The following is a 55,448-nucleotide window of genomic DNA, read 5'->3' as shown; positions in this document are numbered from 1 at the left end:
GGGGCGGTGCGGGTGAACACGAACAGGCCCTCGCTGGTCGCCGGGTCGTCGTCGGGGGTGGTCGACTGGATCCAGAAACCGGTGCTCTTGGTGGCGGTGACGATGCCCTCGACGTCCTTGACGTCCTTGCCGACCAGCGGCGAGGTGTGCGATGCACCCTGGATCTGAGCGACGGTGGCCGACTGGCCGCCGGGCTCGCCCGGGTCACCCGGGTCGGTCGGCGTGCAGTCCTGCGGACCGGCGGCGGAGTTGCGCGGCGTCGGAGCGCCGACCGTGAAGTCCTTGGCGTTGTTGTCGGTGTCGGTGCACGGCGAGATGCGCGCGACGCTGGTCGCGTTCGTGGTGCCCGCGGCCGGCCCGCCCTCGAAGGTCGCGACGCCGCTGCCCCAACCGACGAGGTCGACGACCTCACCCGCGGGGTTGACGATGGCGACCCGGGCCGCGGTGCCGCTCATCGCGATGGTGCCGATGACGTCGGGGGTCGGCAGCGGGGTGGCGGTGGTGCTGGCACCGTCGGCCTCCTTGACCAGGAAGCTGGTGCCCGGGGCAACCGACCCGGTCAGCGGGGTGCTCTGCGGGGTCGCGCCCGCGGCCGACCAGTACTGCACCTTCCAACCGGTGAGGTCGACGGTGGTGTTGCTGAGGTTGTAGAGCTCGACGAAGTCGCTCTTGTAGGTGGCACCGGAGTTGCCGCCGCCACCGTAGGCCTCGGAGATGACGACCGAGGTCGAGGCGGCCTGGGCGGACGGGGCCATGGCGAGGGCGACGCTGAACGCGATGCTCGCGCCGCTTGCCGCGGCGGCAATGCGGAACAAGGGGGAGGAGGGCATGGGGGCTCCGGGATGCGAGTTGGTGCGAGGTGTTGCGGGGACGTTCGCGAGGTTAGGACCGCCCTGCGACAACGACCGTGCGAATCACGCCGCGCTCGGGTGAACATCCGGCCAAGGTTCGGCAATGAATCAGTCAGGAGTTGGTAAAGCCGCCGCCCACCCGCCGTACACCTCGCCCAGCGGGCCGACCAGGTGCGCGTGCACCCGCGGCGCGCACCTGATCGGCGCTTTGGCGGACCTCTAGGGTGAACTCATGGCAGCAGCGAAGCCGGTGATGCTCACGACCGAGGGCCCGGGCGGGCAGGAACGCGTCGTCAAGGTGTCGAGCCCCGACCGCGTGATCTACCCCGCCGACGGGATCACGAAGGAGGATCTCGCACGCTACCTGATCGCGGTCGGCGAGCCGTTTGTTCGCGCCAACGGCAACAGACCCGTTGCGCTGCAACGCTTTCCGGAAGGCATCGAGGGGGAGCAGTTCTTCTCCAAGAACCCGCCCCGCGGCGTTCCCGACTACGTCCGCACCGTCATGTGCACCTACCCCTCCGGGCGGCGGCACCCACAGTTGGTGCTCGACGAGCCCGCCGCCGCGGTGTGGTGTGCCCAGATGAACACCGTGACCTTCCACCCGTGGCCGGTCACCGCCGACGACAACGACAACCCCGACGAGTTCCGCATCGACCTCGACCCCCAACCCGGGCGTGGGTTCGCCGACGCGGTCGAGGCGGCGCTCGCACTGAAGGAACTGCTCGAGGAGTTGGAGTTCACGCCCCGGGTGAAGACCTCCGGCAACCGGGGCGTGCACGTCTACGCCACGATCGCGCCGACCCACGAGTTCCTCGACGTGCGCCACGGCGTCATCGGGGTCGCGCGCGAACTCGAACGACGCCTGCCCGACCTGGTGACCACCGCGTGGTGGAAGGAAGAGCGCGGCGAGCGGATCTTCGTCGACTTCAACCAGGCCTGCCGCGACCGCACGATCGCCGGCGCCTACTCGCCGCGTCCGTTGCCCGGAGCGCCGGTCTCGATGCCGTTGCGCTGGGCCGACCTGCGCCCTGCCGAACCGGCACAGTTCACCGTGCGCACCGTGCCCGAGCTGGTGGCCGAAGACGGGGACGCCTGGGCCGACCGGGGTGCCCCGGGTGACATCACCCGTGCAATCGCCTTGTGGGACAAGGACGTCCAGCAGCGCGGGCTCGGCGAACTGAACTTCCCGCCCGACTACCCGAAGATGCCCGGCGAGCCGCCGCGGGTGCAGCCGTCCAAGAAGGTGGCCGACCACTGGGACGCGGAAGGCAACCGCGTCGAGAAGTGATGGGTAACGGATGGGTACATGTACCCATTGGCTTGATGCGGCGACCTCGCCATCATCGTCAGGGGGCGATGAGGGGCGCCGGATCCTGTGGGGGAGATGCGGCGCCCTTCATCGTCTGCGGGTCAGCGGGTGAGCACCTCGCCGAGGTCGTACTCGGCGGCCCGGTCGACCTGGTCGAGCAGACATGACTCGGGCTCGCGATCGGGGCGCCAGCGCAGGAAAGTCACACCGTGTCGGAAACGTGACCCCTCGAGCTGGTCGAACTTCACCTCGACGACGCGTTCGGGACGCAGTCGCACGAACGACACGTCCTTGTTGGAGCTGAACCGGGACCGGTCGGTGGCGCCACGCACGGCCTCACCGGAGTCGTCGGTGACCACCAGATCGGCCAGCTCGTCGATGAGTTCGATGCGCCGCTTCGCGGTGAAGGCGAGAATGCCGCCGACATTGCGCAGGTTGCCTTCGTCGTCGTAGAGGCCCAGCAGCAACGACCCGACCCCGTTGCCGCTCTTGTGAATTCGGTAACCCACGAGCACCGCGTCACAGGTGCGGCTGTGTTTGATCTTGAGCATTGCCCGCTTGCCCGGCTGGTAGGTGCCGGCGAGATCCTTGGCGATCACACCGTCGAGGCCGGCGCCCTCGAACTGCTCGAACCAGCGGGCCGCCACCGCGGCGTCGTCGGTGACCCGCGTGACGTGGAACGGGGAACCGGCCGGCAGGTCGGCGAGCGCGTCGACCAGCACCGAGCGACGTTGCTCGAACGGCTGCTCCATCAGCGAGTCGCCGCCAATCCAGAGACAGTCGAAGAACACGATCTCGGCGGGGGTCTCTACCGACAACTTGGTCACGCGCGACTCGGCGGGATGGATGCGTTGGCCGAGGGCCTCGAACGACAGCCGCTCGGCGCCAGGGGTGCCCGACCGCACGATGATCTCGCCGTCGAGCACGCACCGATCCGGCAGGTCGCGCCGGGCGGCCTCGACCAACTCCGGGAAGTAGCGGGTCAGCGGCTTCGACCCGCGCGACTCGAGTTCGACCTCGTCACCGTCCTTGACCAGCACGCACCGGAAGCCGTCCCATTTCGGTTCGTACGACCACGTGCTCTTGTCGTCGGACGTGGGGACCTTCGCGCTCGCCTTGGCGAGCATCGGCGTGATCGGAGTTTCGAAAGGCACCGGCATGACCGCCATTGTTCACCGATCGGGTCGCGGAATCGCCCGGGTGCGACCGGTGGCCTGCCCGAAATGACACGATGGACGGGTGCAACCACGTCAGTTCGTCCGAGCAGCCTCCGTCGTCGGTTCCGTGATCGGCGCCGGTGCGCTGGTAGGCGCCGCCGGCGTGACCGGGGTGGCCGCCTACTTCGCCCGCAAGGTGCTGACCCCGGAGCCGCCGTCCGACGACAGCGTGGTGCGTGCCTACAACGACCTCACGATCACCCTCGATGCGAACGACGAGACGACCTCGCCCGGGCGCTACGGACTGTGGGTCGGTGGCTACGAGACCCACGCCCGCATCGGAGACGTGTTGTCGATCGAGGGGGAGGGCTCGCGCGCCGAGGTCACCCGTGAACTGCTCGGCGTCGACTACGGCGAACTCGCGGTCGGGCCGTGTCGGATCAACGGCAGCTACTTCGTCGGCCCGCCGGCCCACTCGCTCGACGTCGACCTCACCGAGGTCACCTACCGCGGTCCGCTCGGTCACATGCCGGCCTGGCGGGTCGACGTGCCCGACTCCACCCGCTGGGCGGTGCTCGTGCACGGACGCGGCGCGCTGCGTTCGGAGTGTCTGCGCGCGCTGGCGACCCTGCAGGGCTGCGGCATCAACGCGCTGATCATCAACTACCGCAACGATGTCGGCGCACCCGCGGGGTCCGACGGGCTCTACAACCTCGGGCTGACCGAGTGGCAGGACGTCGAGGCCGCGATGCAGTACGTGCTCGACGAGGGAGCCACCGACATTCAGTTGTTCGGTTGGTCGATGGGCGGTGCCACCGTGCTGCAGGCCGTCGATCGTTCGCCGCTGGCGGCGCACGTCAGCCGACTGGTGCTCGACGCGCCGGTGGTGAACTGGCGGCATGTGCTGGCGTTCCAGGCGGGGCTCAACAAGCTGCCACCGGTGGTCAGCCGCATCGGGCAGGACATGATGCGGGGGCCGTTGCACCGCAACGTGATCGGTCTGGCCGAGCCACTGGACATCGCTCGCGCCGACTGGGTGACCCGGGCCGACGAACTCACCAAGCCGATTCTGCTCATCCACTCACTCGACGACGATTTCGTGCCGTTCGCGCCGTCCGCCGATCTGGCTGCGGCTCGCCCCGACCTGGTGCGGTTGGAGCAGTTCGAGGTGGCCCGGCACTGCCGGGAGTGGAACGTCGACAGCGAGCGCTGGGAGAAGGTCGTGCGGGCGTTCTGTGCGCCGGCCGGTGTGCAGCAAGGCGCCGCGCACTAGCAGTACCCGACCCGGGTCGATCAGCGCAGCGACCAGCGAGCCAACAAGGTCGAGTCGTCTTCGACAAGGCCGAGAAGCCGCGCCGGCCGGTCGAATGTCGGCCCGTCGACCATGCGCTGCGCCGAACCGCCGACCAAGCGGGGCGAGGTGGTGTGGCACAACTCGTCGACCAGCTCTGCGTCGAGCGCGAGGCCGGCGACCGTCGGGCCACCCTCGAGCAGCACCCGGCGATAACCCCGCTCACGCAACTGGGCGAAGCAACGTGACACGCCGTCATCGCCGCTGCTGTCGAGGGCGAACACGTCGTCGCGCCCCATCGTGTCCATCCCGTCGGGCAGCTGTGCCTTTCGGCTGAGCACCGCCATCGCCGGGTGCGCCGCGCGGCCCTCACGAAGGTGGACCCACCGCGGGTCGACCACCGGCGCGTCGTAGCCCTCGGCCCTCGCCGTGCCCGACCCGACGACGATGACGTCGGCCCAGGCACGCAGCATCTGGAACACCAGACCGTCGACCTCGTTGTTGATCGACCCCGACCGTTGATCCGACCCCACGACCGAGCCGTCCACTGTCGCAACGAAGTTCACGCGCACGTACCAGTCGTGATCGACGCTCACTCCGTACGCGTCCGGCAGTTGCGAAGGGGTGATCTCGGCCGCGTCGGGCAGCAGCATCCTCATGCGGCCCATTGAATCGTGAGAGCATGCCGCATGGCCAAGAAGAAGTCGAAGAAGTCCGAAAAGGGCCCCGAGAAGTCCGTCGACCTCGCCGCCAAGATCACCGAGAAGCTCCGTGTCACACCGGGATTCGGGCTCGCCTCGTTCGACGCCTCGTCGACCCCGGGGTTCAAGGGTGACAAGGCGGAGGCTGCCGAGGTGCTCGCCGACAGCGACGCCGAGATCGACGACCTGCAGGAGCGCCTCTACGCCAACGGCAAGGACGGCGATGGCCCCTCGGTGCTGCTCGTCGTGCAGGGCATGGACACCTCAGGCAAGGGCGGAATCATGCGCCATGTCGTGGGAAGTGTTGACCCACAAGGCGTTTCGTTGACGTCCTTCAAGTCGCCGACCGCCGAGGAGAAGAAGCATCCGTTCCTGTGGCGCATCCGCAAGGGGCTGCCCGAGCCGGGCATGATCGCGGTCTTCGACCGCTCCCACTACGAGGACGTGCTCATCGTGCGCGTGCACAACCTCGTGCCGGCGAGCACCTGGCAGCGCCGCTACGGACAGATCAACACCTTCGAGCAGTCCGTCACCGACAGCGGCACGAAGATCATCAAGATCATGTTGCACATCGACGCCGACGAGCAGAAGGCGCGACTCAGCGAGCGTCTCGACCGGCCGGACAAGTGGTGGAAGTTCAACCCCGGTGACCTCGACGAGCGCGCCTACTGGGACCACTACCAGGAGGCCTACCAGGTGCTGCTCGACAAGACGTCCACCGACACCGCGCCGTGGTACGTCGTGCCGGCCAACCGCAAATGGTACGCCCGGCTCGCCGTGCAGCAGATCCTGCTGCACCACCTGCGCGGCCTCGACCAGCCCTGGCCTGAGGCGGAGTTCGACGTGGAGGAGCAGAAGGCTCGTCTCGCCGAACTCTGACCTGAGCCCGCCGGTGCCGACTCAGCCGGCGTCGGCGGGTGCCGCGCGCAGCACCGCGATGGAGCGGGCCGGCATCGCCAGTTCATAGCCCCCCGACACCTCGCGGTGCTGTTCGTCGACCTTCGCGTCGGTCTGCGCGGCGGTGTCGAGCACCACCGTCCACTCCGCCTCGGCCACCACGGTCGGCACCGTGAAGACCTTGTCCTCAGGTGCGCCGTTGAACACCAGGAGGAAGTGGTCGTCGACGACGCGTCGACCCTGCGGGTCGGGCGCCTGGATCGCCTCGCCGTTGAAGAACACCGTGACCTCGCGGGCGAGACCGTTGCGCCAGTCGATCTCGGTCATCGCGTTGCCGTCGGGGGTGAACCAACCGATGTCGCCCAGGGTGCTCTCGCCGCCGTGGGCGGCCTCGCCGGAGAAGAAGCGCCGGCGTCGGAACGTCGGGTGCTCCCGACGCAGCGTGATCACCTTCGTCGCGAACTCCACCAACGCCTGCTGTTCGTCGTCGAGTTCCCAATCGATCCAGGACAATTCGTTGTCCTGGCAGTAGACGTTGTTGTTGCCGTGCTGCGTGCGGCCGAGTTCGTCGCCGTGCGCGAGCATCGGCACCCCCTGGCTGAGCAGCAAGGTGGTGAGGAAGTTGCGTTGCTGGCGCGCGCGCAGCGAGCGCACCGCAGGGTCGTCGGTCTCACCCTCGACACCGCAGTTCCACGACCGGTTGTGCGTCTCTCCGTCGTTGCCGCCCTCGCCGTTGGCCTCGTTGTGCTTCTCGTTGTAGCTGACGAGGTCGCGCAGCGTGAAGCCGTCGTGCGCGGTGATGAAGTTGATCGACGCGATCGGACGGCGTCCGGAATGTGCGTAGAGGTCGCTCGACCCGGTGAGCCGGGAGGCGAACTCGGCCAGGGTCGACGGCTCGCCGCGCCAGAAGTCGCGCACCGTGTCGCGGTACTTGCCGTTCCACTCCGTCCACAGCGGCGGGAAGTTGCCGACCTGGTAGCCACCGTCGCCGAGGTCCCACGGCTCGGCGATGAGTTTCACCTGGCTGATGATCGGGTCCTGCTGGATGATGTCGAAGAACGCCGAGAGGCGGTCGACCTCGTGGAATTGGCGCGCGAGGGTCGCGGCCAGGTCGAACCGGAAGCCGTCGACGTGCATCTCGGTCACCCAGTAGCGCAGCGAGTCCATGATCAGCTGCAGCACGTGCGGGCTGCGCATCAGCAAGCTGTTGCCGGTGCCGGTCGTGTCGTAGTAGTGCTCCTCGTCGCCGTCGACCAGCCGGTAGTAGTGCGCGTTGTCGAGTCCACGCAGCGCCAGTGTCGGGCCGAGTTGGTTGCCCTCGGCGGTGTGGTTGTAGACGACATCCAGGATCACCTCGATGTCGGCGGCGTGCAGCGCCTTCACCATGGCCTTGAACTCGGTGACCTGCTGGCCGTCGGAGCCGCTGCTGGCGTAGCCGTTGTGCGGCGCGAGGAAACCGATCGTGTTGTAGCCCCAGTAGTTCGACAGGCCCTTGTCGACGAGGGTGGAGTCCTGCACGAACTGGTGCACCGGTAGCAGTTCGACGGCGGTCACGCCGAGGTTCTTCAGGTGCTCGATGATCGCCGGGTGCGCCACCGCGGCGTACGTGCCGCGGATCTCCTCCGGCACGTCCGGGTGCGTCATCGTGAGGCCCTTGACGTGCATCTCGTAGATGACGCTGTCGTGGTACTCGTGCCGCGGCGGGCGGTCGTGGCCCCAGTCGAAGAACGGGTTGACGACCACCGACACCATCGTGTGCCCGAGCGAGTCGTCGTCGTTGAACGCGGTGGGGTCGTCGAACCGGTAGGAGAACAGCGACTCGTCGCCGTCGATCTGTCCGTCGATCGCCTTGGCGTACGGGTCGAGCAGCAGCTTGGCCGGGTTGCAGCGGTGGCCCTCCTGCGGCTCGTAGGGTCCGTGCACCCGGAAGCCGTACCGCTGACCGGGCTGCACGCCCGGCAGGTACGCGTGCCAGACGTGACCGTCGACCTCGGTGAGTTCGACACGCTCCTCGGTCCACTCACCGTCCTCGGTGGGTGGCTCGAGCAGGCACAGCTCGACCCGCTCTGCGATGGCGGAGAAGACCGCGAAATTGACGCCGGCACCGTCGAAGGTGGCGCCGAGGGGGTAGGGCTGACCCGGCCAGATGTCCATGGCACGCCATTGTGGTGCATGCCGGCGAGTGCTTCGACCACTACCGTGGGGCCATGTTCGTCGCCAGGCCCCGATCGCAGGAGTGCGCTTGAGTCTGCGCAACACGGTTGTCGCGACACTCCGGCAGGTGCCGGGCGGGGTCGCGTTGGCCCGCCTCATCCGCGAAACGGTGCGGTTGTGCATGCAGTACCGGGTCACCGGACTGGCTGCGGAGGCCGGCTTCTTCGCCCTCCTGTCGTTCCCGCCCCTGGTGTTCGGACTGCTCGGTGGTGTCGGTTACCTGGGCCCCTGGCTCGGCGACAACGCTGTGACAAGAGTCACCGAGGCGATCGAGGCCTACGCGTCGCGGTTCCTCACCGAGGAGTCGCTGCGGCAGGTGTTGATGCCGACGATCTCCGATGCGCTGCGCGGTGGACGACCCGATGTCATCTCGGCCGGCTTCGTGCTGTCGCTGTGGTCGGGGTCGCGCGCGCTGAACGTGCTCATCGACACCGTCTCGATCATGTACGGGCAGGGCGGCAAGCGGGGGATCGTGCGCACCAGGCTGATGAGCCTGTCGCTGTACTTCGTGACCTTGCTGTTCGGCGCGATCGTCGTGCCGCTCATCGTCATCGGACCCCAACTGCTCAGCGAATGGCTGCCGGGCCAGTTGCAGGTGTTGATGATCTTCTACTGGCCGCTGGTCGGGGGCCTGACGATCCTCGGTTTCGCGACCCTGTTCTATCTCGCGACGCCGATCAAGACGCCGTGGGTGCGCGACCTGCCGGGCGCGATCCTCACCCTCGCGATCTGGGTGCTGTCGGCGATGGTGTTGCGGTTGATGCTCGGTGCGTCGGTGGGCGGCACGAGCATCTACGGTCCGCTGGCTGCTGCCATCGTGGTGCTCATCTGGTTGTACTTCCTCGGCATCGCGGTGCTGATCGGGGCCGCGCTCAATGCCGCGACGATGAAGCTGTGGCCGGTGCAGGAGTACTCCCCGGCGCACGAGCGCGCCAAGGCCGTCCTCACCGACGGCGTGATCCGCACGAAGGCGATTCTCAACGAGCGCAGCGGGCCGATCCCGATTCGCCGTCCCATCCCGGGGCCCGACGAGGTCGAACAGATCGCTGAGGACGACGGACCAAACGAGGCGTCCGGTGCCCGAGTCTCCGGCGCAGTCGGCGACGGGCCGGACGGTGCGAACGACCGCGCGCCGTCCGAAGATCGGGTCGAGGAACCTGTCGACGAGCGGGCGCGGCGCGCGGACGGGCCTGACACGCCGGGACCCCGGTTGGATTCCGCGGCGTCGATCGGTTAGCCTCGGTCACCGCACCGATCGGCGTCAGCCGAGTGGTTGCAGGCGGACATAGCTCAGTTGGTAGAGCGCAACCTTGCCAAGGTTGAGGTCGCCGGTTCGAGCCCGGTTGTCCGCTCTGGTCGCCCTTCGCGGGGAGATCTCCGGTGGCGTGGCCGAGAGGCGAGGCAACGGCCTGCAAAGCCGTCTACACGGGTTCAAATCCCGTCGCCACCTCGGGCGATTGGCGCAGCGGTAGCGCGCTTCCTTGACACGGAAGAGGTCACTGGTTCAAACCCAGTATCGCCCACCATCTTCGAACCGCCCCTGTCCTGCGTCGCCGCATGGTCGGGTGCGGTTTCGCATGGGTCGCGTCGTACTCCGGGCGTCTCGACCGAGCCGGCGTGAGGAAATTGGATGAGCGCCCCCGAGGTGGCGTCCGGCTCGGCCACCTGAGCGGTCTCCGGTCACCCGTCGGGAATCACCCCGGGGGACGTTGAATGTGTCGGCGTGGGGGACAAGACTTGCGGATGCAGTGGTCGGCACACGGCGCGACCCTCGCCCTTGGAGGTTCATCAGCATGAGCACACCGCAGCGCATCGTCGTCGTCGGCGGAGGTCTGGCGGGAGCCAAGACCGTCGAGGAACTTCGGACGCAGGGTTACGCGGGCGAGCTCACCCTGGTGCATCGGGAGGCGCATCTTCCCTACGAGCGGCCGCCGCTGTCGAAGGACTACCTGCAGGGCAAGGCGCAGTTCGACGACGCACTCGTGCACCCGCAGTCCTGGTACGACGAGCACGACGTGCACCTCGTCGAAGGCGTCGCCACCGCGATCGACCTCGACGCACACGAGGTGCAGGTGGAGGGCGGGGCGACGCTGGGCTACGACCGGCTCGTGCTGGCAACCGGCTCCACGCCGCGTCGACTCCCGATCGACGGTGCCGACGCCGAGGGTGTGCTGACGCTGCGCACCAAGGAGGACTCCGACGCGATCCGCGCGACCTTCGGCTCGGACAAGCGGTTGGTGATCGTCGGCGGCGGCTGGATCGGCCTCGAGGTCGCTGCCGCGGCCCGCGCGAAGGGCACCGCCGTGACCGTGCTCGAAGCGGGGGAGCTGCCCCTGCTCGCGGTGCTCGGACCGGAGATCGCGCAGGTGTTCGCCGACCTGCACACCGAGCAGGGTGTCGACCTGCGCACCGGCGCCCAGGTCGCCGCGATCGAGGTGGAGGACGGCCGGGCGACCGGGGTGCGGATGGGCGACGGTTCGGTGATTGCGGCCGACGCCGTGTTGCTCGGCGTGGGTGCGGCACCCAATGTCGACCTGGCGCAGAGTGCCGGGCTCGACGTCGACAACGGGGTGCTCGTCGACGCGTCCCTGCGCAGTTCCAACCCCGACGTCTACGTGGTCGGCGACATCGCCAACCACGACCACCCGGTGCTCGGTCGACGGCTGCGGGTGGAGCACTGGGCCACGGCTCTGAACCAGCCGAGCGCGGTGGCGGCGTCGCTGGTCGGTGGCGACAAGCCCTACACCGAACTGCCGTACTTCTACACCGATCAGTACGACCTCGGCATGGAGTACATCGGCAACGCCGGCAAGGACGCCTACGACCGGGTGGTGGTGCGCGGCGATCTCGACAGCCGCGAATTCGTGTCGTTCTGGCTCGATGACCAGTCGCGCATCCTGGCTGCGATGAACGTCAATGTCTGGGACGTCGTCGACCAGATCAAGCCGCTCATCGCCGACAGCACCGTCGTCGATGCCGACAAGCTGGCCGACCCGTCCGTCGACTACCCGCAGGTCGCCCGCACGGACGACTGATTGCGCCGTCGCCCCCGGGCGGTGAGCCGTTTTGGAGCAGAGGCGAACTGTCGGGTATTGTCTTCTCGTTGCCCGCGAGGGCGGCAGGCGGACATAGCTCAGTTGGTAGAGCGCAACCTTGCCAAGGTTGAGGTCGCCGGTTCGAGCCCGGTTGTCCGCTCTCGTCATTTCCAAGGGCGATTGGCGCAGCGGTAGCGCGCTTCCTTGACACGGAAGAGGTCACTGGTTCAAACCCAGTATCGCCCACCAGAGCGGGAGGCCCCGGCAGATCTGCCGGGGCCTCTTCGCATCGGTGCCGGCAGGCGTGCCGGACGCAGCAGCGCGCGACGAGGAGGACGCCGTGAGCGACCACGTGACTGGGCCCAGCGCGGGTGAGGTCCGTTTCCGCGACGTGCGTGCCAGCGGCATCGAGCAGGTCCGCCATGACGTCGCCGCCCTCGACGAACCGGGGTTCTGGGTCGTGGTCATCACCTTCGAAGGTCACCTGACCGCCGTACGGATGTCACACGTCGAGCACGAACCCCTCACTGCCGCAGCCGAACCGGACTACGGAGCGGGTGCGCGCAGGTCGATCGACGGCGCCGAGGACGAGTGGGTGAGCTCACTCGGCTACGACCGGTACGAGGCGGCTGTCGAAGAGGTGCGCCGTCGGGTCGCCCGCGGTGAGGTCTACCAGGCGAACATCTGCCGCGTGCTGCGGCGTGAGATCCCGGACGGGTTCGAGCTCGCGCGGCTGTTCGAGGTGGTGCGGGCGGGAAATCCCGCTCCTTACAGCGCGCTCATCGACCTGCCGGCGGCGGGGTTGGAGATCGTCTGCGCCAGCCCGGAGCTGTACCTCGAGCGGTCGGGGGAGCGCATCGCGTCGGCACCGATCAAGGGCACCGCGACCACCGCGGCGGAACTGCTCCCGAAGGACTACACCGAGAACGTCATGATCACCGACCTGGTGCGCAACGACCTCGCTCCGGTCAGCGTGCCCGGCACGGTCGAGGTCGACGGGTTGTGTGCGATCGAGCAGCACCCCGGACTGGTGCATCTGGTGTCGACAGTGCGCAGCACCCTTCGCGCCGGGGTGCGGTGGAGTGACGTCCTGGCCGCCAGCTTCCCTGCGGGGTCGGTGTCGGGCGCGCCGAAAGTGACTGCGTTGCAGGCGATCTGCGACCTCGAGCGGGTGCCTCGCGGCCCGTACTGTGGCGCCATCGGGTTCGTCGACAACGACCGCGGCACGGCCCGGCTCGCCGTCGGCATCCGCACCTTCTGGGCGACCCGCGAGGACGACGCCCGCTGGCTACGGTTCGGCACCGGGGCGGGCATCACCTGGGGCTCGGATCCCGAAGCCGAGTGGTGTGAAACGCTGCTCAAAGCGCAGCGGCTGATCGCACTCGCCGAGACCGCGCTGCAGACAACAGACACGAACTGAGGAGACGACGTCATGACGATTCGGGTGTGGGTCAACGGTCGGCTGGTCGGCACTGAGCCGTCCATCGGGGCGCTGGACCATGCGGTGACCGTCGGCGACGCCGTCTTCGAAACCTGCAAGGTGGAGAACAACGAGGTGTTCGCGCTGCAGCGACACCACGACCGGCTCGACCGGTCGCTCACCGGTCTCGGCCTGCCCGTCGCCGATCGCGACCGCCTGGCGGAGGGCATCGCCGCGGTGCTCGAGGAACCGTTGGAGTTCGGCCGGATTCGCTACAGCGTGACCGCCGGTCCCGGGCCGCTCGGGTCGGATCGCGGCGATGCCGAGCCGACCTACATCGTGCTCGCCGGACCGGTGCCGCGCCCGGCAGGGACGACCGCGATCGCGACCGTGCCGTGGACCCGCAACGAGCACAGCGCCGTCGTCGGTCTCAAGACAACCTCGTACGCCGAGAACGTGGTGGCGCTCGCCCACGCCAAGGAGCACGGCGGCAGCGAGGCGATCTTCGCCAACACCCGCGGTGAGCTGTGTGAAGGCACCGGAAGCAACATCTTCGTGGTGGTGGACGGCGAGGTGCTCACGCCGCCCGTCGAGTCGGGGCTGCTGCCGGGTATCACCCGCGAACTGGCGATCCTGTGCGCCCGCGCCGAGCAGGTGCCGGTGCGGGAGGTGACGCTGCCGCTGTCGGTGCTCGAGACCGCCGACGAGGTCTTCATCACGTCCTCCACGCGGGACATTCAGGCGGTTTCACGCGTTGACCAACGGGTGATCGCCGCACCCGGACCCGTCACACGCCGGGTGGCGCAGGCGTTCGCGACCCACGCCGCAGCATTGGCTTGAGGAGGCCGTAATGGGGGACCAGGGACCACAGACGACGACGTCCGCGCACGAGCCCGAACTGCGCGAACCGTTCAACCCGAACTCGTACAAGTGGGGCTGGCGCCGACGCATCGGTGCGAACCCGGTCACGAACCACACCTACCGGATCACCATCGGTGTCATCGGGTTCATCGTCGTCGCCGTCGGACTCGCCGCCGTGCCGTTGCCCGGACCCGGTTGGTTGATCGTCTTCGTCGGCCTCGGCATCTGGGCGACCGAGTTTCTGTGGGCGGCGAAACTGCTCGCGTTCGCTCGCGCCAAGGTTGCGGCGTGGAACGACTGGTTGCGGCCGAAGCCGTTGTGGGTCAAGGCGATCATCGGCCTGCTGACCTGTGCGTTCGTGATCTTCGTGGTCTGGGCGACGCTCAAGATCGGGGGCATCCCGGGCTTCCTGCCTGCCGGTGCCAAGGACTTCCTGCACCAGATGCCGGGGCTCGGCTGACGCCGCTGCCCCGATTAGGTCGGCGCGCAGCGGGCAGGTAAAGTACTTCCTCGCAGCCCCGCGCGGGCGCGACCTTCCGGATGTATAGCTCAGTTGGTTAGAGCGTTCGCTTCACACGCGAGAGGTCAGGGGTTCGAGTCCCTTTACATCCACCATGACTGTCTTACTCGAACCTTCGCCATGGCGAGGATCGTCGTCCATAGCAGTCAGGCTTGCTTGCAGCGCTTCGCCGATGGCGGAGCGCTGTTTACGTGTGGCCGAGGGGATGGCCAGCCAGACACGGTGCGCGGCGAAGATGGCAATGAAGGGCTCTGTCAGGCGGGCTTCGGCTACTGAGCCGTGCTCAGTGATGTAGAGGGCGTGGAAGAACGCGCGGTTGATCTGCGACCGCCCGTCGTCAGTGGCCCGAGCGTAGAGCTCATACGGGCGGCGCGAGAGATCCAGCGATGCAGTGAGGACTCGGGCGCCGGCCAGGAGGTCGCTCTGGACAGCGTCCATGCGCTCGGCGATGCGGACGCGCTTCATAGCGATGTCGTTGATTCGTGCCCGGATCTTGGCGTGCGGCATGAGTGGGTCGGCGAGCGCGTCGAGAAGCGCGTTCTCCTGTTCGGCGAGTTTCGCCAACTCCGCCCGTAAATGCGACTGCAGCTCCTTCGTCGACCGTGTGTGATCCTCAAGAGACTCTTCCAACGCCGCGGAGAACTCGTTGGCGAAATCGTCAGTCAGCTCGATGGACCGGTAGTACTCCTGTACCTGGAACTCGACCTGGTCGACCGGTAGGTGCGGTAGGTCGCAGACGCCCTCCTGACGGCCACGACAGAGGTAGTAGCGGTAGGTGCCGCCCCTACCCTTTGCCTCGGTGTAGATCAGTCGACTCGTTCGACCAGCGACTCGACAACGGTCGCAGCGCAGCACGCCCTTGAGGTAGTGATGCAGCACCCGGTCACGATTGTCTGCCCCGGAGCGGTCGTCGAGGACCTGCTGCACCCGATCGAAGACCTCCTGAGTGACCAGTGCCTCGTGACGTCCGTCGTAGAGTTCTCCGTCGTACACCGTGTAGCCGGCGTAGTACGGATCACCGAGGATTCGATGCAGGGTGTTCGCGGAGAGTGGCCGTTCGCTCCGCCAGCGGCCGACCGGACGGGCACGGAGGCCATGGTCTTCCATAGCAAGCTGCAGTGCGTCGATTGAGTAGTCGCCCGTGGCATACAGCTCGAAGGCGAGCCGGACGAGCGGCGCACGATCCTGATCGACGATGACGGAGTTCACTTGACGTCCTTCGATGTCGATGCGTGCGTTGAGGTAGCCGATTGGCGCGCGTCCGATCGTGCCGCCGTTCTTGGCCTTGTGGGCCATCTTCATCTTGATGTCTTCGCCAGAGCGCTTCGCCGCCACCAGGCCTGCGCAAGGGTCGGTCAACTCCGCCCGCGGGCATGGACCAGCAGGTCCATGGCCTGGCTGCTCGTGCGCCGGGTCAAACGACTGAATCCGGCCACCGTCCCGGCCGGGCAAGGCGAGCTGTTCACTACCTGGCGGCATCACGCGATGTTCACCGACACAACCCTGGGCAATGCTGCAAGCAGAGCCCCTGGACCGCCAGCACGCGATCATCGAGCAAGTCCACGCCCGACCTCAAGAACGGACCCCTGGCGCACCTGCCTGCGGTCTCGTTCGTCGCGAACAGTGCCTAGTTCGCCCCGGCCGCGATCGCGTTCAACCTCACCCGCGCCGGACCCGAGCACGCCCGCGCAACCACCGCAACGGTCCGCCCCACGGACCACCACGAACTGCGACCGCCTGACCACCCAGCCCAACAGTGCGCAACCCCAGGACACCCGTGGAAGAGCCGGACGGACCGGCCGATACCCCACACCCGGAAATCGGGGCGGACAGAACGCCGATCAACGCCCCGCACTCACGCCCACAGAATGCTCACTCGTGGATCCGGGCTGAGCCGAGACGAGTTGCCAGAGGCCGAGGCTAGGTCATCGGCCGCCAGCGCTGGGAAAGTGTTCAGGGTTGCCGAACGACGTTCGACGTGCTTGAATGGCGTTCATGATCCCGTGGGGATCGACAGAGCGAGGGAGACGGTGATGGTAGACGAGGCTCGGATTGAGGCGCTCAGTGAGACTGCAGCACATTTCGTTCAGTTCCTAGACTGGGCTGAAGCGGCGGGCGAACTGCCCAGCTCGACGATCCAGAACTGGCGTAACGCGTCAGTGAAGGTGTTGCAGATCGAAGACGACTGGCCGCACATCAACGTCGTGAAATTTGATCTGGACGGCCATCTTAGCCGTTTTGACGTTCTCAAACGTGGTAATTATACGTCGGGCTCAATGGCTGCGTACAAGGCGCGGACAAGGAACGCGATTGAGACCTACCGTAAGTGGCTCGCGGACCCCAACTCGGCCGATTGGAAGAAGAGGTCGGGGGCGGGGCGTTCGTCCCAGTCTGACGAAGTAGGCCTGTCGGACACAACAGAGGGAAATGCTCCAGGCGTTGGATCATCAATCTCCGACGTGGATCGCGGCTTCGTTCCGGACCGCATCACCATGATCGAGTACCCGTTACCACTGCGTGCGGGGGTTCAGGCACGGCTTTGGCTGCCAGAAGATCTCGATGAGGTGGAAGCGAAGCGCATAGGTCGTTTCGTGGACAGCTTAGTGTTCAACAACTAGGCATCGTTGAATGGTGACTGTAAAGAGTTGTAATAAATCTCGCTGCTGAGCGGGTGAATCGAGGATTGGCACACCTACGTCGCGCTGCAGGCGACGCTGCTGGGGCTGCCCGAAGAACTGGCGCTACAGGAGCCTTGGCTGCCGGGCTGCGGAAGTCGGAAGAAGGCTTCGTCAGGCGCATGGCCGACTTCTACGCCAGCATGGTGGGCGTCGTGGGTCATCATGTGCGGGACATCCGACGGTCGGCTACGACGCGATCGCGACTCTCGGTGCCGCTGTCGTGGAAGGGCTCGCGATCAACACGATCACGGTGCCGGAGGTGGGGCAGCACCGATTCGAGGCGGATCCCTTCAACACGGGTCTGGTCGGCGAGTGGTCCCTTCCCGCTCTGGGTTTCACAAGCATTCTGACTTCGCTCGTCGAACCTGAGCAGCCGGAAGTTGACTGGGACGACGTCCGTATTGAGCAGTGCCGAGTCCGGCTGCACGAGATCCGGGCGTCTGTCGTCGACGCTTGAACCGCCTGGGAAGCACGCACTCGGGGCGAGTGCCAGAGTCGGCGCCCACCCCGAGCGGTGATTCTGGCTAGCCCTTGTGCTTGGTCTTGTCGACCATCTGCCAGGACTGGCCGGGCTTGCCCGTGGGCGGAAGCGGGCGACCCTGAACTGCGGTGATCTCGGTGTTGCTCACGCGGCCACCGCGTGGGCCGACTGCCTGGTACTGGCCAGACTCGGGTGCCGGGGTGCCCGGCTTGCTGTTCGAAGCCATGACGGCTCCTCCAATCTGGGCTCGCTCCTCGCGCGAGCACCGTTGCAGCACAACCAGACTGGAGTGAATCAAAACCTGTCCGCACGGCTTGTCAAACTTGCGCATATGCAAGCTTGGCCGTACGGTCGGGAACCTACCTGCCCAGTAGAGCCCGAAGCCTCGATCACTCCCGTCACCTCGGCGGTGTGCCGAGGCTTTGGTGCTATGTGGCATCTTCGCTGGTAAATCACAACCGTGCAACTTTCACGCGTCAGGCTGTGTGGACAACCTGTGAGTACTGGTCTCGCTGGCTAGGTGGGCCGACCAACGTGGCTTGGGAGGTTCCGTTCGACACCAGTTGTAGGCGAGTTCGAGCACCGACGAGGATCCATCGGGTCAGCATGTTGGCGAGAGTCGACACCACCAGACGCCAGCACAGATGCTTGGCCGTGCATGCCGTGACTTAGCCAGGCTGCCGTGCGTGGTGCCCAACGGCCTGCGCGATGCGGCCAAGGTCACCGTTGAGGCGTTCCCAGTCGAGCTCGCCGACTGTGGCTACCACTTCCGCGACCCACGCGCGGTGAGCGCTCTGGATCGCCGCGAGTGCGCTCTTTCCGGCTGCCGTCGTGACGAGGAGTCGGGACCGCTGGTGGCGTGGGTTGTCCTCGTAGCGCGCAAGACCGTCTGCTACGAGTTCGTCGGCGACGCGCTGAACGCTCTGCCGCTGGAGCCCGAGCCGGCGGGCGATGTCCGGGACGGTGGCGCGATCGCCGGCTTGGAGGACCATGCGCCGGGAATGTGTTTGACTTGCCGCCGCGGACACTCGCTCCCCGGCGTCGCGCAGGAGCCGGTTGACCTCGAAGATGGCATGCAGTGCCGCGTCGGCGTCGGGGTTCACGCAACTCTCCTTTGACAGCAGACTGTCATGTGCCTAGGGTTTGGCAATGTGACAGCATGCTACCAACTTCTCGTGGGTGCACTCGGGGCCGATGCGGGTTTCGAGTCGCTCCGTAGCCGCTTGAGTCAGACGCGGTGGCCGGTGCTGCCATCGTTGGGCGAGGGGGCGCGCGGTCTTGCGCCGTCGATCGTGGAGCACTATGCGACTGAGTGGGACCACTGGCTTCAGCAGAAGAGCCACGACGGATTGGGTGAGCACGTCGACTTCAGGATCGCGGGCACCCGCGTCCATGCCGTCAGGGTCCGCGGATCAGGGTGCGTGCCAATGTTGCTTCTGCACGGCTGGCCCACCTCTTTCCTCGCCTTCCACCGTGTGATCGAGCCTCTCCGGACTCTCGCCTCCGAGATCGTGCTTGCTTCCCTTCCCGGGTTCGGCACCTCGACTTTGCCAGCAGGTTCCTGGTCGATCACCGACTCAGCGCGCGCACTGGCTGATGCCATGCGGGCGATGGGCCACCACCGGTTCCTCGTCCATGGACAGGACTGGGGGTCCGTCGTCGCTCGAGCCATCGCCGCAGTCGAACCCGAGCGGGTTATCGGTGTCCACGTGAGCGCAGGGCTACGAGGCTTCATGGCCGAGAGCGCGGACGACGAGCCTGCTTGGAGCAGGCTGCAGAGGTTCGCCGTCGACGGCGGCGGATACCTTCAGCTGCAGAGTCGCCGACCGGACTCGCTGGCATTCGCGTTGTCGGACTCTCCCGTAGGGCTGCTCGCCTGGCAGCTTGACAAGTACCAGCTTTGGCAGGCCCCACTGGGGGACGACTTCGGCCTAGGAACCGACTTCATCGTGGCCAACGCGACTCTCTACTGGCTGACAGCGAGTGCCGGCACCAGCATGCGGATCTATTCGATGGACGCTCCGGACGTGGATGCCGCGGCCGGGGGCGTGCCGACCGCAGTGAGCGTTTTCGGTCATGGAGACTTCGCCGCCCGCTCGGTGTCGTCCCGAGCGAACAACCTCGTGGCCTGGTACTCACACGACAGCGGTGGCCACGTCGCCTCACTCGATTCGCCCGCCGAGCTCGTCGACGACCTGACCGACTTCATGAACCGCATAGGAGCAGACACATGACCGCAAGCAGCCCCATCGTCCTCATCGGAGGTAGCGGCCTTGGTCCTTGGGCCTGGGAACGCGTCAGACCGATCCTGCACGACCACGGATTCCACACCATCACGCCGCAACTACGCACGACGGGCGATGACGCGACGCCCGCGAACGCCGTCAGTCTGGATAACTGGATCGAGGACATCGACGAAGCCCTCAGCGACCAAGCGGATGCCACTCTCGTCGCTCACTCATTCGCCGGCTACGTCGCGGCAGGAGTGCTCGAAAGACGACCACAGAGCATCCGCCGACTCATCTTCATCGATGCCGTTCTGCCGCAGCCGGGCAGGTCGTGGTTCGACGTGATGGGGGCCGAGGTCGCCGGGTTCATGACGAGCCTGGCCAACGACGGGGCGATCCCGTGGTTCTCCCGGGATCAGCTCGACCAGCTCTACCCGGACAACGGGATCGGTGACGCCGACTTCGCGTGGATGCAGCAGCATCTGACCGCGCAGCCGATCGGCACCTACACGCAACCTGCGATCAACGAGCCACTGAGCGCAGCCGGCGTGCCCGTAGCGTACGTTCGCTGCCTCCGGACCAGTCCTCCAGTCGCCGAGGTGTCAGCGGAGAAGCTCGGATGGAGCTACCGCACGCTCGACGCCGGCCACTGGCCGATGATCACCCACCCGGCGGAGACAGCGTGCGTCACCATGGAGCTGGCCACATCATGATCACCGTCGCCTTGTTCCGCAACGTCAACCTCGGCCACCCAGGCAGTCCCACTGGTGATGAACTCGTCGAGGCGTTCGGCGGCCCGGCGGTCGCCCGCAGCTTCCAAAGCAACGGCACGGTCGTTTTCGAGGCCATGGATCCGGAGAATGCCTCGGCCGCGGCGATCATCAGATTGCGGGCCACCGGGTATCAGCCAACTGTTGTCATCCGGGCGCTGGAGCAAATTCGGCGCGCGGTAGAGGATGTGCCTCCGGTAGATCCCGGGGAAGGTGTCTATCGCTCGATGATCTCGTTCTTTGACGTGCGCCAGTTCCCGACTGTCCGCTTACCGTTCCGAAGCCCAGATGGCCTCGTAGAGATCCGCGCCATGGGGCCCGACTGCGCCCACAGCGTCTGCTGGAAGCCGCGCCAGACCGCAGGCAACGTCACCGGGTGCCTCGAGCAACTGCTGTCCGTGCCGGTCACGACGCGGACCGTAGCGACGATGCAGCGGCTTCTCGCGACAATTTCGGCCAGCACCCACTGAAGCCGCCATCGCGGATGCCGGCAGTGAATCGAGTCGAGTTGTATGCGGCGATTCGGCGCGACGCCCGCGCGGGGGTTTCGAATCGTGCGCTGCAACGCCAGCACGGCGTCGGCTACCGGACCGTGGTCGCCGCACTGGAGTCGGCCTGGCCGAAGGAGCGGAAGCCACCTCCGAAGCGCGGGTCACGTCTGGACCAGTACCGAGGCGTCATCGATGACTGGCTGCGGGCGGACCTGGACGCGCCTCGCAAGCAGCGGCACACCGCGAAGCGGATCTTCGACCGGCTCCAGGATGAGCACCACACCACCGACGTGTCCTACTGGATGGTGCGCGAGTATGTCGCCACGAGACGCCGCGAGATCCGGATCGAAGCGGGCCGGGAACCCGCGAACACGTACATTCCGCAGGAGCACCTGCCAGGCCGCGAGGCCGAGGTCGACTTCGGCGAGGTCGCGATCCGGCTGCGCGGCGAACTGGTCACCTGCACGTTGTTCAGCCTGCGACTCTCATACTCCGGCAAGGCCGTGCACCGGATCAGTGCGTCCGCCGGGCAGGAAGCCTTCTTCGAGGGCCACACGCACGCGTTCCGAGCCCTCGGGGGCGTCCCGACCGGGAAGATCCGCTACGACAACCTCAAGGCCGCCGTCGCGAGCGTGATCGGGTTCTCCCGCCAGCGGGTCGAGGCCGACCGGTGGACCGCGTTCCGCTCCCACTACGGCATCGAGGCCTTCTACTGCCAGCCCGGCATCCAAGGCGCTCACGAGAAGGGCGGCGTCGAGGGGCAGATCGGCTGGTTCCGACGCAACCACCTGGTCCCCATCCCAGAAGTCCACTCCGTCGCCGAGCTCAACGCCATGGTCGACGTCTGGGACGAAGCCGACGACAGCCGGCGGATCGGATCCCGCGCCCGCACGGTCGGGGAACACTTCGCCACCGAGCAGCCTCTGCTCGCGCCACTGCCCAACGAGTCGTTCGAGACCGGCCGCTGGTTCACCCCACGCGTCGACAGGTACGCCCAGATCGCCGTTCGGATGAACAAATACTCCGTCCCCGCCCGCATGGTCGGCCGTCAAGCCCGAGTGCTGCTCAACGCCAGCGACCTGGTCGTGTTCGACGGCAAGACCGAAATCGCCCGCCACGAGCGCCTAATGACCAAGGGCTCGACCCGGGTCGACCTGGACCACTACCTCGAGGTCCTCCTCCGCAAACCCGGCGCGCTACCCGGCGCGACAGCGCTGGAACAGGCCAGGGCATCGGGGAGGTTCACTCCCGTTCACGACGCCTGGTGGGCCGCGGCCTGCAAGGCCCACGGTGACGCCGACGGCACCCGGGCGCTGATCGAGGTCCTGATGCTGCACCGGCACCTTCCCCACGAACACGTCGTCGCCGGGCTCGCGACAGCGCTGCGCGCAGGCGCGCTCACCGCGGACGCTGTCGCACTTGAAGCGCGCAAGCACAACGAGACGGAAGATGGCGGAGCCGACGACAAGACAGGTCACCACCCGACCCACTTGGGCGGCGACAGGGCACGCGGTGAAGGCGAGACCCCTGCCGTGCGATCGCTGACCGAGCGCCGGCTTCGCGCCCACATCCCGACCGACACTCGGCCGCTGCCGAGCGTGGACAAGTACGACCAGCTGCTGGCCTGCCGCCGTGACCCGCCGAACGAAGGAGCCGCACCGTGACCACCAAGCGCCGAGGGATGACCGAGGAAGCAGCCGACGCCGCGATCGACCAGGCGTGCCGGATGCTGAGGATGCCCACCATCCGCAGCTCCTTCACCGACTACGCCGACCGGGCCGGGCACGAGCAGATGTCCTACCGCGGATACCTCGCCGAACTACTGCTCGCCGAGTGTGACGACCGTGCACGACGCCGGTCCGAGCGTCGGATCAAGGCCGCCAAGTTCCCCCGCGAGAAGTCCCTGCGGGCCTTCGACTTCGACGCCAACCCCAACATCGACCCCGCCGTGATCCACACCCTCGCCAAGTGCGAATGGGTCCAGAAGGGGCAACCGCTGTGTCTGATCGGCGACTCCGGCACCGGCAAATCTCACCTGCTCATCGCGCTCGGCACAGAGGCCGCCATGGCCGGCTACCGGGTCAAGTACACCCTGGCCACCCATCTCGCCAACGAGCTCGTCGAGGCCGCCGACGAGATGACACTCGCCAAGACCATCGCCCGCTACGGACGCGTCGACCTGCTCTGCATTGGCTATGTCAAGTAGTTCTGGCCCCACCGTGACGGCCTGATCTGGCCCCGGTCGATGGGCGGGTCGCGGTGGGGTCTGGTCTTGCTGATTTGGACGCACAGGGGTGCTGCTTCAAGTGCGAGGTGGTGACACTGGCGCATTTGCCTGCGGGCCTCGCCTGAGACCGCCCCATCTAACCGGTTGGAACTCTCACGCTTACCCTGTTGACCAGGTGGTGCCGATAGGCGACGATCATCGTGCTGAGAAAATTCTGTGAATCGGGGGATCATGAAGAAGTTGTGGTTCGTGGCGGCCGGTACAGCGGTCGCCTTGCTGCCGTTGTCGTCAATTGCGGTGGGAGGGTCTGCGCAGGCGGCTTCCGCCCAACCTGCAACGCCGCGCTGGCTGCGAGTTCGAAGTGCACACCCGTGAGTGGTCGCGACAATCCGCATGTGACAGGCGGCGACGCGTCGGGTCACGGCTGGTGGGGCAAGGGGAACTGCAAGAACGACTATGCTGACGTCTACAACTGCCTGTACGAGTACTACACCGATGGCTACTGGTATAAGAAGGCGTGCTCACCGACAAAGAAGCTGAAGCCGTACGGCGGCAGCACTTGGAGGACAAACGCCCGCAAGAAGTGCAACAGCGAGAGCAAGCTCATCTCGTGGCGTAATCACGTCGATGTGAACGTGATTGATGAGCCTGACACCGCGGAGAAGCCGATGAACCAAGCCGCAATCAAATGCGTGGCCAACTAAGTCGGTTCGAAGTCGCTGACGACGCCACGTCGGGAGACTGGCTGCTGCAGAGCGGCACGATTTCCAGTGATCTGATCACGTTCGGGCCGATGGTTTACCCGGCATATGCCCGGCTGAACTACGCAGACGCGACGCTGGAGGACGATGCAGAAGCCCCTACTGACATCACGCTCGTGCGCGAGATGGCAGTGGTCCTAGGTACGTTCACAACTACGCCTGATGACTGCTACTTCTGTGTGTGGGATGGGTACGCAGGGTCTTTTCTCAGTGATGAGTTCGCGGGGCTGCGGAAGCGCGTCCAGATTCCAGGGCGCGACTACGTCCTATTCACTGGACCTCTATCAGCTCTGCATGAATGGGAAAACGAGTTCGGCCGCGGCGGTCCTGCACCAGCTCCTGCCTTCATGTGGCCGCGGGACCGCAGGTGGTGCTTCACCAGCGACGTCGACACCGAATGGGCGACCATCGGCGCCGAGCGAGCTGCCGTCGAGAAACTGATCACGCGCAGCCCACGTGCTGAGAAGTTCGCGCCACCCACGGTATAGGCCAGTCGTTGGCAGTTCGTCGCGACAACTGGGGGTCATGCGGTCAGTTCACTGCGACTGTTGGCCAGTCTGTAGGAGTGGGTGCCCGTTTCGATGATGGTGCCGTGGTAGGTGAGCCGGTCCACGATCGCGGCGCACAGTCGGGGGTCGGTGAAGGTATCGGTCCACCCGGAGAATGACTGATTGGACGCGATCGCGATGCTGTTCTTCTCTTCGCGTTCGGTCAGGACTTGGAACAGGAGTTCGGCACCGCGGCGGTCCAGTTCCATGTAGCCCAGTTCGTCGATGATCAGTAGATCGACGCGGCCGTAGCGGGCGATCGTCTTGGCCAGGATCTTCTCGTCGGCGGCTTCGACCAGCTCGTTCACTAACCGCGTGGCCAGGGTGTACCGGACGCGGTGGCCTTGCTCGGCCGCGGCTGTCCCGAGACCGATCAGCAAATGAGACTTGCCGGTGCCGGAGTCGCCGATCAGGCACAGGGGTTCGCCTTTGCGGATCCAATCGCCTTTGGCGAGCTGGTGGATGGTCGCGGCCTCGATCGCCGGGTTCGCGTCGAAGTCGAAGTCGCCCAGCCATTTGTCCCGAGGGAACTGTGCTGCTTTCACCCGGCGCACGCTGGAACGACGGTCACGGTCATCGACCTCGGCCAGCAGCAGTTCGGCCAGGAAACCTGGGTAGGACAGCTGTTCCTTCTTCGCCACCCCGATGGCTTCATCGAGCACGCCGCGGATCGTGGGGAGGCGTAGCCGGCGGCAGGCCTGATCGACCGCCGCGAGGGCGGCTTCTTCGGTCAGTCCACGTCGTCGCCGCAGGGTCGGGGTGATCGTGGTCGCGGGTGCGGTCGGTGCCATCAGCTGGTACTCGCCTTCGTCAGATTGGGTTCGGTTGTCGTGGCCGCCGCGGCGGTTCGCCGTGGCAGGAGTTCGTCGTAGGCGGCCACGGATGGCAAGGGTCGGGTATCGGCCGGGAGCCCCGCGATCACCGCGGCCGGGTCGGTCAAGCGTCGCTGGGTGAGACTGACAACACGTTGCTCGGGAACGCCGACGCGAGCACCGGGGTGACGGTCAGAACTGGCCCCACCCTCGCCAGCAGCGGCGGAGTCGAGGGTTGCGGCGTGGCGGCGGGCTTCGACCGCGACCACCTCGGCGGTGACCGCACCCACCTTCAGCGAGGCAGTGATCCCGGCGACCACGGCCTCGGCCGGCAACGACCGGTGTAGTAGCAGGACGTCGATGAGTTCCCGGGTGCCCTCGCTGTCGCCGTTGACTTTCCGGGACTCGGCCCAGAACGCGTCATGCGCCGCCGTGAACGCACCCGACGCGCGAGCAGACGCCAGCGCGGTCGACCCCGGTAGCGCGCCCGGCTTGTGCTTGAGGACTTCCAGGTAGTGGTCCAGAACCACGACGTGCCCGCCGCGGGACGCGACCCGTTGGTGAGTGGCCACGGTGGTGTGGCCGTCGAACACGACCAGATGCGACGCTCGCAAGGAGACCCGGACCTTGCGGCCGATCAGCCGTGCGGGGACGGAGTACTTCATCATCCGCACGGTGATCATTGCCGATCGGTCCACTCGTGGGTGCAGCACGAGGCCGGGATCGAACCGGTCGACCGGCAACGCTGCCAACAAGCCACGTTCGGTGGCGTAGTCGGCACCGATCGTGTTCAGTTTGCCGGTGATTCGCCGACCGTCGTCATCGGCCTCCCAGGCGCGGATCTTCTCGTTCAGCTCGTCCAGCGACTCGACCTCGGGCATCGGGGTCAGGTGGTTACGGCGGAACCAGCCGACCTCACCTTCGACGCCGCCTTTCTCGTGCGCGCCGACGATGCCGGGTTGGCAGTAGAACGAGTCGAATCCGTAATGCGATTTGAACAGCACCCACCGGTCGTTCTCTTTCCGCCGTCGGTCGCCGCCGTGCAGCACCGCCAACACCGCCGACGTCAGGTTGTCATACCGGATGTGCCTCGTCGGGATGCCGCCCAACGCTTCGAACGCGTCGATATGGCCTTCCAAGAACGCCTCCTGCGCGCACGTGGGGTAGACCCGGTGGATCGCCTTACCGGAGAACGAGAGTCGGTAGATGAACAAGTGGCACTTGGTCTTCACCCCGTCGATGACGACCCAGACCTCGCCGAAGTCGACCTCGGCCTCCGCGCCCGGTGCATGCACCTGCGGAATAAATGCTTCCTCGACCCGGCGGCCGGCCTCCAGGTCGATTTGTGCCCGGCGGACCCGCACATAATCCCGCACTGTCGAGTACGACAGTTCCGTCGCAGCGTGCTCCTCGACCAGGCGGGCCAGAATCCTGGTCGCAGTGTGTCGCTGCTTCCTGGGCGCCTCCAGATCCGCTCGGAGCATGTCATCGATCGCGGCCTTGAACGGATCCAACCGCGGCGAGGACCTGTCCGGCGTCTTTCGTGCCGGTGGCGTCGCCGAAGCCAACGCCTGCCGCACCGTACGCCGATGCACCCCATGCCGCTTGGCCAGCGCCCGCACGCCCAGGCCCTCGACTCGTGCGTCCCGGCGGATCACCGCGAACAACTCCACCCGTAACTCCATCCCAACCCCGATCCCTCGAACCCAGTAGATGAGCCAAGGTTCAGGCGTGGCCAGATCAAACCGTCATAACCACCCCGGCAAGTCGCGCGAGGGGCCAGATCAAACCGTCACGGTGGGGCCAAACCAACCTGTCATAACCACTGCATCGACGAACTCGGATACATGCAACTCGACCGGCGCGGGGCCGAGCTGTTGTTCCAGGTCCTCACCGAGCGCGAGGAGAAGGCCTCTGTCGCGATCGCGTCCAACGAGTCCTTCGGCGGCTGGACCAAGACCTTTACCGACCCCAGGCTGTGCGCTGCCATCGTCGACCGACTCACCTTCGGCGGCACCATCCTCGAGACCGGCACCGACTCCTACCGTCTGGCCCAAGCCGCAAAACAGCGCACGACCTGACCGCCGCCATGTGCGAGAAGCGGTGTCGACCGAGACCACCATCGCCGGCCCAGATCACGTCTCCTCGGTGTCAGAACTCGCCTACAAGTGGTGTCGAACGAAACCTCCGAAGCCACTGTCTGAGCTCGTCTTGTTCTGCTGCGGAGGAGCATCGAAACGACGCCAGTCTGGACGGTGGTCGTCAAGCAGGTCACGTGGACGTTCCGCCGGATTCATCAGAGGGTTGTTGTCCCGCTTTGGCTGCTTGGAGGGTGGGGTGAGTCCGAACAACGGAACCGGCGCCTCGGTCGGACGGGTCTGACGCTCAGTCGTGAAGGTGCTACCAAGTCGCTCATGTACCCGCCGGATCACCGGCACCTCAACGAAACTGTTGACGGAAGCGACGTACTCACGAAGGTCGTCACGCAGCATGGCGAGCAGGTCCTTTGGTGGGAGACCCACCTGTCTTGCAAGCTCGTGGACGCGTACTCGGGTCCGTGGCGGTTCGTGAAACTTCAGGTGACGCATTCATGTACCTCCTCGTTACATAGCCACCCCGGTGCAGTGCTGGAAATGAGCGTACGCGAGGGGTCCGACAACCTGCTTTGGCTCGCTGCCATCGTGGCGCCACGCGTAGGTGGCGAACGCCAGTTGCTGTATCAAGGAGAAGGTATCGCTACATCAAACTTATTCTATTGAGCTCCAGGCGCCTTCTTGTAATCACGCATAGAAGAGCGCATAATTCTAAGTATATGAGCAATGATGAATTTACTAAACTATACAATCTCATTGTGGCGATGGACCGCAAGTTGGACGGCTTAGCTGAAAGCAAGTCAGACAAGTCGGATATTGATCATGTCCTCAACACGCTCGATGCGGTGCTTGGCAAGGTAGATGAAATCGATGTCGAGCGTTTAGCTGCGGATGCTCAACTAGTGGGCTGCGTTTGAAGTCTTCTGACGGTTGGCCTTCGCGAGGATTTGCTCGGCGGTCTTGGTCCAGACGAACGGGTGGGATCGGTTGTTCCAGCCGGTGATGAAGGCGCGAATCTTGGCGTTTAGGTCGGGCACGGAGGTGAACGTGCCGCGGTGGATCGCTTGGCGTTCGATGATGCCGAACCAGATCTCGACCATGTTCATCCAGGATGCGTGGGTCGGGGTGAAGTGCACGACCACGCGGGGGTTTGCCGCGAGCCATGCCTTGACGTTCGTGTGCTTGTGCGCGGCGTAGTTGTCCATCACCAGGTGCAGTTCCTGGTCGGGGTAGGCCCGGGCGATCTGCTTCAAGAACGCCAGGAACTCCTGGTGGCGGTGCCGGTTCTTGCACGCACCGGTGACCTGCCCGGTCGCGATCTCCAAGGCGGCGAACAAGGTGGACGTGCCATGCCGTTTGTAGTCGTGGGTGCGCCGTTCGGGCAGCCCAGGTTGCATCGGCAACATCGGCGCGGTGCGGTCCAACGCCTGGATCTGAGACTTCTCGTCCACGCACAGCACCACCGCGTTCTCCGGCGGATTCAGGTACAACCCGACGACGTCAGTCACCTTCGCGACCAGCTCCGGGTCGGTGGAGAACTTGAACGTCTGCGAACGCCACGGCTGCACCCCGTACTCACGCCAGGCCCGGGCAATCGTCGCGTCCCCCACGCTCAGATGCTTGGCCAGCAGTCGCGTCGACCAGTGCGTGACGCCGTACTTCTTCGGCGGCGGAGTCAACGTGGCAGACACGATCTCACGGTGATCGATGTGCCGGGGCCTGCCCGACCTTTCCTGATCGACCAGCCCGTCGATCCCCTTGTCCTGGTACCGCTTCCGCCATGAGATCACCGTCGGTCGGCTCACGCCGACCTTGTCAGCGATCTCGGTATTGGAGGAACCGTCGGCAGCCAACAACACGATCCTCGCCCGCTGTGCCAGGCCAGCACGTGTCGACGATGACCGCGTCCACCGGGCCAGCTCCTCCCGATCACCATCACGCAACGACAACGCCGGGGCAGGTCGGTTTGCCATGCCCCAGTCTCCCAAACCATACCGTCAAACGACTAACGACGCGCCGCACTAGATCGACACGAGCGATGGATTGAAGAGCTATCGCGGGCCACCGGCGTGCGCTATCCGGTCTCCGAGTAGCACTCTGCTCAGGCAGTAGATCGTTTCAGGGCGTCACGAACGGCAGTCTCCTTGAACCCCACGTGCGCACAGATGGCACGCACCGACATCCCTTGCTCGCGAAGTCGATGCACGACAGCAGTCTCATCGGCGTTCATGCGGCGCAACTTGCGTGGGACGCCGGCCTCGGATACGAGCGCGAGCACAGTATTGCGTGCGATGCCATAACGATCGGCGAGCGCCTTTGCGCTATCTCCTTGCTGATATGCGTCGATGATCGCCTGACGTGTTGCGTCGGGCAATCGACGCGTGACCCGCCACGCAACGGCCGGCTCAGTTGCACCATCCCGCGCTGGCCTCGTTGCAGTTGCCTTGGCGTGATCCAGTAGCGGTCGATGAAATGCGAGGCTCGAGTATCGGCCGAGGAGCTCGACCATGATCGACTTACTCGAACCTTTGAGCGGACGCGTGCGTCCGCTCTTTGCGTCCTGTTTCGAGTTGTCGTCGATGAGGTCCACCGATACGACAAGACAGAGGCCGGACGCTCGTAGCGTCCGGCCTCTGTCTTGTCGTACGACACCAGCAGCACATCGGCGAGGCTGGATGACGCGAGTGGTCCTGCCTGCGTCAGCTCCGGGGGGCGAAGGTCGACACCCACTGGGTGCCCTCGCTGCTCGCGCCGCCGGCCTGTTCACCGCGGACGGCGAGGCCGTCGGTCGGTCTGCCGTCGGTCCACATGGGTGGCCTGACCCTGAGCGAATGTCGTTGGGCGGCAACGGCATCCGCCTGGCGACGACCTGGTGGCCGGCCGCCGGCGCCGCGCGTGCGATCTCGGTGCCCAGGCCGCGGCCCGCGCCGGTCAGGAGGATGACCTAGCTCATCGGTGAATTCACTCGGCGCAGTGGTGCCCTGGACCTGTGGCATCCCCGAGACGATCGGGAGAGACTGGAGGCATGAACCACCCGAACCAGGTCAATCTGAACGAACTGATCGAGCAGCAGCGGGTCAAGGCCGCGCAGTCACGCGACGGACGCAGCGCCGTGAGCATCTTCGGCGGTGGCGGCAAGCAGTTGGGGCAAGTGTTGCTCACACTGACCGCTGGCGGTTGCCTGCCCGACCACCAGAACCCCGGTGAGGCCACCGTGCAGGTGTTGGAGGGCGAGGTGACGCTCTCGTCCCAGGAAGGTCAAGTGCGGCTCGGCGAGCGTGGCTACGCGATCGTGCCGCACGCGACGCACCGGCTCGACGCCCATGTCGACAGCGTCGTGCTGCTCACCGTGCACCGGGCCGGCTGAACCCAGCTGGACAGCCGGACGCTCGACTCAACCGACGAGCGTCAGCAGGTGCTGCACCGTGGCCGTCATCGCCTCGCGGGCCGGCACGAGGTACTTGCGCGGGTCTGGTGACTCCTGGCTCGCCAGGGTGGCGCACCGCACCGGTGAACGCGATGTTGAGCGCCGAGCCGACGTTGATCTTGCGCATCCCGGCCGCGACGGCCGCGCGCAGTTGCTCGTCGCTGACCCCGGACGAGCCGTGCAGCACCAACGGCACCGGCGTGGCCGCGGTGATCCGGGCGATGAGTTCGCTGTCGAGTTGTGCGCTGCGGTCGGTCATCGCGTGCGAACTGCCGACCGCCACCGCCAGGGCGTCGACCCCGGTGGCGGCGACGAAGGCGGCCGCTTCGTCCGGATCGGTGCGCACACCCTTCGCGTGGGCACTTGCCGGTTGCGTCCCCCTGGACGTACTGGTGTGACCTGCGCCACTCGCGGAGCGGACTGGGGTGATTATGCTCACACAGATTCGGCACCGAATGCATGGATTTTGATCGAACCAAATGAGTAACGATCAGTTTCGATCATTCAGGCCGCTTGGGGGTCGAGTTGTGACTGCCACAGGTCGGCGTACCGGCCGCCGCGCAGCAACAGCTGCTCGTGCGTGCCCTGCTCGACGATGCGACCCCGGTCGAGCACCACGATGCGGTCGGCTCCGCGGACGGTGGTGAGGCGGTGGGCGATCGTGATCGTCGTGCGCCCGTGCGACGCGGCGTCGATCGCGCGCTGCACGGCGCGTTCGGTGGCGTTGTCCAGAGCGGACGTGGCTTCGTCGAGCACCAGAATCTGCGGGTTGCGCAGGATCGTGCGGGCCAGCGCGATGCGCTGCTTTTCGCCGCCGGAGAAGCGATAGCCGCGCGAACCCACGAGCGTGTCGTAGCCGTCGGGCAGAGCGCTGATCAGGTCGTGCACCTGCGCGGCCCGGGCGGCGGCGACGATCTCCTCGTCGGTGGCGTCGGGGCGGGCGTAGCGCAGGTTGTCGGCGACGCTCGCGTGCAGCAGGTAGCTCTCCTGGCTGACGACGCCGACGAGTTCGGCGACATCGGTCAGTCGCAGGTCGCGCAGGTCGTGCCCGTCGATGCGCACGGCACCGGTGGTCGGGTCCTGCAGGCGGGAGACGAGGCCGGCGAGGGTCGACTTGCCCGAGCCGGTGGCACCGACGATCGCGACTGTGCTGCCGGCCGGAACCGTGAGGTCGATGTCGTCGAGGGCGGGCCGGTCGGCGTCGGGGTAGGTCACCCCGACGTGGTCGAGCCGCACCTCGCCGCGCACCGAATCGTGTTGCAGCTCAACGGGGTCGGCGGGGTCGTCGATCTCGACCGGGAGGTCGAGGTATTCGAAGATGCGACTGAACAGCGCCTTCGACGTCACGATCTGCGCGCCGACGTTGAGCACGCCCATGAGCGGACGGAACAGCTGACTCTGCAGCGCGACGAAGGCGACGAGGGTGCCGATCGACATGCCGCCGCCGGTGGCCGGAAGGCCCGCGGCGAGGTAGATGAGGGCGGGGATCGCAGCGAAGATGATCGCCATCGTGCCCATGCGCCAGCGGCCGGCGAGCTGCGACTGCAATTCCAGGCCGGTGAGCACCCGCGACGACTCGGCGAAGCGGCGCGACAGGGTGGGGCCGGAGCCGAGGGTCTTGGCGAGGATGACGCCGTTGATCGACAGCGACTCCTCGATCTGGGTCTGCATGTCGGCCAGGGTGCGTTGCGCCTTCGACTGGATGGCGCGGCGCTGATGGGCGACGCGGCGGGTGAGCCAGATGGCGGGCGGCAGCACGACGAGGCTGAGCAGCGACAAGCGCCAGGACAGCAGGCCCATCGCGATGGCGGTGCCGACGGCGGTGGTGACGTTGGACGCGATCGAGGTGGCCGAGTCGGTGACCACCGACTGCATCGCGTTGATGTCGTTGGTGGCGCGCGACTGCACCTCACCGCTGCGGGTGCGGGTGAAGAAGCCGACCGGCATCCGTTGCAGGTGGCCGAACAGGCGGGTGCGCAGATCGTGCATCACCTGTTGCCCGATCTGGGTCGACATCCAGGTCTGCAGCACGCCGAGCAGCTGGCTGACGACGGTGATCGCGAGCATCGCGCCGACCAGCGCGAGCAGCAGCCCGACGTTCTGATGGGGGATCGCGTCGTCGATCAGGTGCTTGACCAGGAACGGCGACGCCAGGCCGACCGACGAGGTCGCGACGATGAGACCGCAGACGACGGCGAGCCGCCAGCGGTAGGGGCGAAAGAGTGCGGTGATCCGGCGCAGGGGGACCGGGTGCTCCTCGAGTTGAGCGACGTCCTGCTTGTTCTTCTGGGCTACGCGTCCGCCGGCGCCTCCGCCACCACCGCGGGTGGGTGCTCCGGTTCGTGGACTGGCTGTCGTGACCGTCATGCGGTCTCCTCTCGACGAGGTTCGATGTCATTGGTGAGGTTACCTCACGATGATGTAACCCCCTAACCGGCTAGAATCTTCCCGTGACCGAACACGAGCCTCTCGACCGCGCACCGCTGCGCACCCTGCTCATGGGTGTCGCGCGGCTTTCCCGGCGCGCTTGGTCGGCCGATCTCGAGCCGTACGGCTTGTCGCCGCACCTCGCTCGCGCGATGAGCGTGATCGCCCATGCCGGCGGCGCCGGCATCCGTGCCGCCGAACTCGCCGAAGCCCTGCGGGTGTCGCCCCGGTCGGCCACCGAGGTGGTCGACGCGCTCGACGAACGCGGGCTGGCGCAACGTGCACCCGACCCGACCGATCGCCGTGCCAAGGTGATCTCGTTGACCGCCAAGGGAATCGACCTGCACGAGCAGATCGCCGAGTCGCGACGCAACCGCGACGACGCGCTGTTCGACGGTCTCGACGACGGTGAGCGCCGGCGGCTGGCCGACCTGCTGCGTAAGGTGTTGGAGCACAACGAGACGCGTTGATGCGCCCCGTGGCGGGACACGGTTTGGCAGGCTGGAACCGAAGGAATTCCCGTCCCCGAGGAGGACACCATGAACAACTCCGGTCAGGCGAAAGACCTGTTCGACAAGGCCAAGAAGGCCGCCCTCGACGGCGTCGAGAAGGCGAAGAAGGCGGCTGCGGACAACCCCGACAAGGTGCGCGGCGGCATCGACAAGGTCACCGGCGCGGCCAACAAGGTGACCAAGGGCAAGTACGCCGACAAGATCAACGCGGCCGCCGACAAGGTCGAGGAGACCGTGCAGAAGGGCGCCCACAGCAAGCCGGTCGGCGGCACCACCGGCACGACTGGCACGACCCATACCGCCGACACGCGCGGCGGCGACGCGGCCGGCACCAGTGGCGCTCCCGGGGCACCCGGCACCCCGGGCGGACCCGACGCCGCGACCAAGGGGCGTCACCCCGGCGAGGTGCCCGAGCCGGTCGACGTGCCCGACCCGATCGACCGACCCGGCCCGATCAGCTGAGTCGTTCAACTCACCTCGAACCCTCGACGGGCCTGGCTCGTGCTCTGCGGCGCGCATCGCGCCGACCGCGTCATGGTCGACGGACGCTGGGTGGTCACCGACGGGGCCGTCGAGGGTCTCGACCTGCCGGCCGTGCCGGCTCGACACCGCGAGCACGCCGCGCGTCTCGTCGCCGGCTGACGCCGACCGGCGCTGACCGGCGACCCCATATCGGGTCGAGAACACCCGTGCGCGCCCGATAACCTTGCCGGGTTCGATCCCGAACGATCACCCGAACTCCCGAGGAGCAACCGTGTCCAGCCAGATCACCGTGTCCGTCGCCGGAAGCGAGCGAGCGGTGCAGCAGGGCACTACCGGCTCCGATCTGTTCGGCGACGACCGCAGCGTTGTCGCGATGCGGGTCGACGGTCAGCTCCAGGACCTCTTCCGTGAGGTGCCCGAGGGTGCGGACGTCGAGCCGGTCGACCTCACCCAGCAGGACGGCCTGAACATCCTGCGCCACTCGGCCGCGCACGTGCTCGCGCAGGCGGTGCAGCAGGTCAACCTCGACGCCAAGCTCGGCATCGGTCCGCCGATCACCGACGGCTTCTACTACGACTTCGACGTCGAGACCCCGTTCACCCCGGACGACCTCAAGGCGCTGGAGAAGGCGATGCAGAAGATCGTCAACGAGGGGCAGACCTTCAGCCGCCGGGTCGTCTCCGACGACGACGCCCGCGCGGAGCTGGCGGCGGAACCGTACAAGATCGAGCTCATCGGGCTGAAGGGCAACGCGGCCGACGCCGCCGAGGGAGCCGACGCGGAGGTCGGTGGCGGCGAGCTGACGATCTACGACAACCTGCGTCGCGACGGGTCGCGCGCCTGGGGCGACCTGTGCCGCGGCCCGCACGTGCCGTCGACCAAGATCCTCGGCAACGCCTTCAAGCTGATGCGTTCGGCCGCGGCCTACTGGCGCGGCAGCGAGAAGAACCCGCAGCTGCAGCGGGTCTACGGCACCGCGTGGGCCAGCAAGGACGACCTCAAGACCTACCTCGACCGGCTCGCCGAGGCCGAGCGGCGCGACCACCGCAAGCTCGGCCGCGAGCTCGACCTCTACTCCTTCCCAGAGGAGCTCGGCCCCGGCCTGGTCGTCTTCCACCCGCGCGGTGGCGTCATCAAGCGCGAGATGGAGGACTACGTCCGCCGGCGGCACATCGAGGAGGGCTTCGAGTACGTCGGCACCCCGCACATCACCAAGGAGGGGTTGTTCTACACCTCCGGGCACCTGCCCTACTACGCCGAGACGATGTACCCGGCGATGGAGGTCGACGACGCGAAGTACCGCCTCAAGGCGATGAGCTGCCCGATGCACAACCTCATCTACCAGTCGCGGCAGCGCTCCTACCGTGAGCTGCCGTTGCGGTTGTTCGAGTTCGGTGGCGTCTACCGCTATGAGAAGTCGGGCGTCGTCGGTGGCCTCACCCGGGTGCGCGGCCTCACCCAGGACGACTCGCACTCCTATGTCACCCAGGAGCAGGCGGCCGACGAGATCCAGCACCTGCTGAACTTCTGCCTCGGTCTGTTCCGCGACTTCGGTCTGAACGACTTCTACCTCGAACTGTCGACCCGCGACGACGAGAAGAAGGACAAGTTCATCGGCACCGACGAGCAGTGGGAGGTCGCCACCGCCGTGCTGGAGCGGGTCGCGACCGAGTCGGGTCTCGAGCTCGTGCCCGACCCGGGCGGCGCCGCGTTCTACGGACCGAAGATCTCGGTGCAGGCCAAGGACGCCATCGGGCGCACGTGGCAGATGTCGACCGTGCAGTACGACTTCGGTCAGCCGGACGGCTTCGGTCTGGAGTACGTCGCCGCCGACGGTTCGCGGCAGCGTCCGGTGATGATCCACTCGGCCAAGTTCGGCTCGATCGAGCGGTTCATCGGGGTGCTCGTGGAGCACTACGCCGGCGCGTTCCCGGTGTGGCTGTCGCCGGTGCAGGTGCTCGGGGTGCCGGTGGCCGACGAGTTCGCCGACTACCTGAACGACGTGCTGAAGACGATGAAGGCGCAGGGCATCCGGGTCGAACTCGACGAGACCGACGACCGCTTCCCGAAGAAGATCCGCAACGCCTCGAAGGCGAAGGTGCCGTTCGTGCTCATCGCCGGTGGTGACGACCGCGACGGCAACACCGTCTCGTTCCGGTTCCGCGACGGATCGCAGCGGAACGGTGTGGCGATCGACGAGGCAATCTCGTTGGTGCGCAAGGCGATCGACGAGAAGGCTCAGGTCAGCACGGCCGACGACCTCGGCTGACGACGAGCTGACGGCACCGCCGTCGCCTGCCGGATCGTGGTTGTATGCCCTCATGACCACCATCCGGCAGGCCACCCGCGACGACGCGTTGATCCTCGGCGCGCTGACGCTGCAGGAGGGCGTCGCCGCCGGCGGTGCGACCCGTCCAGGCTTCGTCATCGAGTTCGCCGACGCCTGGTTGGCGCAGTGCGAGCAGATGCCTACGTGGATCGCCTTCGGCGACGACGGTTCGGCGATCGGCTTCGTGCAGACCAGTCTTGTGCGCAAGCTGCCGAGCCTGCGCCGCGAGGCCAGCAGCTGGATCCACGTGAAGAACGTGTTCGTCGTCGAATCGGCGCGCGGCAACAAGGTGGCCGAGCGGATGTTGACCGAGATGATCGCGTGGGGCGACGCCAACAACGTCAGCCGCTACCAACTGAACGCCGAGCCGAAGGCGCGCAGCCTCTACGAGCGGCTCGGCTTCGGCGCGCCCAACGGACGGTTGATGGAACGTCACTCCTAGGGTGGGGCGCGTGGAGCCGAACCGAACCGATCGCCCGGTCATCGCCGTCGCGGCGCGCTACACCCGCGACGACACGAGCACCGAGATCGTCGGTCTGGAGGTGCGCCGCGCGGTGGCCGCCGCGATCGTGGCGGCCGGTGGCCTGCCGGTCGTGCTCGCCGTCGAAGACCCTGCCCTGCTGGCCGACTCGTTGGCCCTGGCCGATGGACTCGTCATGCCCGGCGGAGGAGACTCCGACCCGGCGATGTACGGCCAGGAACCCCACCCGCGACTCGACCTGGTGCCGCCCGAACACGACGCCGGCGACATCGCGATCCTGCGCGCCGCACTCCGGCGGCGGATGCCGGTGCTCGGCATCTGCCGTGGCATGCAGTCGCTCAACATCGCCCTCGGCGGCGACCTGGTGCAGCACCTGGAGGAGACGAGCGTCGCCCACCGCGACGCCACCCACGAGGTGACCGTCTGCGCGTCCGGCACCCTCGTCGAACAGGTGATGGGGGCGTCGTCGTGGCAGGGGCGCAGCATCCACCACCAGGTGGTGGGGCGCGTCGCCGACGGGCTGATCGCCTCGGCCCGCACTGCCGACGGTCAGATCGAGGCGATCGAGTCGGTCGACCGACGCGAGCACCCGTGGCTCGGGGTGCAATGGCACCCCGAACTGCAGTGGCGCAGCGACCCGGCCCAGCTCGCGCCGTTCCGGTGGCTGGTTACGGCTGCGTCGGCTCGATGAGCAGCGCCGGGATCAACCGGTCGGTCTTGGTCTGGTACTCCGCGTAGGGCGGGAAGGCCGCCACCGCACGCTCCCACCACTCCTCGCGCTCGGCGCCGGAGATCTCGCGGGCGACACCGTCGATGTGACGGATGCCGTCGTGTACCTCGACCTCGGGGTTGGCGGTGATGTTGCCGTACCACGCGGGGTGCTCCGGGGCGCCGCCCTTGGAGGCGACCGCGGCGTAGACACCGTCGTGCTCGACCCGCATCAGCGGCACGCGACGCAGCAGTCCCGACTTACGGCCACGGATGGTGAAGACCACGACGTCCATGCCCTGCACGCCGACGGACGCGGTCGTGCCGGTCTCGTCGATCGTGGCCAGCTGCTTGGCCACCCACGGGGTCTTCTCCGGTGCGTACTCGCCCTGCAACGGCATCTGTGCTCCTTCGGTTCGAGGGCCGCACTGCGCGACCATCGTCGCAACACCCGCGCGGGGTCGCGCTATTCCGGCCCATAGGATCTAGGCCGTGACCCAGGAGCAGCAGACCCACCAACCGTCGTCCGAGGCTGTCGTCGAGGACGCCGACGGGTTCGCCGGGGTGCCCGACGCCTTCCAACGGCTCTGGACGCCGCACCGGATGGCCTACATCGAGGCCGACAAGCCGGAGGTCAACGACGACGAGGCCTGCCCGTTCTGCGCGGCCCCGAAGAAGGACGACCAGGCCGGGCTGGTCGTGCACCGCGGTGAGCACTGCTTCGTGGTGATGAACCTCTTCCCGTACAACCCGGGCCACCTGTTGGTCTGCCCCTACCGGCACGTGCCGCTCTACCTCGACCTCACCGACGAGGAGACCGCCGAGTTCACCGCGCTGACCAAGCAGGGCATCCGGGCGTTGCAGGAGGTGTCGTCGCCGATGGGCTTCAACCTCGGCATGAACCAGGGGGAGGTCGCCGGCGCCGGTGTCGCGGCCCACCTGCACCAGCACATCGTGCCGCGGTGGGGCGGCGACTCCAACTTCCTGCCGATCATCGCGCAGACCAAGGCGCTGCCGCAGTTGCTGGAGGACGCCCGCTCGCGGCTCGCCGCAGCATGGCCGAAGAACTGACCCGACCTGTCGGTAACCTGGGGCCACCATGCTGAACAAGTACGCCCGGGCATTCTTCACGAAGATCTTCACGCCCGTCGCCAAACTCTTCCTCAAAATGGGCATCAGCCCCGACATCGTCACGATCATCGGCACCCTCGGTGTCTGCTTCGGTGCCCTGGCGTTCTACCCGCGGCACGAGTTCCTGATCGGCACGCTGGTGATCACCGCGTTCGTGTTCAGCGACACCATCGACGGTGTGATGGCGCGCATGTCGGGCCGCTCGAGCGTGTGGGGTGCTTACCTCGACTCGACCCTCGACCGGGTCGGTGACGCCGCGATCTTCGGCGCCCTCGTCATCTACTACGCCGGCGACCAGGGCCACAACATGGTGCTGGCCGGTCTGGCGCTCGCCTGCCTGATCCTCGGCAGCGTCGTCTCCTATGCGAAGGCGCGGGCCGAGGGCCTCGGCATGACCGCCAACGTCGGCATCGCCGAGCGCGCCGACCGCCTGGTCGCGGTGCTGGTCACCACCGGCCTGTGCGGCTGGTTTCTGTCGCCGTGGGAGACCTGGATCATGGGCATCGTGCTCGGTCTGCTGGCGCTCGCGAGCTTCATCACCGTGCTGCAGCGCATGCTGACCGTGCGCAAGCAGGCCCTCGGCAAGGCTCTGTGAGTTTCGCCGAGGTTGCCCAGGTCGCCGGTTTCCGGGCGGCCTGGAAGGTCGTCTGCAAGCTGCCCGAGTCGGCCGCGTACGCGATGTTCGACCGCATCGCCGACATCACTTTCTGCCGCAATGGGCCGTCGGTGCGACGAATGCGAGCCAACTACGCGAAGGTGCGGCCAGACCTCGCCGGTGACGCCCTCGAGCAGGTGGTGCGCGAGGGCGTGCGGTCCTACCTGCACTACTGGTGCGACGCATTTCGACTGTCGGTGCACAGCCCCGAGCAACTGGCCGAGCGGATGCGCCTGGTCGGCAACGACGCCGAGGCCCGCGCGATCGTCGGGTGCGGCGAGCCGATCATCCTGTTCCTGGGGCACATGGGCAACTGGGACCTCGCCGGTGCCTGGTCGACCACCTACTTCGCCCCGGTCACGACCGTCGCCGAACGACTGAAGCCGGAGGAGTTGTACGAGGAGTTCCTCGCCTTCCGGGAGTCGCTCGGCATGACGATCCTGCCGCTGACCGGCGGCGACGACACCTACCCGACGTTGGTCGCCGCGCTGGAGAACGGCGGGTTCGTGCCGTTGCTCGCCGACCGCGACCTCACCCGGCACGGGGTGGGGGTCGAACTGCTCGGCCACCCGATCAAGGCGGCCACCGGACCCGCCCGGCTCGCACTCGACACCGGCGCGGCGTTGTTCCCGCTGTCGGTCAGCTACGAGCAGGTGCCCGGCCGCGCCGCGCCGCGCGTGGTCGCCGACTTCGGCCCCCGGGTGCAGGTGCCGACCACGGGCGACCGCAGCGAGCAGGTGCGCGCGATGACCCAGGCGTGCATCGACCACCTCGGCGCCGGCATCCGCGAACACACCGCCGACTGGCACATGATGCAGCGCGTCTTCCTGGCCGACTTCGACGATCTCGAGGACCGCGGGTGAGGATCGGCCTGGTCAGCCCGTACTCCTTCGACGTGCCCGGGGGAGTGCAACTGCATGTGCGTGACCTGGCCGAGTACCTCATCGCGCACGGTCACTACGTCGAGGTGCTCGCCCCCGCCGAGCCGGCCACCCCGCTCCCGCCGTACGTCGTGAGCGCGGGGAGCGCGCTGCCGGTGCCCTACAACGGGTCGGTCGCCCGGCTGACCTTCGGCCCGGTGACCGCCGGGCGCGTCACCCGCTGGATGGAACGCGGACGGTTCGACGTGGTGCACGTGCACGAACCGATCAGTCCCAGCGTGTCGATGCTGGCGATGTGGGCCGCCGAAGGCCCGCTGGTCGCGACCTTTCACACCAGCAACACCAGGTCGCGCGCGCTGCTCGCGGTCGGTCCGATGCTGCAACCCGGACTGGAGAAACTGATGGGTCGCATCGCGGTGTCGGGTGAGGCGCGCCGGTTCGTGCGCGACCACATCGGCGGCGACGCGGTGATCATCCCGAACGGCGTCTACGTCGACCGGTTCGCCGACGCCGCGCCGACGCCCCGCTGGCAGGGCACCAATGAGCGTCCGACCATCGCCTTCCTCGGCCGCATCGAAGAACCCCGCAAGGGGCTGCACGTGCTGCTCGACGCGATGCCCAAGATGCTCGCCGCCCGCCCGGGGCTGCGGCTGCTCATCGCCGGCCCCGGTGATCCGAAAGCGGTGCTCGACGGGCGACCCGATGCCGTCGTCGCGGCGTGCGAGTTCCTCGGGCCGATCAGCGACGCCGAGAAGCAGTCGTTCCTGCGCTCGGTCGACTGCTACATCGCGCCGAACACCGGTGGTGAGAGCTTCGGCATCATCCTCGTCGAGGCGATGGGTGCCGGCGCGGCCGTGGTGGCCAGCGACATCAAGGCGTTCCGGGCCGTGCTCGACGACGGTTGGGCCGGTGCGCTCTTCGCCAACGAGCAGCCGGGCGAACTCGCCGACGTGGTGCTCGACCTGTTGGCGCAACCCGCCGATCGCGCCCAACTGGCCGGGCAGGGCGCGCGCCGTGCGCACCGGTTCGACTGGTCCAGGGTCGGTGCCGACGTCTACTCGGTGTACGAAACCGTCTGTGCCGCAGCGATTCCGGTATTAGACAAGTCCGAAGTGCGTCCGATCCGTTGGTGGAGGAGCAACTGATGCGTGTCTGGTTCTGGGTGGTTCTGGTCGTCGCCATCATCGCTCTGGTCGCGTGGTACCTCTCCTATACGGCGGCCCGTCTCGACCGCCTGCACGCCCGGGTCGAGGGTTCGGTGTCGTCGCTCGACGCCCAACTCGTGCGCCGCGCCGAAGCCGTGATGGAGCTCGCGCATGCCGGGGTGCTCGACCCGGCGACGTCGATGCTGTTGGCGCACGCGGCCTCGACCTCGCTCGATCTGGCCGATGACGCCGAGGTGCACGACGAGGTGCGCGATTTCGGCATCGACCGGGAGCGCGCGACGGCGGAGTCGGATCTGAGCCACACCCTGCGGGTTGCGCTCACCCCGGATGCGTTGCGCGACATCGATGCTCGCCCCGGGGCCCACACCCTGCTGCAGCGCGTGACCCAAGCCGGTCAGCGGGTCGTGCTGGCGCGCGCCTTCCACGATGACGCGGTGCGCGCCGTCCGTCGGGTGCGCGCGCAACCGTTGGTGCGGGCCTTCCACCTCGCCGGTCGCACGACGATGCCGCAGGTGGTCGACTTCGATTTGGAGCCGCCGGCCGTCGACGCGTATTGAATCGAGGCGAGTCGCTGACTGTTGCCTGCCGTGGCAGGAAGATGACACCGGGCGATAAATGGCGCTAAGTGGACTTTCGACGGGTCTAGCCTGGCGGGAGAAGTAGTCCGCACAGCCTTCGAGGAAGTCATGATGACCGGTTCAGCCGACACCGCCACGCCGCAGTCCACCACTCAGACCAGCCGGACGGGTACTGCCCGCGTGAAGCGCGGCATGGCCGAGATGCTGAAGGGCGGCGTGATCATGGACGTCGTCACCCCCGAACAGGCGAAGATCGCCGAGGACGCCGGCGCGGTCGCGGTCATGGCGTTGGAGCGGGTGCCGGCGGACATCCGTGCCCAGGGCGGCGTCTCGCGGATGAGCGACCCCGACATGATCGACGGCATCATCGAAGCCGTGTCGATCCCGGTCATGGCGAAGGCTCGCATCGGTCACTTCGTCGAGGCGCAGGTGCTGCAGAGCCTCGGTGTCGACTACATCGACGAGTCCGAGGTGCTCACCCCGGCCGACTACGCCAACCACATCGACAAGTGGCAGTTCACGGTGCCGTTCGTGTGCGGCGCGACCAATCTCGGCGAAGCTCTTCGTCGCATCACCGAGGGCGCGGCGATGATCCGCTCCAAGGGCGAGGCCGGCACCGGCGATGTCTCCAACGCCACCACGCACATGCGCTCGATCCGTCAGGAGATCCGCCGGCTGCAGAACCTGCCCGAGGACGAACTGTTCGTGGCGGCAAAGGAGTTGCAGGCGCCGTACGAGCTCGTCAAGGAGGTGGCCGAACTCGGCAAGCTGCCGGTCGTGCTGTTCACCGCCGGTGGCATCGCCACCCCGGCCGACGCCGCGATGATGATGCAGCTCGGCGCCGAGGGCGTGTTCGTCGGTTCGGGAATCTTCAAGAGCGGCAACCCGGCCGAGCGGGCGGCCGCGATCGTCAAGGCCACCACGTTCTACGACGATCCGGACGTGATCGCGAAGGTCTCGCGCGGGTTGGGCGAGGCGATGATCGGCATCAACGTCGACGAGATTCCACAGCCGCACCGGCTCGCCGAGCGCGGTTGGTAACGACGGCGTCCGAAGCGGGCAGCTCAGACGGGGTCGACGACTGTCAATCCGAGCTGCTCGGCGACCTTCTTCATCACGCTGTCGTGGGTGGCGACCAGCACGGGTTCACCGATCAGCAGCGCGGTGGCGAGGTGCAAGGCATCCAGTGTCTTGACGTGCCGTTCGATGGACTCCGCGATCGAATGTGTCTCGCGGGGCATGTCGAGCAGGCCGACTCGGTCGAGAAGTGGGCGGCCGTCGGTCAGGGCGCGATCGTCGCGCCGTAACACCCTGATGACCTCGGTGTGGAGCAGTCGGGACGAGACGAAGGTCGCTTGGGTCGCCTGCATCCAGTCCTGTAGGCGTCGCCGTTCCGGCACGTCGAGGATCGTTCGTAGTGCGACGGAGGAGTCGAGGTAGACCAGCGAGCCCGCCATCGTCAGTGGTCGCCCCGCAACTCGTCCAGGAGTGCCGCGGCCTCGTGTTCGGTGTAGCGCGGGCCGCCGGGCCGGTCGGGCCAGGCAACCGGTTCGTTGGACGGCGGGGTGTAGCGGCCCTCGCGCGCCAGGCGGGCCAGTGGGGTGTCGTCGTCGCGCACGAGGCTCACCCGCCACCGCGGCTCGCCGCGTTCGGTCACGATGACGTCGTCCGTCGCGTTGACCTGTGCGAGGACGGCTGCGGTCTGCTGGTTCAGCTCTCGCTTGCTCACGGTGGACACAGGCCAATTGTACTACTTATGTAGGACAATCGGTGCGACTTGTCGCAACCGCTGCGCGGCCCGGCTGTCGTCTCCAACGGTCGGCCGGTGGCGCTGCACTCAGCCGGTGCTGCGGGCCGGCAGCGCGACCGTGAGCCGGTCGCCGTAAGACAACCCGGGGATGTCGGGCAGCAACAACTCGATGACCGAATTCGGTTGGAAATTGGTCGGTTTGGTCTCCGGATGCGGCCAGTAGACGTAACCGTGCAGGGTGTGCCCGTCGCGCTCGACGGCACAGCGTACGAACGAGAAAGTCTCGGGGCCGTGCAGGTCGGTCCAGTCGACCTCGACCAGGGTGACTGTCGGTCGCTGCACCGACACCGGTTCGCCCAGGTCGAGATTGACGGTGGCGGGCCGCAGCCCGTCGAGGTGGAACCCGCGGTCGGCGAAGTGGGGTGTCTGCAGCGCCACGGCGCCGGCCGGGTACGGGCTGGACGGCGACCGGCCCGAGGCGACACCGTGGCCGGCGACGACCGTGCCGGTGCGGTGGGTGATGCCGACGTCGTCGGGCAACTCGAAAAACTCCACGTCGGGCTCACCGTCGGGCAGCCAGTCCGGACGCCCGTCGCCGATGTGCCGCCAGCCGCGGTGCCGGTAGACCGACGCGGCGTACGAGGCCGTCCGGGTGACGTCGAGCACCGGCCGCAGCCCGGCGCCACGGATCTCGGCGACCGCGGTGTCGAGCAGCCGGCCGCCGACGCCGGTCGAGGTGGTCTGTGGCCCCACGAAAAGCACTGAGAGACAACCGAGTCGGTCGATCGGCAGGCCCGTGCCCGCCGACCAGATCGCTCCGGTGGCGTCGTCGGGCACGACGGTGTGGCTCACGTGGCCGGCAAGCGTGCCGTCGACCTCCGCGACCCACGCCTGCCGCTCCGACTCCCGCTGCACGAACCGCTCGGGCGGGTAGGGCAACGGCCACATCAACGGGTAGAGCGAGTGTGGCTGCTGCGCGGCGAGCAGGGACACTAGAGCAGGAAGATCGCCGGGCCGACGTGGCCGGACCACTACCGAGGGAGCTGACACATGCAGCAGGTTAGGCGGCAGCCGCGCATCGGCGTCCTCGCCGTTCAGGGAGACGTGCGCGAGCACCTGCGCAGCCTGGCCGCCGCGGGAGCCGACGCGATCGCCGTACGGCGGCCCGCCGAGGTGGCCGAGATCGACGCACTCGTGCTGCCGGGCGGCGAGTCGACCACCATCGACAAGTTGCTGCGCATCTTCGAACTGCGCGACCCGATCCGAGAGCGGATCGCCGCCGGGATGCCCGCGTACGGCTCGTGCGCGGGGATGGTCCTGCTCGCCGACAGCATCCTTGACGGCACGCACGATCAGCAGACCTTGGGTGGCATGCGGATCACGGTGCGGCGCAACGCTTTCGGACGTCAGGTCGACTCCTTCGAGTGCGACCTGCCGATGCCGGCGGTGGGGGAGGAGCCGGTGCACGCGGTCTTCATTCGTGCTCCGTGGGTGGAGGAGGTCGGCGACGCGGTCGAGGTGCTCGCGCGGGTGCCCGAAGGCCACGGGCTCGCCTCCGGACACCCGGTCGCGGTGCGACAGGGCAACCTGTTGGCCACCTCCTTCCACCCGGAGGTCACCGGCGACGAACGGGTGCACGCCTACTTCGTCGAGATGGTGCAAGCCGCCCTCGCGACCGGGTCGGCGGCGTAGCCTCGAACCGAAGTCGTCCGCCCGTGGAGGCAGGGACTGGGGTAGCCCGGTCTCGACGTGACCGGCTGCGGGGCCGCGACGTAGGATGGCCGACGGCCTCCGGCCGACAACCACAGCACGCAGAACGTACGACTGGCAGTAGAGGGAGACATGAGCGGTCACTCCAAATGGGCGACGACCAAGCACAAGAAGGCTGCGATCGACGCCAAGCGGGGCAAGCTCTTCGCGAAGCTCATCAAGAACATCGAGGTCGCGGCGCGGCAGGGCGGCGGCGACCCGGCCGGTAACCCGACCCTCTACGACGCCATCCAGAAGGCCAAGAAGTCGTCGGTGCCCAACGACAACATCGACCGCGCGGTCAAGCGCGGCTCGGGTGCCGAGGCGGGCGGCGCCGAGTACATGAACCTCATGTACGAGGGCTACGCCCCCGGCGGTGTCGCGCTGCTCATCGAGTGCCTCACCGACAACAAGAACCGCGCCGTCGCCGAGGTGCGCACCGCACTGCAGAAGAACGGCGGCTCGATGGCCGACTCCGGTTCGGTCGCGTTCCAGTTCCAGCGCAAGGGCGTTGTCATCGTGCCCAAGGGGGACAAGACCGAGGACGACCTGCTCGAGATCGTGCTCGACGCCGGCGCCGAGGAGATCAATGACCTCGGCGAGAGCTTCGAGATCGTCTCCGAGGCCGGCGATTTCGTCGCCGTGCGTGAGGCTCTGCAGGCCGCCGACGTCGACTACGACTCGGCCGAGTCGTCGTGGCTGCCGACCGTCGAGGTGCCGCTCGACAAGGAGGGCGCCAAGAAGATGTTCCGGGTCATCGAGGCCCTCGAGGACTCCGACGACGTGCAGAACGTCTTCGCCAACGGCGACGTCTCCGACGAGGTGCTCGCCGAACTCGACGAAGAGGACTGACCAACGGGTCCATCCCGCGGGAAAGGGGGTCGGTGCGCTGCGCACCGGCCCCCTTTTGCGCGCCGGCGCCCACCCTGCGGTTACCGACGGGTGAGAATGCAGGATGTCCGCGAACGAGCCGTCCGACCTGATCTTCTCCATCGGCGACGTCCTCATGGGAGTGGCGACCTGCGCCGTCCAGATCGAGGGCGGCGACCGCAACAACAACTGGTACGACTGGGCGCAACAGCCCGGCACGATCAAGGACGGCTCGATCCCCGAGCGGGCCACCGACCACTGGCGGCGTTGGCGCGAAGACACCGACCTGATGGCGCAACTCGGCCTGCAGACCTATCGGATGGGTCTGGAATGGTCACGGCTCGAACCCGAACAGGGGCGCGGTGCTGCGCAACTTCGCCGAGGCCCACTGCCGCGCCTACGACCTCATCCACGAGATCCAGCCGGAGGCGAAGGTCGGCTTCGCCCACCACATGCGGGTGTTCGAGCCGCTCGACCGGCGCAACCCGATGCACCACGTGTTCACCAAGCTGTCGAGCTACCTGTTCCAGGACGCGATCGCCGACGCGATGCTGCTCGGCCGGTTCGGCAAGGTGCTCGGCCAACCCGACACCGTCGAGGCCGGACGCCGCTACTTCGACTACCTCGGCATCAACTACTACTCGCGCACCGCAGTCTCCAAGCTCGACGACGGCACCTTCCCGGGTGCGCCGATCAACGACCTGGGCTGGGAGATCTACCCCGACGGACTGGTGCAGTGCGTGCGCGAACTCTCCGCCAAGTACGGCGGTCCGGTCTGGATCACCGAGAACGGCACCTGCGACAACACCGACCCCGAGGCGTTCCGGTGCCGCTTCCTCGCCGAGCAGTTGCAGGCGATGAGCACGGCGAACCTGCCGGTCGAGCGCTACTACCACTGGTGCTTCGTCGACAACTGGGAGTGGAACGAGGGCGACGAGCCACACTTCGGCATCGTCGCGATGGACCGCGACACCGGCGACCGCACGGTGAAGCCGTCCGGGCGGTTGTACGCGGACATCATCGCGCGCCGCGGCCTCACCCGCGCGGCGTACGAGGAGTACGTCGCGCCCAGCAGTACAAGGTGCTCGACGGCGCGCCTGCGTGAACCGGCGCACCCGCTCGGGTTATCGTTCCTGCGAGCCGAACATGTGTGCGAGGAGCGACGAGTGCGAGTACTGGGTGTCGACCCGGGTCTGACCCGCTGCGGCATCGGCGTCGTCGAGGGTGGCATCGGTCAGCCCGTGCGGCTCGTGGCCGTCGGGGTGATCCGCACCCCCGTCGCCGACGACCCTGCGGAACGATTGCTCACCCTGCAGACCGAGATCGACCAGTGGATGTCCGACCATCGACCCGACGTGGTCGCCGTCGAGCGGGTCTTCGCCAAGGCCAACATCAAAGGCATCATGGGCACCGCCCAGGCGTCGGCCGTGCCGATGCTCGCCGCAGCCCGCGACGGGTTGCCGCTGGTGATGTACACCCCCACCGAAGTGAAGGCCTCCGTCACCGGCAACGGGCGAGCGGAGAAGGCTCAGGTCATCTCGATGGTGACGCGCATCCTGCGACTCGAGGTCGCACCCAAGCCGGCCGACGCCGCCGACGCACTCGCCCTGGCGATCTGCCACGTCTGGCGCGGCGGCGCACAAGACCGCATCGCGAACGCCGCTGCGGCACAGGCGCGTCCGACCCAATCGCCAAGCACCCGCCGGGCCGAGCAGCCCGCCCGATCCGTCAGCAGGTATGCACGATGACCATCACCCCACGAAGTTCTCCGTTCGTGCCTGACTCCGATACTTCGCGAGGACCCCGATGATTGCCTCCGTCCGTGGCACCGTCCTGTCCATCGGTCTCGACCATGTCGTCGTCGAGGTCGGGGGAGTGGGGATGCTCGTGCACACCACCCCATCCGGCGCGTCGTCGGCCCGCACCGGTCAGGAAGCCACCTTCTTCACCACCCTCGTCGTGCGCGAAGACTCCTTGACGTTGTTCGGTTTCGCTGACGACGCCGAGCGCCGCTTGTTCGAGTTGGTGCAGACGGTCAGCGGGGTGGGGCCGCGATTGGCGCTGGCGATGCTCGCCGTGCACGCACCCGACGCGCTGCGTGCGGCGATCGCCGGCGGCGACGTGCCGACCCTCGTCAAGGTGCCCGGCATCGGCAAGAAGGGTGCCGAGCGCATCGTGCTCGAACTCAAGGACAAGGTCGGCGCGTTACCGGGCGGAGCCACGCCGGTGAGCGAAGCGCCGTCGGCGCCGGCCGCCGACGAGACCCAGCAGCAGGTCGTCGACGCCCTCACCGGCCTCGGCTGGTCGACCAAGCAGGCACAGGACGCCGTCGCCAAGGTGGCCAAGGCCGACGACGCCCCCACCCAGGTCGCCGACCTGTTGCGGGCGACGCTGCGTAGCCTCGGCAGGTGACCAGAGCATGAGTGACTACGACGACGACTCCTACGAGGCCACCGCCCGCATCGTCGACCCGGGCGGCGCCCCCGACGAACGCCACTTCGAGGCCGCACTGCGACCGCGCCGCCTGGCGGAGTTTCCGGGGCAGCCGCGGGTGAGCGAGCAACTCGGCCTCGTGCTGGCTGCTGCCAAGCGGCGGGGCACGACCCCCGACCACGTGCTGCTGTCGGGTCCGCCCGGCCTCGGCAAGACCAGCCTGGCGATGATCATCGCCGCCGAACTCGAGCAGCCGATCCGCATCACCAGCGGCCCGGCGATCCAGCACGCGGGCGACCTCGCAGCGATCCTGTCGTCGTTGGCCGAGGGGGAGGTGCTCTTCCTCGACGAGATCCACCGCATGGCGCGGGCCGCCGAGGAGATGCTCTACCTGGCGATGGAGGACTTCCGGGTCGACGTGATCGTCGGCAAGGGTCCCGGAGCCACCGCGATCCCGTTGGAGCTGCCGCCGTTCACCGTCGTCGGCGCGACCACCCGCGCCGGCCTGCTACCCGCCCCGCTGCGCGACCGGTTCGGCTTCACCGGCCACCTCGACTTCTACTCCGCCGACGACCTCGCCGCGATCCTGCACCGCAGTGCGGGCCTGCTCGGGGTCGAGGCCACCCGGCAGGGCATCGCCGAGATCGCCGGACGCTCGCGCGGCACGCCGCGCATCGCCAACCGGTTGCTGCGCCGGGTGCGCGACTACGCCCAGATCCACGGCGCCGAAGTGGTCGACCAGCCGTCGGCGAAGGCCGCCCTCGAACTCTTCGACGTCGACGCCAAGGGTCTCGACCGGCTCGACCGCGGAGTGTTGGAGACCCTCTGCCGACGATTTGCCGGCGGACCGGTCGGCCTCACCACCCTCGCCGTCGCGGTCGGGGAGGAGCCCGACACCGTCGAGACGGTCGCCGAGCCCTACCTGGTGCGGGAGGGCTATCTGCTGCGCACCCCGCGCGGCCGCACCGCGACACCGCAGGCGTGGCAGCACCTCGGTCTTACCCCGCCGGCCTCCGACGGCCAGGACGGCGGAACCTGGGCGCAGCAGTTGTCGTTACCCGACGGTGAAGGTCGCTTCTCGGATTGAGCGGCGCGAGACTCGGGCCGCCGAGCCGGGCCGAGGTCTTGTGGCATGACACACCTCACACCCAACTTGGGACTGTCAGCAGCCTGACCTAGACTCACCGGGCGGCCTTAGCGGGCGATTCGCCCCAGCGCCACCCATCCACGTTCCAGGGAGCACCACTGACATGCACGCACTCGTGACCGCGACCAACAGCGGGCAGAGCTCGTCCGGCATGATCCTGTTGCTGCTGCCGCTCGCCCTGCTGGCAGTGATGTTCTGGTTCAGCCGTCGGCGGCAGAAGCAGTTCCAGCAGGCCCAGCGCGAGATCACCGTCGGCGACGAGGTGACCACCACCTCCGGCCTGTTCGGTCGTCTCGTCGCGATGGACGACGAGGTCGCCACGCTCGAGGTGGCGAACGGTGTGCAGTTGCGCTTCGACCGCCGCGCGATCGTGCCGCGCCGCCTGGTCGAGACTCCCGACTCGTCCGCCGCGGCGCCCGAATCCACCGACGAGAAGGCCTGATTCCGTGGCAACACGTGCCCGACGCGCGCCGGCTGCCAAGCCCAAGCGCACGCTTTTCCTGCTCCTGCTGATCATCGCCGCGCTGTTCGGCGGGATCGCGGCCACCACCGCGTGGGGCAACCCGAAGGGTCAGTGGACCCCGAAGCTCGGCCTCGACCTCGAGGGCGGCCGTCAGGTCGTGCTCGAGCCGGTGCTCGGCGCCGGCCAGCAGGTCAACGCCGGCCAGGTCAACCAGGCCGTCAACATCATCCGCCAGCGGGTCGACGGCACCGGTGTGGCCGAGGCCGAGGTGAGCACCCTCGGTGACCGCAGCATCGTCGTCTCGATCCCGGGCAACCCCTCGAAGGCGATCCTCGACTCGCTCGCGCAGTCCTCGAAGCTGACGATCCGCGCCGTCATCGCCGCGTCGCAGCCGCTGGTCGACGCACCCACGACGTCCGCTTCGCCGAGCGCGACCAGCTCGGGTGCCGCCACGTCCAGCTCGACGTCCAGCCCGGCCTCGAGCCCGGCCACCAGCACCTCGGCGCCGGCCGCGAACTCGTCCGCCTCCGCCACCCCTTCTTCGTCTGCGTCGTCCTCTGCGTCTGCGACTGCCTCGGCGACCACCTCGGCGAACGCTCCGTTCCCGGAGGCCTACGCCGCGGCCACGACCACCCCGGCGGCACCGTCCGCGTCGACCTCGACCTCGGCGTCCACCAGCGTACCGGCGTCCACCAACGCCCCGGCCGCGACCACCTCGGTGCAGCCGACCCTGCCGGGCGGCGCGGCCGCCAGCACCTCCTCGGCAACCACCGCCGAGCCGGTGCAGCCGACCCTGCCCGGTGCCGCCACCGCCGGCATCCCCGAGAGCCCCAGCGACACGCAGTGGGCCACCAAGCCGGTCGCCGACATCTGGGTGCGCAACGGCCTCGCCAAGAAGGGCACGACCTACCAGCAACTGCTCGCACAGATCAGCTGCCACAACACCGACCCGAAGAAGGGCCCGACGGCCGCCAAGTGGCGTGAGATCTCCGCGCAGGCGCCGGAGAACCAGCCGACCGTGGCCTGCTCCAAGGAAGGTGACGCCACCTACCTGATGGGCCCGGTCGAGGTCGACGGCTCGACGATCACCAACGCGTCCTTCGGCCAGCGCACCAACGCCAACGGCGTCGCCACCGGCGAGATCGCGGTCAACCTGGAGTTCAACAGCAAGGGCGCCAAGGCCTTCGGCGAGATGACCCGCCGCATCGCCGCACTGCAGGGTGACCAGAACAAGTCCGCGATCAACGTCGACGGTGTCGTCATCTCCGACCCGAGCACCAACGGCCCGATCCTCGACGGTCGCGCCGAGATCAGCGGCGGCTTCACCTCGGCCAGCGCCAAGACCCTCGCCGACCAGTTGAAGTTCGGTGCGCTGCCGTTCAGCTTCAAGGAGCTGACTTCCGACCAGATCAGCCCGCAGCTGGGCACCGAGCAGCTGCAGAAGGGCCTGCTCGCCGGCCTCATCGGTCTGCTGCTGGTGGTTCTCTACTCGCTGTTCCAGTACCGCGCGCTCGGTCTGGTGACCGTGGCCTCGCTGGTCGTCGCGGGCTCGATCACCTACGGCGCCGTCACCTTCCTCGGCTACGCCAACAACTTCCGGCTCACGATGGCCGGCATCACCGGTCTGATCGTGTCGATCGGTATCACCGCCGACTCGTTCATCGTCTACTTCGAACGAGTGCGCGACGAGGTGAGATCGGGACGCCCGTTGCGGGCCGCGGTCGAGACCGGCTGGGCCCGGGCGCGCCGCACGATCATCATTTCGGACGCGGTGAACTTCCTCGCCGCCGCGGTGCTGTACGTGCTGTCCGAGTCGAGCGTGAAGGCCTTCGCGTTCACCCTCGGTGTCACCACCCTGATCGACCTCATGGTCGTGATGATGTTCACCCACCCGACACTGTCGCTGCTGGCCCGCACGAAGTTCTTCGGCAACGGTCACAAGTGGTCCGGTTTCGACCCGGAGCGCCTCGGCGCCGCCGGCGTGACCTACGCCGGACGTGGCCGAGTGACGATCGCCGATCGCAAGGCCGCTGCGGCCGAAGGGGCGCTGTAACCCATGATGAGCTTCGCGCAATTCGGTAACGACCTCTACACCGGTCGCCGTCAGTTCGACTTCGTCGGACGCCGGCGCACCTGGTACGCCATCTCGATCGTGCTGCTGGTGGTCGCCGCCCTCGGCCTCCTCGGCCGCGGAATCAACCTCAGCCTCGAGTTCAAGGGTGGTTCGGAGCTGCGGGTGCAGGGCGTCACCCAGATGAACAACTACGAGCAGCGGGCCACGGACACCGTCCGCAAGGTCACCGGCAGTGACGACCCGATCAGTGTCACCAAGCTCGGCACCAACCAGATCCGCATCCAGGCCAAGAAACTCGGCGACAACTCCGCCGCGACCACCGACAAGGTGTCGCAGGCGTTGGCGACCGAGTTCGGGGTGCCGACGGCCTCGGTCGACAGTTCCTACATCGGTCCGTCATGGGGCAAGACCGTCACCAACAAGGCGCTGATTGCGCTGGTGGTCTTCCTCGTGCTCGTGTCGGTGGTGCTGGCGCTCTACTTCCGCACCTGGGCGATGGCGTTCTCCGCCCTCGTCGCCCTGCTGCACGACCTCGCGTTCACGGTCGGCATCTACGCCCTCACCGGCTTCGAGGTCTCGCCGGCCACCATGATCGGCTTCCTGACCATCCTCGGTTACTCGATCTACGACACCGTGGTGGTGTTCGACAAAGTGCGTGAGAACGCGGCCGAGGCGTTCGCCACCGGACGCCGGTCGTACGGCCAGGCGGCCAACTACGCGGTCAACCAGACGCTGGTGCGATCGATCAACACCTCCGTCGTCGCGCTGCTGCCGATCCTGTCGCTGCTGGTCGTCGGTTTCACGCTGCTCGGCCCCGGCACGCTGCTCGACCTCGCGCTCGTGCTCTTCGTCGGTATCGCCGTCGGCACCTACTCCTCGATCTTCATCGCGACGCCGCTGCTGGTCTCGCTGCGCAACCGTGAACCGGCGGTGCAGGAACTCGCGCGCCGCGCGAAGCAGTACCAGGAGCTCACCGCGTCGGACGAGACCGGCACCGCCCAGTCGTCCTCCGGTGTGGTCGACCCCGACCGGGAGAAGGTACTCGCCGAGGCGCGCGCCGAGCGGGCCGCGAACAAGCGCGAGTTGCACCCCTGGGCGACCAAGGACGCCGAATGAGCGGCGGGACGGGTAGCGACGTGACCACCGATATCCAGCAGTTGCTGCTGTCGCGGGTGCACGACATCCCCGACTTCCCCAAGCCGGGCGTGCTGTTCAAGGACCTCAACCCGCTGTTCGCCGACGCTGCAGCGTTCGCTGCGGTGCTCGACCACATCGCCTCCCGGTGGGAGGGCAAGGTCGACATGGTCGGCGGCATCGAGGCGCGCGGCTTCATCGTCGGCACGCCGTTGGCGCAGCGGATGGGCGTCGGCTTCCTGCCGGTGCGCAAGGCCGGCAAGCTGCCGGGGGAGACGATCAGCCAGACCTACGACCTGGAGTACGGCACGGCCACCGTCGAGGTGGCCAAGGACGCCTGCCGCGGGAAGCGTGTGCTGCTGGTCGACGACGTGTTGGCCACCGGCGGCACGGCCTCGGCGACGGCGCAGCTGCTGCAGCGCGCGGGCGCCGAGGTGGCCGGACTGGAGTTCCTGCTCGAGGTCGCCTTCCTCCAAGGGCGGGCGCTGCTGGCCGACCACGAAATCAGTGTCGTCGCACAGGCCTGAGCCTGCGGATCGACCCAGCCGCTGCGACTAAGATCCATCCATGGTCGAGCAGGAACGTTCCGGATCCCGCGTGCGGGCCCGGCTGGTGCGCCTCGGCGCACCCCGCACCCCCCAGCACCAGGTGTTGGGACCCCTGCTGCGCACCGTCCGGGCCACCCACCCGAAGGCCGACGTCACGCTCATCGAGCGGGCCTACGCAGTGGCCGAGCGGGCCCACCGCGGCCAGACCCGCAAGTCGGGCGACCCGTACATCACCCATCCGCTCGCGGTCACCACGATCCTCGCCGAGCTGGGGATGCAGCCGGCGGTGCTCGCGGCGGCCCTGCTGCACGACACGGTCGAAGACACCGACTACTCGCTGACCCAGCTGCGGGCCGACTTCGGCGACGAGATCGCGCTGCTGGTCGACGGCGTCACCAAGCTCGACAAGATGACCTACGGGCAGGCCGCCCAGGCCGAGACCGTCCGCAAGATGGTCGTGGCGATGGCCAAGGACATCCGGGTGCTCGTCATCAAACTCGCCGACCGCCTGCACAACGCCCGCACCTGGCGGTACGTGTCGGTGGAGTCGGCCACCCGCAAGGCCAACGAGACTCTCGACATCTACGCCCCGCTGGCGCACCGCCTCGGCATGAACACCATCAAGTGGGAGTTGGAAGATCTCTGCTTCGCGGTGTTGCATCCGAAGGTCTACGACGAGATCGCCCGGCTGGTCGCCGAGGCGGCACCGGCCCGCGAGCAGTACCTGCAGGGTTTCCGGGAGCAGGTGACCAGCGACCTCAAGGCGGCCCGCATCGAGGCGGCGGTCACCAGCCGTCCGAAGCACTACTACTCCGTGTACCAGAAGATGATCGTGCGCGGCCGGGAGTTCAAGGACATCTACGACCTGGTCGCGGTGCGCATCCTGGTCGACTCCGTGCGTGACTGTTATGCGGTGCTCGGCACACTGCACACCCGGTGGAGCCCGGTGCCGGGGCGGTTCAAGGACTACATCGCCACCCCGAAGATGAACATGTACCAGTCGTTGCACACGACGGTCATCGGCCCCGACGGCAAGGCCGTCGAGATCCAGATCCGCACCCACGCGATGCACCACCGCGCCGAATACGGTGTCGCCGCCCACTGGAAGTACAAGGACGAAGCCAAGTCGGCGGCCACCGGCATCCCGGCAGCCC

At 67.4% G+C, this 55,448-nt stretch carries 57 protein-coding genes, 6 tRNA genes and 3 pseudogenes (2 of these 66 running past the window's edge); 49 read left to right on the top strand and 17 right to left on the bottom strand.

Annotation, left to right across the window (positions count from 1 at the left end; genetic code table 11):
• Positions 1–830 carry the beginning of a lamin tail domain-containing protein gene (locus tag DFJ65_RS11945; RefSeq protein WP_115923202.1) on the bottom strand. The gene continues 1,579 nt to the left of window position 1, outside the view, so only the first 830 of its 2,409 coding nucleotides appear in the window; it begins with the start codon at positions 828–830; its stop codon lies off the left edge, out of view.
• Positions 831–1,083: 253 nt separating this feature from the next.
• Here DFJ65_RS11945 and ligD point away from each other — a divergent pair, with 253 nt between their 5' ends.
• Positions 1,084–2,142, top strand: coding sequence for a non-homologous end-joining DNA ligase (gene ligD / locus DFJ65_RS11940; protein WP_115923201.1), 1,059 nt, complete (start codon positions 1,084–1,086; stop codon positions 2,140–2,142).
• A 122-nt stretch (positions 2,143–2,264) separates the two neighbouring features.
• Here ligD and DFJ65_RS11935 read toward each other — a convergent pair whose 3' ends face one another.
• Positions 2,265–3,323, bottom strand: coding sequence for an ATP-dependent DNA ligase (locus DFJ65_RS11935; protein WP_115924278.1), 1,059 nt, complete (start codon positions 3,321–3,323; stop codon positions 2,265–2,267).
• A gap of 79 nt (positions 3,324–3,402) precedes the next feature.
• On the opposite strand from DFJ65_RS11935, the gene DFJ65_RS11930 reads away from it, so the two are divergent.
• Complete coding sequence (locus tag DFJ65_RS11930; RefSeq protein ID WP_115923200.1) at positions 3,403–4,593, top strand: alpha/beta hydrolase family protein; 1,191 nt, start codon at positions 3,403–3,405, stop codon at positions 4,591–4,593.
• A 20-nt stretch (positions 4,594–4,613) separates the two neighbouring features.
• Here DFJ65_RS11930 and DFJ65_RS11925 read toward each other — a convergent pair whose 3' ends face one another.
• Positions 4,614–5,270, bottom strand: a complete 657-nt coding sequence (locus DFJ65_RS11925; protein WP_170144079.1) for a dihydrofolate reductase family protein — start codon at positions 5,268–5,270, stop codon at positions 4,614–4,616.
• Between the two features lie 30 nt (positions 5,271–5,300).
• Here DFJ65_RS11925 and DFJ65_RS11920 point away from each other — a divergent pair, with 30 nt between their 5' ends.
• Positions 5,301–6,191: a polyphosphate kinase 2 family protein gene (locus tag DFJ65_RS11920; protein ID WP_115923198.1), complete on the top strand. Its 891-nt coding sequence runs from the start codon at positions 5,301–5,303 to the stop codon at positions 6,189–6,191.
• Between the two features lie 21 nt (positions 6,192–6,212).
• On the opposite strand, the gene glgX is transcribed toward DFJ65_RS11920, so the two are convergent.
• Positions 6,213–8,363 carry a glycogen debranching protein GlgX gene (glgX, locus tag DFJ65_RS11915; RefSeq protein ID WP_115923197.1) on the bottom strand — a complete coding sequence of 717 codons (2,151 nt, stop codon included), beginning with the start codon at positions 8,361–8,363 and terminating at the stop codon, positions 6,213–6,215.
• Between the two features lie 88 nt (positions 8,364–8,451).
• Here glgX and DFJ65_RS11910 point away from each other — a divergent pair, with 88 nt between their 5' ends.
• The 11 genes from DFJ65_RS11910 to DFJ65_RS11860 all read left to right on the top strand — a co-directional run bounded on the left by DFJ65_RS11910 (position 8,452) and on the right by DFJ65_RS11860 (position 14,354).
• Positions 8,452–9,660, top strand: coding sequence for a YihY/virulence factor BrkB family protein (locus tag DFJ65_RS11910; RefSeq protein ID WP_245950203.1), 1,209 nt, complete (start codon positions 8,452–8,454; stop codon positions 9,658–9,660).
• Positions 9,661–9,702: 42 nt separating this feature from the next.
• A tRNA-Gly gene (locus DFJ65_RS11905) sits at positions 9,703–9,775 on the top strand.
• Between the two features lie 27 nt (positions 9,776–9,802).
• Positions 9,803–9,873, top strand: a tRNA-Cys gene (locus tag DFJ65_RS11900).
• Between the two features lies 1 nt (position 9,874).
• A tRNA-Val gene (locus tag DFJ65_RS11895) sits at positions 9,875–9,949 on the top strand.
• Positions 9,950–10,216: 267 nt separating this feature from the next.
• Complete coding sequence (locus DFJ65_RS11890; RefSeq protein ID WP_115923195.1) at positions 10,217–11,458, top strand: NAD(P)/FAD-dependent oxidoreductase; 1,242 nt, start codon at positions 10,217–10,219, stop codon at positions 11,456–11,458.
• Between the two features lie 87 nt (positions 11,459–11,545).
• Positions 11,546–11,618, top strand: a tRNA-Gly gene (locus DFJ65_RS11885).
• A 14-nt stretch (positions 11,619–11,632) separates the two neighbouring features.
• Positions 11,633–11,707: transfer RNA gene (locus DFJ65_RS11880), tRNA-Val, on the top strand.
• A 91-nt stretch (positions 11,708–11,798) separates the two neighbouring features.
• Positions 11,799–12,878 carry a chorismate-binding protein gene (locus DFJ65_RS11875; protein ID WP_245950201.1) on the top strand — a complete coding sequence of 360 codons (1,080 nt, stop codon included), beginning with the start codon at positions 11,799–11,801 and terminating at the stop codon, positions 12,876–12,878.
• A gap of 12 nt (positions 12,879–12,890) precedes the next feature.
• Positions 12,891–13,718, top strand: coding sequence for an aminotransferase class IV (locus tag DFJ65_RS11870; protein WP_211308430.1), 828 nt, complete (start codon positions 12,891–12,893; stop codon positions 13,716–13,718).
• 10 nt (positions 13,719–13,728) lie between these two features.
• Positions 13,729–14,199 (top strand): TIGR02611 family protein, encoded by a 471-nt coding sequence (locus DFJ65_RS11865; RefSeq protein ID WP_115923194.1) that lies wholly within the window; start codon positions 13,729–13,731, stop codon positions 14,197–14,199.
• Between the two features lie 78 nt (positions 14,200–14,277).
• Positions 14,278–14,354: transfer RNA gene (locus DFJ65_RS11860), tRNA-Val, on the top strand.
• Here DFJ65_RS11860 and DFJ65_RS18495 read toward each other — a convergent pair.
• Positions 14,311–15,555 carry a recombinase family protein gene (locus DFJ65_RS18495; protein ID WP_425453026.1) on the bottom strand — a complete coding sequence of 415 codons (1,245 nt, stop codon included), beginning with the start codon at positions 15,553–15,555 and terminating at the stop codon, positions 14,311–14,313. The genes DFJ65_RS11860 and DFJ65_RS18495 overlap by 44 nt on opposite strands.
• Before the next feature lie 737 nt (positions 15,556–16,292).
• On the opposite strand from DFJ65_RS18495, the gene DFJ65_RS11845 reads away from it, so the two are divergent.
• Together DFJ65_RS11845 and DFJ65_RS11840 are read left to right on the top strand one after the other, a co-directional pair.
• Positions 16,293–16,877: a hypothetical protein gene (locus DFJ65_RS11845; protein WP_147301384.1), complete on the top strand. Its 585-nt coding sequence runs from the start codon at positions 16,293–16,295 to the stop codon at positions 16,875–16,877.
• A gap of 280 nt (positions 16,878–17,157) precedes the next feature.
• Entirely contained in the window at positions 17,158–17,394 is a 237-nt protein-coding gene (locus tag DFJ65_RS11840) for a hypothetical protein (RefSeq protein WP_115923191.1), read from the top strand.
• 67 nt (positions 17,395–17,461) lie between these two features.
• Here the strand turns inward: DFJ65_RS11840 and DFJ65_RS11835 are convergent, their stop codons facing one another.
• Together DFJ65_RS11835 and DFJ65_RS11830 are read right to left on the bottom strand one after the other, a co-directional pair.
• The gene (locus DFJ65_RS11835) at positions 17,462–17,644 is read right to left on the bottom strand and encodes a YjzC family protein (RefSeq protein WP_115923190.1); all 183 of its coding nucleotides are present in this window, start codon (positions 17,642–17,644) and stop codon (positions 17,462–17,464) included.
• A gap of 442 nt (positions 17,645–18,086) precedes the next feature.
• Complete coding sequence (locus tag DFJ65_RS11830; RefSeq protein WP_115923189.1) at positions 18,087–18,521, bottom strand: MarR family winged helix-turn-helix transcriptional regulator; 435 nt, start codon at positions 18,519–18,521, stop codon at positions 18,087–18,089.
• A 27-nt stretch (positions 18,522–18,548) separates the two neighbouring features.
• Between DFJ65_RS11830 and DFJ65_RS11825 the strand changes: the two genes are divergently transcribed.
• The 7 genes and pseudogenes from DFJ65_RS11825 (at position 18,549) to DFJ65_RS11795 (ending at position 24,383) form a co-directional block, all read left to right on the top strand.
• Complete coding sequence (locus tag DFJ65_RS11825; protein ID WP_115923188.1) at positions 18,549–19,652, top strand: alpha/beta fold hydrolase; 1,104 nt, start codon at positions 18,549–18,551, stop codon at positions 19,650–19,652.
• The gene (locus DFJ65_RS11820; protein ID WP_115923187.1) at positions 19,649–20,359 is read left to right on the top strand and encodes an alpha/beta fold hydrolase; all 711 of its coding nucleotides are present in this window, start codon (positions 19,649–19,651) and stop codon (positions 20,357–20,359) included. Before DFJ65_RS11825 ends, DFJ65_RS11820 begins: the two co-directional genes overlap by 4 nt.
• Positions 20,356–20,886, top strand: coding sequence for a DUF1697 domain-containing protein (locus tag DFJ65_RS11815; protein WP_115923186.1), 531 nt, complete (start codon positions 20,356–20,358; stop codon positions 20,884–20,886). Before DFJ65_RS11820 ends, DFJ65_RS11815 begins: the two co-directional genes overlap by 4 nt.
• Before the next feature lie 23 nt (positions 20,887–20,909).
• Complete coding sequence (istA, locus tag DFJ65_RS11810; protein WP_245950199.1) at positions 20,910–22,571, top strand: IS21 family transposase; 1,662 nt, start codon at positions 20,910–20,912, stop codon at positions 22,569–22,571.
• A gap of 17 nt (positions 22,572–22,588) precedes the next feature.
• Positions 22,589–23,110, top strand: a pseudogene (locus DFJ65_RS11805) (ATP-binding protein); the annotation flags it as partial.
• A gap of 419 nt (positions 23,111–23,529) precedes the next feature.
• Positions 23,530–23,838 (top strand): hypothetical protein, encoded by a 309-nt coding sequence (locus tag DFJ65_RS11800; RefSeq protein ID WP_115923184.1) that lies wholly within the window; start codon positions 23,530–23,532, stop codon positions 23,836–23,838.
• Positions 23,823–24,383, top strand: a complete 561-nt coding sequence (locus DFJ65_RS11795) for a hypothetical protein (protein WP_115923183.1) — start codon at positions 23,823–23,825, stop codon at positions 24,381–24,383. The genes DFJ65_RS11800 and DFJ65_RS11795 overlap by 16 nt, the downstream gene beginning before the upstream one ends.
• Positions 24,384–24,418: 35 nt before the next feature.
• Here the strand turns inward: DFJ65_RS11795 and istB are convergent, their stop codons facing one another.
• Together istB and istA (DFJ65_RS11785) are read right to left on the bottom strand one after the other, a co-directional pair.
• Entirely contained in the window at positions 24,419–25,234 is an 816-nt protein-coding gene (gene istB, locus DFJ65_RS11790; protein WP_115923182.1) for an IS21-like element helper ATPase IstB, read from the bottom strand.
• Positions 25,234–26,940 carry an IS21 family transposase gene (istA, locus tag DFJ65_RS11785; RefSeq protein WP_115923181.1) on the bottom strand — a complete coding sequence of 569 codons (1,707 nt, stop codon included), beginning with the start codon at positions 26,938–26,940 and terminating at the stop codon, positions 25,234–25,236. The genes istB and istA (DFJ65_RS11785) overlap by 1 nt, the downstream gene beginning before the upstream one ends.
• A 141-nt stretch (positions 26,941–27,081) precedes the next feature.
• Between istA (DFJ65_RS11785) and DFJ65_RS11780 the strand changes: the two are divergent.
• Positions 27,082–27,336, top strand: a pseudogene (locus tag DFJ65_RS11780) (ATP-binding protein); the annotation flags it as partial.
• Between the two features lie 731 nt (positions 27,337–28,067).
• Positions 28,068–28,265 carry a hypothetical protein gene (locus tag DFJ65_RS17205; RefSeq protein ID WP_147301383.1) on the top strand — a complete coding sequence of 66 codons (198 nt, stop codon included), beginning with the start codon at positions 28,068–28,070 and terminating at the stop codon, positions 28,263–28,265.
• Here DFJ65_RS17205 and DFJ65_RS11775 read toward each other — a convergent pair.
• Together DFJ65_RS11775 and DFJ65_RS17525 are read right to left on the bottom strand one after the other, a co-directional pair.
• Entirely contained in the window at positions 28,248–29,321 is a 1,074-nt protein-coding gene (locus tag DFJ65_RS11775; protein ID WP_115923180.1) for an IS630 family transposase, read from the bottom strand. The genes DFJ65_RS17205 and DFJ65_RS11775 overlap by 18 nt on opposite strands.
• Before the next feature lie 128 nt (positions 29,322–29,449).
• On the bottom strand, positions 29,450–29,938 hold the full coding sequence (locus tag DFJ65_RS17525; RefSeq protein ID WP_170144077.1) for a hypothetical protein: 489 nt from the start codon (positions 29,936–29,938) through the stop codon (positions 29,450–29,452).
• A 435-nt stretch (positions 29,939–30,373) separates the two neighbouring features.
• Between DFJ65_RS17525 and DFJ65_RS11765 the strand changes: the two genes are divergently transcribed.
• Positions 30,374–30,715, top strand: a complete 342-nt coding sequence (locus DFJ65_RS11765; protein ID WP_115923179.1) for a cupin domain-containing protein — start codon at positions 30,374–30,376, stop codon at positions 30,713–30,715.
• Here DFJ65_RS11765 and DFJ65_RS11760 read toward each other — a convergent pair.
• Positions 30,693–31,121 (bottom strand): class II fructose-bisphosphate aldolase, encoded by a 429-nt coding sequence (locus DFJ65_RS11760; RefSeq protein WP_425452988.1) that lies wholly within the window; start codon positions 31,119–31,121, stop codon positions 30,693–30,695. The two genes, DFJ65_RS11765 and DFJ65_RS11760, sit on opposite strands and share 23 nt — an antisense overlap.
• Positions 31,122–31,279: 158 nt before the next feature.
• Positions 31,280–33,142 carry an ABC transporter ATP-binding protein gene (locus DFJ65_RS11755; RefSeq protein WP_115923178.1) on the bottom strand — a complete coding sequence of 621 codons (1,863 nt, stop codon included), beginning with the start codon at positions 33,140–33,142 and terminating at the stop codon, positions 31,280–31,282.
• Positions 33,143–33,225: 83 nt separating this feature from the next.
• On the opposite strand from DFJ65_RS11755, the gene DFJ65_RS11750 reads away from it, so the two are divergent.
• From DFJ65_RS11750 to DFJ65_RS11730, 6 genes are all read left to right on the top strand, one after another.
• A complete protein-coding gene (locus tag DFJ65_RS11750) occupies positions 33,226–33,672 on the top strand; it encodes a MarR family winged helix-turn-helix transcriptional regulator (protein WP_115923177.1) in 447 nt (148 codons plus the stop codon).
• 69 nt (positions 33,673–33,741) lie between these two features.
• The gene (locus DFJ65_RS11745) at positions 33,742–34,176 is read left to right on the top strand and encodes an antitoxin (RefSeq protein WP_115923176.1); all 435 of its coding nucleotides are present in this window, start codon (positions 33,742–33,744) and stop codon (positions 34,174–34,176) included.
• A 39-nt stretch (positions 34,177–34,215) separates the two neighbouring features.
• A complete protein-coding gene (locus tag DFJ65_RS17520; protein WP_170144076.1) occupies positions 34,216–34,356 on the top strand; it encodes a hypothetical protein in 141 nt (46 codons plus the stop codon).
• Between the two features lie 112 nt (positions 34,357–34,468).
• Positions 34,469–36,466, top strand: a complete 1,998-nt coding sequence (gene thrS, locus DFJ65_RS11740) for a threonine--tRNA ligase (protein WP_115923175.1) — start codon at positions 34,469–34,471, stop codon at positions 36,464–36,466.
• 52 nt (positions 36,467–36,518) lie between these two features.
• Positions 36,519–36,968 (top strand): GNAT family N-acetyltransferase, encoded by a 450-nt coding sequence (locus DFJ65_RS11735; protein ID WP_115923174.1) that lies wholly within the window; start codon positions 36,519–36,521, stop codon positions 36,966–36,968.
• A gap of 10 nt (positions 36,969–36,978) precedes the next feature.
• Complete coding sequence (locus tag DFJ65_RS11730) at positions 36,979–37,698, top strand: gamma-glutamyl-gamma-aminobutyrate hydrolase family protein (RefSeq protein WP_170144075.1); 720 nt, start codon at positions 36,979–36,981, stop codon at positions 37,696–37,698.
• On the opposite strand, the gene DFJ65_RS11725 is transcribed toward DFJ65_RS11730, so the two are convergent.
• Positions 37,676–38,116 (bottom strand): nitroreductase family deazaflavin-dependent oxidoreductase, encoded by a 441-nt coding sequence (locus DFJ65_RS11725; protein WP_115923172.1) that lies wholly within the window; start codon positions 38,114–38,116, stop codon positions 37,676–37,678. The genes DFJ65_RS11730 and DFJ65_RS11725 overlap by 23 nt on opposite strands.
• Positions 38,117–38,207: 91 nt before the next feature.
• Here DFJ65_RS11725 and DFJ65_RS11720 point away from each other — a divergent pair, with 91 nt between their 5' ends.
• From DFJ65_RS11720 to pdxS, 6 genes are all read left to right on the top strand, one after another.
• Positions 38,208–38,786, top strand: coding sequence for an HIT family protein (locus DFJ65_RS11720; protein WP_245950197.1), 579 nt, complete (start codon positions 38,208–38,210; stop codon positions 38,784–38,786).
• Positions 38,787–38,814: 28 nt separating this feature from the next.
• The gene (gene pgsA, locus DFJ65_RS11715; protein WP_115923171.1) at positions 38,815–39,441 is read left to right on the top strand and encodes a phosphatidylinositol phosphate synthase; all 627 of its coding nucleotides are present in this window, start codon (positions 38,815–38,817) and stop codon (positions 39,439–39,441) included.
• The gene (locus tag DFJ65_RS11710) at positions 39,438–40,364 is read left to right on the top strand and encodes a phosphatidylinositol mannoside acyltransferase (protein WP_115923170.1); all 927 of its coding nucleotides are present in this window, start codon (positions 39,438–39,440) and stop codon (positions 40,362–40,364) included. The genes pgsA and DFJ65_RS11710 overlap by 4 nt, the downstream gene beginning before the upstream one ends.
• Positions 40,361–41,527, top strand: coding sequence for a glycosyltransferase family 4 protein (locus tag DFJ65_RS11705; RefSeq protein WP_115923169.1), 1,167 nt, complete (start codon positions 40,361–40,363; stop codon positions 41,525–41,527). The genes DFJ65_RS11710 and DFJ65_RS11705 overlap by 4 nt, the downstream gene beginning before the upstream one ends.
• Positions 41,527–42,105, top strand: coding sequence for a hypothetical protein (locus DFJ65_RS11700; protein WP_115924274.1), 579 nt, complete (start codon positions 41,527–41,529; stop codon positions 42,103–42,105). Before DFJ65_RS11705 ends, DFJ65_RS11700 begins: the two co-directional genes overlap by 1 nt.
• Before the next feature lie 132 nt (positions 42,106–42,237).
• Positions 42,238–43,167: a pyridoxal 5'-phosphate synthase lyase subunit PdxS gene (gene pdxS / locus DFJ65_RS11695; RefSeq protein WP_115924273.1), complete on the top strand. Its 930-nt coding sequence runs from the start codon at positions 42,238–42,240 to the stop codon at positions 43,165–43,167.
• 23 nt (positions 43,168–43,190) lie between these two features.
• Here pdxS and DFJ65_RS11690 read toward each other — a convergent pair whose 3' ends face one another.
• From DFJ65_RS11690 to DFJ65_RS11680, 3 genes are all read right to left on the bottom strand, one after another.
• Positions 43,191–43,583 (bottom strand): PIN domain-containing protein, encoded by a 393-nt coding sequence (locus DFJ65_RS11690; RefSeq protein WP_115923168.1) that lies wholly within the window; start codon positions 43,581–43,583, stop codon positions 43,191–43,193.
• 2 nt (positions 43,584–43,585) lie between these two features.
• Positions 43,586–43,864 (bottom strand): type II toxin-antitoxin system Phd/YefM family antitoxin, encoded by a 279-nt coding sequence (locus tag DFJ65_RS11685; protein WP_170144074.1) that lies wholly within the window; start codon positions 43,862–43,864, stop codon positions 43,586–43,588.
• Positions 43,865–43,963: 99 nt separating this feature from the next.
• The gene (locus DFJ65_RS11680) at positions 43,964–44,869 is read right to left on the bottom strand and encodes a GNAT family N-acetyltransferase (RefSeq protein WP_245950195.1); all 906 of its coding nucleotides are present in this window, start codon (positions 44,867–44,869) and stop codon (positions 43,964–43,966) included.
• Positions 44,870–44,926: 57 nt separating this feature from the next.
• On the opposite strand from DFJ65_RS11680, the gene pdxT reads away from it, so the two are divergent.
• The 11 genes and pseudogenes from pdxT to DFJ65_RS11625 all read left to right on the top strand — a co-directional run.
• Positions 44,927–45,568, top strand: coding sequence for a pyridoxal 5'-phosphate synthase glutaminase subunit PdxT (gene pdxT / locus DFJ65_RS11675; protein WP_115923167.1), 642 nt, complete (start codon positions 44,927–44,929; stop codon positions 45,566–45,568).
• 150 nt (positions 45,569–45,718) lie between these two features.
• On the top strand, positions 45,719–46,477 hold the full coding sequence (locus tag DFJ65_RS11670; RefSeq protein WP_115923166.1) for a YebC/PmpR family DNA-binding transcriptional regulator: 759 nt from the start codon (positions 45,719–45,721) through the stop codon (positions 46,475–46,477).
• A gap of 103 nt (positions 46,478–46,580) precedes the next feature.
• Positions 46,581–46,790, top strand: a pseudogene (locus DFJ65_RS18490) (family 1 glycosylhydrolase); the annotation flags it as partial.
• Between the two features lie 67 nt (positions 46,791–46,857).
• The gene (gene ruvC / locus DFJ65_RS18355) at positions 46,858–48,243 is read left to right on the top strand and encodes a crossover junction endodeoxyribonuclease RuvC (RefSeq protein ID WP_211308429.1); all 1,386 of its coding nucleotides are present in this window, start codon (positions 46,858–46,860) and stop codon (positions 48,241–48,243) included.
• A 58-nt stretch (positions 48,244–48,301) separates the two neighbouring features.
• Positions 48,302–48,907, top strand: coding sequence for a Holliday junction branch migration protein RuvA (gene ruvA / locus DFJ65_RS11655; protein ID WP_115923165.1), 606 nt, complete (start codon positions 48,302–48,304; stop codon positions 48,905–48,907).
• A 7-nt stretch (positions 48,908–48,914) separates the two neighbouring features.
• Positions 48,915–50,015, top strand: coding sequence for a Holliday junction branch migration DNA helicase RuvB (gene ruvB / locus DFJ65_RS11650; RefSeq protein ID WP_115923164.1), 1,101 nt, complete (start codon positions 48,915–48,917; stop codon positions 50,013–50,015).
• A gap of 163 nt (positions 50,016–50,178) precedes the next feature.
• Entirely contained in the window at positions 50,179–50,517 is a 339-nt protein-coding gene (yajC, locus tag DFJ65_RS11645) for a preprotein translocase subunit YajC (RefSeq protein ID WP_115923163.1), read from the top strand.
• A 4-nt stretch (positions 50,518–50,521) separates the two neighbouring features.
• A complete protein-coding gene (gene secD, locus DFJ65_RS11640) occupies positions 50,522–52,591 on the top strand; it encodes a protein translocase subunit SecD (RefSeq protein ID WP_245950192.1) in 2,070 nt (689 codons plus the stop codon).
• Positions 52,592–52,597: 6 nt separating this feature from the next.
• Positions 52,598–53,728 carry a protein translocase subunit SecF gene (gene secF, locus DFJ65_RS11635; RefSeq protein WP_342767514.1) on the top strand — a complete coding sequence of 377 codons (1,131 nt, stop codon included), beginning with the start codon at positions 52,598–52,600 and terminating at the stop codon, positions 53,726–53,728.
• A complete protein-coding gene (locus tag DFJ65_RS11630) occupies positions 53,725–54,273 on the top strand; it encodes an adenine phosphoribosyltransferase (RefSeq protein ID WP_115923161.1) in 549 nt (182 codons plus the stop codon). Before secF ends, DFJ65_RS11630 begins: the two co-directional genes overlap by 4 nt.
• 40 nt (positions 54,274–54,313) lie before the next feature.
• Positions 54,314–55,448: the start of a RelA/SpoT family protein gene (locus DFJ65_RS11625; protein ID WP_115923160.1), read on the top strand. The gene runs 1,154 nt beyond the window's last position; 1,135 of the gene's 2,289 nt are visible here — the first part of the coding sequence; its start codon is at positions 54,314–54,316; its stop codon lies off the right edge, out of view.

Source organism: Calidifontibacter indicus (genome assembly GCF_003386865.1).
GTDB classification, from domain to species: domain Bacteria; phylum Actinomycetota; class Actinomycetes; order Actinomycetales; family Dermatophilaceae; genus Yimella; species Yimella indica.
Note: the sequence above shows the minus strand (reverse complement) of the source record. Positions and strands in the feature narration are given on the sequence as shown.

Bases quoted from the DNA above. Each gene is read 5' to 3' on its own strand.
- DFJ65_RS11870 (WP_211308430.1), top strand. From the start codon at position 12,891: ATGACGATTCGGGTGTGGGTCAACGGTCGGCTGGTCGGCACTGAGCCG.
- DFJ65_RS11765 (WP_115923179.1), top strand. From the start codon at position 30,374: ATGAACCACCCGAACCAGGTCAATCTGAACGAACTGATCGAGCAGCAG.
- DFJ65_RS11745 (WP_115923176.1), top strand. From the start codon at position 33,742: ATGAACAACTCCGGTCAGGCGAAAGACCTGTTCGACAAGGCCAAGAAG.
- DFJ65_RS11890 (WP_115923195.1), top strand. From the start codon at position 10,217: ATGAGCACACCGCAGCGCATCGTCGTCGTCGGCGGAGGTCTGGCGGGA.
- istA (WP_115923181.1), bottom strand. From the start codon at position 26,940: ATGGAGTTACGGGTGGAGTTGTTCGCGGTGATCCGCCGGGACGCACGA.
- DFJ65_RS11700 (WP_115924274.1), top strand. From the start codon at position 41,527: ATGCGTGTCTGGTTCTGGGTGGTTCTGGTCGTCGCCATCATCGCTCTG.
- DFJ65_RS11735 (WP_115923174.1), top strand. From the start codon at position 36,519: ATGACCACCATCCGGCAGGCCACCCGCGACGACGCGTTGATCCTCGGC.
- pdxS (WP_115924273.1), top strand. From the start codon at position 42,238: ATGACCGGTTCAGCCGACACCGCCACGCCGCAGTCCACCACTCAGACC.
- DFJ65_RS11795 (WP_115923183.1), top strand. From the start codon at position 23,823: ATGCGTGGCCAACTAAGTCGGTTCGAAGTCGCTGACGACGCCACGTCG.
- DFJ65_RS11925 (WP_170144079.1), bottom strand. From the start codon at position 5,270: ATGAGGATGCTGCTGCCCGACGCGGCCGAGATCACCCCTTCGCAACTG.
- glgX (WP_115923197.1), bottom strand. From the start codon at position 8,363: ATGGACATCTGGCCGGGTCAGCCCTACCCCCTCGGCGCCACCTTCGAC.
- istB (WP_115923182.1), bottom strand. From the start codon at position 25,234: ATGGCACCGACCGCACCCGCGACCACGATCACCCCGACCCTGCGGCGA.
- ligD (WP_115923201.1), top strand. From the start codon at position 1,084: ATGGCAGCAGCGAAGCCGGTGATGCTCACGACCGAGGGCCCGGGCGGG.
- DFJ65_RS11755 (WP_115923178.1), bottom strand. From the start codon at position 33,142: ATGACGGTCACGACAGCCAGTCCACGAACCGGAGCACCCACCCGCGGT.
- DFJ65_RS11825 (WP_115923188.1), top strand. From the start codon at position 18,549: ATGTGCCTAGGGTTTGGCAATGTGACAGCATGCTACCAACTTCTCGTG.
- DFJ65_RS11690 (WP_115923168.1), bottom strand. From the start codon at position 43,583: ATGGCGGGCTCGCTGGTCTACCTCGACTCCTCCGTCGCACTACGAACG.
- pdxT (WP_115923167.1), top strand. From the start codon at position 44,927: ATGCAGCAGGTTAGGCGGCAGCCGCGCATCGGCGTCCTCGCCGTTCAG.
- DFJ65_RS11630 (WP_115923161.1), top strand. From the start codon at position 53,725: ATGAGCGGCGGGACGGGTAGCGACGTGACCACCGATATCCAGCAGTTG.
- DFJ65_RS11835 (WP_115923190.1), bottom strand. From the start codon at position 17,644: ATGGCTTCGAACAGCAAGCCGGGCACCCCGGCACCCGAGTCTGGCCAG.
- DFJ65_RS11725 (WP_115923172.1), bottom strand. From the start codon at position 38,116: ATGCCGTTGCAGGGCGAGTACGCACCGGAGAAGACCCCGTGGGTGGCC.
- pgsA (WP_115923171.1), top strand. From the start codon at position 38,815: ATGCTGAACAAGTACGCCCGGGCATTCTTCACGAAGATCTTCACGCCC.
- secF (WP_342767514.1), top strand. From the start codon at position 52,598: ATGAGCTTCGCGCAATTCGGTAACGACCTCTACACCGGTCGCCGTCAG.
- DFJ65_RS11670 (WP_115923166.1), top strand. From the start codon at position 45,719: ATGAGCGGTCACTCCAAATGGGCGACGACCAAGCACAAGAAGGCTGCG.
- DFJ65_RS11865 (WP_115923194.1), top strand. From the start codon at position 13,729: ATGGGGGACCAGGGACCACAGACGACGACGTCCGCGCACGAGCCCGAA.
- yajC (WP_115923163.1), top strand. From the start codon at position 50,179: ATGCACGCACTCGTGACCGCGACCAACAGCGGGCAGAGCTCGTCCGGC.
- DFJ65_RS11935 (WP_115924278.1), bottom strand. From the start codon at position 3,323: ATGCCGGTGCCTTTCGAAACTCCGATCACGCCGATGCTCGCCAAGGCG.
- ruvB (WP_115923164.1), top strand. From the start codon at position 48,915: ATGAGTGACTACGACGACGACTCCTACGAGGCCACCGCCCGCATCGTC.
- DFJ65_RS11920 (WP_115923198.1), top strand. From the start codon at position 5,301: ATGGCCAAGAAGAAGTCGAAGAAGTCCGAAAAGGGCCCCGAGAAGTCC.
- DFJ65_RS17205 (WP_147301383.1), top strand. From the start codon at position 28,068: ATGAGCAATGATGAATTTACTAAACTATACAATCTCATTGTGGCGATG.
- DFJ65_RS11775 (WP_115923180.1), bottom strand. From the start codon at position 29,321: ATGGCAAACCGACCTGCCCCGGCGTTGTCGTTGCGTGATGGTGATCGG.
- DFJ65_RS11815 (WP_115923186.1), top strand. From the start codon at position 20,356: ATGATCACCGTCGCCTTGTTCCGCAACGTCAACCTCGGCCACCCAGGC.
- DFJ65_RS18495 (WP_425453026.1), bottom strand. From the start codon at position 15,555: ATGGCCCACAAGGCCAAGAACGGCGGCACGATCGGACGCGCGCCAATC.
- DFJ65_RS11820 (WP_115923187.1), top strand. From the start codon at position 19,649: ATGACCGCAAGCAGCCCCATCGTCCTCATCGGAGGTAGCGGCCTTGGT.
- ruvA (WP_115923165.1), top strand. From the start codon at position 48,302: ATGATTGCCTCCGTCCGTGGCACCGTCCTGTCCATCGGTCTCGACCAT.
- DFJ65_RS11845 (WP_147301384.1), top strand. From the start codon at position 16,293: ATGGTAGACGAGGCTCGGATTGAGGCGCTCAGTGAGACTGCAGCACAT.